General features: G+C 50.9%; 47 protein-coding genes (1 of these 47 only partly in view). 20 read left to right on the top strand and 27 right to left on the bottom strand.

Annotated features, from left to right (window positions below; all coding sequences use genetic code 11):
* Nucleotides 1-1,155 carry the 3' portion of a Gfo/Idh/MocA family oxidoreductase gene (locus tag IE117_RS09880; RefSeq protein ID WP_189564110.1) on the top strand. 255 nt of this gene lie to the left of the window's left edge, so the window shows 1,155 of its 1,410 coding nt (coding positions 256-1,410); the start codon falls outside the window, past its left edge; it ends in the stop codon at nucleotides 1,153-1,155.
* Nucleotides 1,156-1,248: 93 nt separating this feature from the next.
* Here the strand turns inward: IE117_RS09880 and IE117_RS09875 are convergent, their stop codons facing one another.
* Nucleotides 1,249-1,728: an ankyrin repeat domain-containing protein gene (locus IE117_RS09875; protein ID WP_189564109.1), complete on the bottom strand. Its 480-nt coding sequence runs from the start codon at nucleotides 1,726-1,728 to the stop codon at nucleotides 1,249-1,251.
* Nucleotides 1,729-1,957: 229 nt separating this feature from the next.
* Between IE117_RS09875 and IE117_RS09870 the strand changes: the two genes are divergently transcribed.
* Nucleotides 1,958-3,163 carry an MFS transporter gene (locus tag IE117_RS09870; RefSeq protein ID WP_189564310.1) on the top strand — a complete coding sequence of 402 codons (1,206 nt, stop codon included), beginning with the start codon at nucleotides 1,958-1,960 and terminating at the stop codon, nucleotides 3,161-3,163.
* Nucleotides 3,164-3,250: 87 nt separating this feature from the next.
* On the opposite strand, the gene IE117_RS09865 is transcribed toward IE117_RS09870, so the two are convergent.
* The 12 genes from IE117_RS09865 to IE117_RS09810 all read right to left on the bottom strand — a co-directional run bounded on the left by IE117_RS09865 (nucleotide 3,251) and on the right by IE117_RS09810 (nucleotide 17,608).
* Nucleotides 3,251-3,718 (bottom strand): RES family NAD+ phosphorylase, encoded by a 468-nt coding sequence (locus tag IE117_RS09865; protein ID WP_189564108.1) that lies wholly within the window; start codon nucleotides 3,716-3,718, stop codon nucleotides 3,251-3,253.
* 5 nt (nucleotides 3,719-3,723) lie between these two features.
* Complete coding sequence (locus tag IE117_RS09860) at nucleotides 3,724-4,251, bottom strand: antitoxin Xre-like helix-turn-helix domain-containing protein (protein ID WP_189564107.1); 528 nt, start codon at nucleotides 4,249-4,251, stop codon at nucleotides 3,724-3,726.
* 63 nt (nucleotides 4,252-4,314) lie between these two features.
* Nucleotides 4,315-5,859 (bottom strand): sulfatase family protein, encoded by a 1,545-nt coding sequence (locus tag IE117_RS09855; protein ID WP_189564106.1) that lies wholly within the window; start codon nucleotides 5,857-5,859, stop codon nucleotides 4,315-4,317.
* A gap of 205 nt (nucleotides 5,860-6,064) precedes the next feature.
* On the bottom strand, nucleotides 6,065-6,862 hold the full coding sequence (locus IE117_RS09850) for an NIPSNAP family protein (protein WP_189564105.1): 798 nt from the start codon (nucleotides 6,860-6,862) through the stop codon (nucleotides 6,065-6,067).
* A 181-nt stretch (nucleotides 6,863-7,043) separates the two neighbouring features.
* Nucleotides 7,044-8,516, bottom strand: a complete 1,473-nt coding sequence (locus IE117_RS09845) for a sulfatase family protein (RefSeq protein ID WP_229580591.1) — start codon at nucleotides 8,514-8,516, stop codon at nucleotides 7,044-7,046.
* Nucleotides 8,517-8,708: 192 nt separating this feature from the next.
* Nucleotides 8,709-9,002 carry a hypothetical protein gene (locus IE117_RS09840; RefSeq protein WP_189564104.1) on the bottom strand — a complete coding sequence of 98 codons (294 nt, stop codon included), beginning with the start codon at nucleotides 9,000-9,002 and terminating at the stop codon, nucleotides 8,709-8,711.
* A 236-nt stretch (nucleotides 9,003-9,238) separates the two neighbouring features.
* Nucleotides 9,239-11,485 carry a DUF7133 domain-containing protein gene (locus tag IE117_RS09835; protein ID WP_189564103.1) on the bottom strand — a complete coding sequence of 749 codons (2,247 nt, stop codon included), beginning with the start codon at nucleotides 11,483-11,485 and terminating at the stop codon, nucleotides 9,239-9,241.
* Between the two features lie 31 nt (nucleotides 11,486-11,516).
* On the bottom strand, nucleotides 11,517-13,058 hold the full coding sequence (locus tag IE117_RS09830; RefSeq protein ID WP_189564102.1) for a DUF8769 domain-containing protein: 1,542 nt from the start codon (nucleotides 13,056-13,058) through the stop codon (nucleotides 11,517-11,519).
* Nucleotides 13,059-13,287: 229 nt separating this feature from the next.
* Nucleotides 13,288-13,515, bottom strand: coding sequence for a hypothetical protein (locus IE117_RS09825; protein ID WP_189564101.1), 228 nt, complete (start codon nucleotides 13,513-13,515; stop codon nucleotides 13,288-13,290).
* A 1-nt stretch (nucleotide 13,516) separates the two neighbouring features.
* On the bottom strand, nucleotides 13,517-14,902 hold the full coding sequence (locus tag IE117_RS09820) for a sulfatase (protein ID WP_229580590.1): 1,386 nt from the start codon (nucleotides 14,900-14,902) through the stop codon (nucleotides 13,517-13,519).
* A gap of 140 nt (nucleotides 14,903-15,042) precedes the next feature.
* Entirely contained in the window at nucleotides 15,043-16,047 is a 1,005-nt protein-coding gene (locus IE117_RS09815) for a family 43 glycosylhydrolase (protein WP_189564099.1), read from the bottom strand.
* Between the two features lie 73 nt (nucleotides 16,048-16,120).
* Nucleotides 16,121-17,608 carry a sulfatase family protein gene (locus tag IE117_RS09810; protein ID WP_189564098.1) on the bottom strand — a complete coding sequence of 496 codons (1,488 nt, stop codon included), beginning with the start codon at nucleotides 17,606-17,608 and terminating at the stop codon, nucleotides 16,121-16,123.
* A gap of 547 nt (nucleotides 17,609-18,155) precedes the next feature.
* Between IE117_RS09810 and IE117_RS09805 the strand changes: the two genes are divergently transcribed.
* The 12 genes from IE117_RS09805 to IE117_RS09750 all read left to right on the top strand — a co-directional run bounded on the left by IE117_RS09805 (nucleotide 18,156) and on the right by IE117_RS09750 (nucleotide 34,104).
* On the top strand, nucleotides 18,156-18,713 hold the full coding sequence (locus tag IE117_RS09805) for a sigma-70 family RNA polymerase sigma factor (RefSeq protein ID WP_189564097.1): 558 nt from the start codon (nucleotides 18,156-18,158) through the stop codon (nucleotides 18,711-18,713).
* An 11-nt stretch (nucleotides 18,714-18,724) separates the two neighbouring features.
* Complete coding sequence (locus tag IE117_RS09800; RefSeq protein ID WP_189564096.1) at nucleotides 18,725-19,738, top strand: FecR family protein; 1,014 nt, start codon at nucleotides 18,725-18,727, stop codon at nucleotides 19,736-19,738.
* Nucleotides 19,739-19,906: 168 nt separating this feature from the next.
* Complete coding sequence (locus tag IE117_RS09795; protein ID WP_189564095.1) at nucleotides 19,907-23,344, top strand: TonB-dependent receptor; 3,438 nt, start codon at nucleotides 19,907-19,909, stop codon at nucleotides 23,342-23,344.
* Between the two features lie 18 nt (nucleotides 23,345-23,362).
* Nucleotides 23,363-24,823, top strand: a complete 1,461-nt coding sequence (locus IE117_RS09790; RefSeq protein ID WP_189564094.1) for a RagB/SusD family nutrient uptake outer membrane protein — start codon at nucleotides 23,363-23,365, stop codon at nucleotides 24,821-24,823.
* Nucleotides 24,824-24,959: 136 nt separating this feature from the next.
* Nucleotides 24,960-26,426 (top strand): sulfatase family protein, encoded by a 1,467-nt coding sequence (locus IE117_RS09785; protein ID WP_189564093.1) that lies wholly within the window; start codon nucleotides 24,960-24,962, stop codon nucleotides 26,424-26,426.
* A 23-nt stretch (nucleotides 26,427-26,449) separates the two neighbouring features.
* Nucleotides 26,450-28,282 (top strand): sulfatase-like hydrolase/transferase, encoded by a 1,833-nt coding sequence (locus IE117_RS09780; protein WP_189564092.1) that lies wholly within the window; start codon nucleotides 26,450-26,452, stop codon nucleotides 28,280-28,282.
* Between the two features lie 1,165 nt (nucleotides 28,283-29,447).
* Nucleotides 29,448-30,164, top strand: a complete 717-nt coding sequence (locus IE117_RS26475; RefSeq protein WP_308439277.1) for a DUF1801 domain-containing protein — start codon at nucleotides 29,448-29,450, stop codon at nucleotides 30,162-30,164.
* A 9-nt stretch (nucleotides 30,165-30,173) separates the two neighbouring features.
* Nucleotides 30,174-30,836, top strand: a complete 663-nt coding sequence (locus tag IE117_RS09770; protein WP_189564091.1) for a hypothetical protein — start codon at nucleotides 30,174-30,176, stop codon at nucleotides 30,834-30,836.
* A gap of 50 nt (nucleotides 30,837-30,886) precedes the next feature.
* A complete protein-coding gene (locus IE117_RS09765) occupies nucleotides 30,887-31,405 on the top strand; it encodes a DinB family protein (RefSeq protein ID WP_229580589.1) in 519 nt (172 codons plus the stop codon).
* A complete protein-coding gene (locus IE117_RS09760; RefSeq protein ID WP_189564090.1) occupies nucleotides 31,405-31,998 on the top strand; it encodes a YdeI/OmpD-associated family protein in 594 nt (197 codons plus the stop codon). Before IE117_RS09765 ends, IE117_RS09760 begins: the two co-directional genes overlap by 1 nt.
* Nucleotides 31,999-32,255: 257 nt before the next feature.
* Nucleotides 32,256-32,612, top strand: a complete 357-nt coding sequence (locus IE117_RS09755) for a VanZ family protein (protein WP_189564089.1) — start codon at nucleotides 32,256-32,258, stop codon at nucleotides 32,610-32,612.
* Between the two features lie 19 nt (nucleotides 32,613-32,631).
* On the top strand, nucleotides 32,632-34,104 hold the full coding sequence (locus IE117_RS09750; protein ID WP_189564088.1) for a T9SS type B sorting domain-containing protein: 1,473 nt from the start codon (nucleotides 32,632-32,634) through the stop codon (nucleotides 34,102-34,104).
* 10 nt (nucleotides 34,105-34,114) lie between these two features.
* Here IE117_RS09750 and IE117_RS09745 read toward each other — a convergent pair whose 3' ends face one another.
* The 4 genes from IE117_RS09745 to IE117_RS09730 all read right to left on the bottom strand — a co-directional run bounded on the left by IE117_RS09745 (nucleotide 34,115) and on the right by IE117_RS09730 (nucleotide 40,555).
* Nucleotides 34,115-35,458, bottom strand: a complete 1,344-nt coding sequence (locus IE117_RS09745; RefSeq protein ID WP_189564087.1) for a PQQ-dependent sugar dehydrogenase — start codon at nucleotides 35,456-35,458, stop codon at nucleotides 34,115-34,117.
* 118 nt (nucleotides 35,459-35,576) lie between these two features.
* The gene (locus tag IE117_RS09740; RefSeq protein WP_189564086.1) at nucleotides 35,577-37,457 is read right to left on the bottom strand and encodes a sialate O-acetylesterase; all 1,881 of its coding nucleotides are present in this window, start codon (nucleotides 37,455-37,457) and stop codon (nucleotides 35,577-35,579) included.
* 7 nt (nucleotides 37,458-37,464) lie between these two features.
* On the bottom strand, nucleotides 37,465-39,114 hold the full coding sequence (pgi, locus tag IE117_RS09735; RefSeq protein ID WP_189564085.1) for a glucose-6-phosphate isomerase: 1,650 nt from the start codon (nucleotides 39,112-39,114) through the stop codon (nucleotides 37,465-37,467).
* 115 nt (nucleotides 39,115-39,229) lie between these two features.
* Nucleotides 39,230-40,555, bottom strand: a complete 1,326-nt coding sequence (locus IE117_RS09730) for a TlpA family protein disulfide reductase (protein WP_189564084.1) — start codon at nucleotides 40,553-40,555, stop codon at nucleotides 39,230-39,232.
* Between the two features lie 78 nt (nucleotides 40,556-40,633).
* Here IE117_RS09730 and IE117_RS09725 point away from each other — a divergent pair, with 78 nt between their 5' ends.
* From IE117_RS09725 to IE117_RS09700, 6 genes are all read left to right on the top strand, one after another.
* Nucleotides 40,634-41,746 carry a Zn-dependent alcohol dehydrogenase gene (locus tag IE117_RS09725; protein ID WP_189564083.1) on the top strand — a complete coding sequence of 371 codons (1,113 nt, stop codon included), beginning with the start codon at nucleotides 40,634-40,636 and terminating at the stop codon, nucleotides 41,744-41,746.
* 58 nt (nucleotides 41,747-41,804) lie between these two features.
* Complete coding sequence (locus IE117_RS09720; protein WP_189564082.1) at nucleotides 41,805-42,485, top strand: response regulator transcription factor; 681 nt, start codon at nucleotides 41,805-41,807, stop codon at nucleotides 42,483-42,485.
* Nucleotides 42,482-43,861, top strand: coding sequence for a HAMP domain-containing sensor histidine kinase (locus IE117_RS09715; protein ID WP_189564081.1), 1,380 nt, complete (start codon nucleotides 42,482-42,484; stop codon nucleotides 43,859-43,861). The genes IE117_RS09720 and IE117_RS09715 overlap by 4 nt, the downstream gene beginning before the upstream one ends.
* Before the next feature lie 67 nt (nucleotides 43,862-43,928).
* Entirely contained in the window at nucleotides 43,929-45,179 is a 1,251-nt protein-coding gene (locus tag IE117_RS09710) for a TolC family protein (RefSeq protein WP_189564080.1), read from the top strand.
* Between the two features lie 76 nt (nucleotides 45,180-45,255).
* Complete coding sequence (locus tag IE117_RS09705; RefSeq protein ID WP_189564079.1) at nucleotides 45,256-46,338, top strand: efflux RND transporter periplasmic adaptor subunit; 1,083 nt, start codon at nucleotides 45,256-45,258, stop codon at nucleotides 46,336-46,338.
* Nucleotides 46,339-46,341: 3 nt separating this feature from the next.
* Nucleotides 46,342-49,485 (top strand): efflux RND transporter permease subunit, encoded by a 3,144-nt coding sequence (locus IE117_RS09700; RefSeq protein WP_189564078.1) that lies wholly within the window; start codon nucleotides 46,342-46,344, stop codon nucleotides 49,483-49,485.
* A gap of 76 nt (nucleotides 49,486-49,561) precedes the next feature.
* On the opposite strand, the gene IE117_RS09695 is transcribed toward IE117_RS09700, so the two are convergent.
* The 10 genes from IE117_RS09695 to lepB all read right to left on the bottom strand — a co-directional run bounded on the left by IE117_RS09695 (nucleotide 49,562) and on the right by lepB (nucleotide 57,617).
* Entirely contained in the window at nucleotides 49,562-49,921 is a 360-nt protein-coding gene (locus IE117_RS09695) for a hypothetical protein (protein ID WP_189564077.1), read from the bottom strand.
* A 92-nt stretch (nucleotides 49,922-50,013) separates the two neighbouring features.
* Entirely contained in the window at nucleotides 50,014-50,388 is a 375-nt protein-coding gene (locus IE117_RS09690) for a hypothetical protein (RefSeq protein ID WP_189564076.1), read from the bottom strand.
* Nucleotides 50,389-50,503: 115 nt separating this feature from the next.
* A complete protein-coding gene (locus IE117_RS09685; RefSeq protein ID WP_189564075.1) occupies nucleotides 50,504-51,454 on the bottom strand; it encodes a bile acid:sodium symporter family protein in 951 nt (316 codons plus the stop codon).
* 117 nt (nucleotides 51,455-51,571) lie between these two features.
* The gene (locus IE117_RS09680; RefSeq protein WP_189564074.1) at nucleotides 51,572-52,492 is read right to left on the bottom strand and encodes an aspartate carbamoyltransferase catalytic subunit; all 921 of its coding nucleotides are present in this window, start codon (nucleotides 52,490-52,492) and stop codon (nucleotides 51,572-51,574) included.
* Nucleotides 52,493-52,537: 45 nt separating this feature from the next.
* Nucleotides 52,538-53,224 (bottom strand): DUF3575 domain-containing protein, encoded by a 687-nt coding sequence (locus IE117_RS09675; RefSeq protein ID WP_189564073.1) that lies wholly within the window; start codon nucleotides 53,222-53,224, stop codon nucleotides 52,538-52,540.
* Nucleotides 53,221-54,000 (bottom strand): LVIVD repeat-containing protein, encoded by a 780-nt coding sequence (locus IE117_RS09670; protein WP_189564072.1) that lies wholly within the window; start codon nucleotides 53,998-54,000, stop codon nucleotides 53,221-53,223. Before IE117_RS09670 ends, IE117_RS09675 begins: the two co-directional genes overlap by 4 nt.
* A gap of 49 nt (nucleotides 54,001-54,049) precedes the next feature.
* A complete protein-coding gene (locus IE117_RS09665; protein ID WP_189564071.1) occupies nucleotides 54,050-54,592 on the bottom strand; it encodes an LVIVD repeat-containing protein in 543 nt (180 codons plus the stop codon).
* A 111-nt stretch (nucleotides 54,593-54,703) separates the two neighbouring features.
* Nucleotides 54,704-55,342, bottom strand: coding sequence for an AlbA family DNA-binding domain-containing protein (locus IE117_RS09660; protein WP_189564070.1), 639 nt, complete (start codon nucleotides 55,340-55,342; stop codon nucleotides 54,704-54,706).
* A gap of 6 nt (nucleotides 55,343-55,348) precedes the next feature.
* Nucleotides 55,349-56,470, bottom strand: a complete 1,122-nt coding sequence (dprA, locus tag IE117_RS09655) for a DNA-processing protein DprA (protein WP_189564069.1) — start codon at nucleotides 56,468-56,470, stop codon at nucleotides 55,349-55,351.
* 7 nt (nucleotides 56,471-56,477) lie between these two features.
* Nucleotides 56,478-57,617: a signal peptidase I gene (lepB, locus tag IE117_RS09650; protein WP_189564068.1), complete on the bottom strand. Its 1,140-nt coding sequence runs from the start codon at nucleotides 57,615-57,617 to the stop codon at nucleotides 56,478-56,480.
* Nucleotides 57,618-57,671 lie beyond the last annotated feature (54 nt).

Here is a 57,671-nt window from a genome sequence, read left to right as displayed (position 1 = left end):
CCCGATGTACCCCGCTTCCAGGATTTCCGGGAGATGTTCGACAAAATGGGCAGCAAAATCGAGGCCGTAAGCGTCGGCGTACCCGATTTTGCCCACTTCCCGATTACGATGCTGGCGATGTCGCTGGGCAAGCACGTGTACGTCGAGAAACCTATGGCCCGCACTTTCCAGGAAGTCGACCTGATGATGAAAGGGGCTAAAAAGTACAAGGTAGCTACCCAAATGGGGAATCAGGGACACTCGGAGGCCAACTACTTTCAGTTCAAGGCCTGGAAAGATGCGGGGATTATCAAGGACGTGACTTCCATGACCGCTCACATGAACAGCCGCCGCCGCTGGCATGGCTGGGATTCCAATATGGCCCATTACCCCGCGGCGGAGCCCATTCCCAAAACGCTGGACTGGGATACCTGGCTGATGACCGCCCAGGAGCACGACTACCAAAAGGACTTCGTGAACGGGCAGTGGCGCTGCTGGTACGACTTCGGGATGGGAGCCCTGGGCGACTGGGGAGCACACATCATGGATACGGCCCACCAGTTCCTGGATCTGGGACTGCCCTATGAAGTGGATGCGGTGATGCTGAAAGAACATAACCCGTTCTTTTTCCCGATGTCCACCACCCTCTCGTTCAAGTTCCCGAAGCGGGGCGACATGCCACCGATGGAAATCAACTGGTTCGATGGACTGGACAATATTCCTAGCGTACCGGATGGCTATGGCGTATCGGAGCTGGACCCGAATATCCCGCCCGCCAGCAATGGCAAAATTCAGCCATCAAAGTTGAATCCGGGCAAAATCATTTATAGCAAAGAGCTGACTTTCAAGGGAGGATCGCACGGAAGTACCCTGTCGATTATTCCGGAAGACAAAGCCAAAGATTTGGCCTCGAAGTTGCCCGTAGTGCCGGAGAGCCCTTCCAACCACTTCGCCAACTTCCTGAAAGCCTGCAAAGGCGAGGAAAAATGCCGCTCTTCGTTCGAGATCGCCGGCCCACTGAGTCAGGTCTTCAACCTCGGGGTTTTGGCCCAACGGCTGAACACCAAACTCCTGTTTGACCGGGAGACGCAGCGGATCACCAATAATCCGCTCGCTAACTTCCTGCTCGCCGGTGCCGCCCCACGCAAAGGCTGGGAAGAGTACTACCTGCTGTAAGCAAAATCAGAATATGAGAAAAGGAGGCTTCTGTTCATCAGAAGCCTCCTTTTTTTGTGCGTTAGGCTGAGTTTTACCTGAGGGTAAAATCAGTTATTTTCCCGACTTCTCCTCAATCAACCCGACAATCTCCCTGTGATTTTTTGATCTGGCAAAATCCAGCGGAGTCTTGCCGTCGTTGGATTTGAGGTTCAGATCAGCGTTAGCATCCAGAAGTACCTTAACTACCTCCACGTTGTTTTGCCAGATAGCATCATGCAGGGCGGTGTAGCCGTTATATGGCCCTTGCTTGTTGATGTCAATTTGGTAGTCGATCAGCAGTTTGGCCGCTTCGGCCCGGCCGGCGTAGGAGGCTGCGTGCAGAGCCGTGGCTTTCATTCCCGGATCTACGGCACCAACGTCCGCCCCCGCTTCCAACAGTAGTTTTACGATTTCGTTGTAGCCCTTGTAGGCAGCCATGACCAGCGGGGCATCCCGGCTGGCGTCCAGCTCGTCGACATCGGCCCCCTGCTGGATGAGTTGCTGCACCAGGGTGCTGTTATTTTTATTTACGGCGTTCATTAAAGCAGTCATAACGAATTTTGATAGTTGAGTAAATTAGTTGATTGGAAGGAGCTTATCCGTACCGGATGCCCTAAAATACGACAAGTTCTGCACTTGATAAAAAGTACCCAACCCTTCTGATTCAATAGTGGATGGAACCCAGACGAATGATTCAGCAGCCTTGCGGTACCAGGATAAAGTAGATAAATTTACCACTCCTTCCCGGCAAACCCTCAAATACCTGGCAAGAGCCCGCACTTTGACTAGTAAATCCACGCCCAAGCAAAGCTTCAAAGCCGTACTGCCCGTCATCGTACTTGCGCAGTTTTTCTGCACTTCGCTTTGGTTTGCGGGTAACGCTATTCTACCCGATCTGGTCAAAAACCTCCCGTCAGACCCCGGTTTCCTGGCCCAAATGACAAGCGCGGTACAGTTTGGCTTTATTCTGGGCACCCTCTTCTATGCCAGTTTTCGGGTGGCCGATCGCTTTTCCCCCTCGCGGGTATTCTTCGACAGTGCTTTGCTGGCGGCCCTCTTCAATCTGGCGCTGGCCGCTCCCGGATTCTCGCCGGGCGTCATTTTGTTTTTCAGGTTTCTGACCGGATTTTTTCTGGCGGGTATTTATCCGGTGGGCATGAAAATAGCCTCCGACTATTTTCAGCACGGTTTGGGAAAATCACTCGGGTACCTGGTGGGGGCGCTGGTGCTGGGAACGGCCTTCCCCCATTTCCTGAAAGGGATCACGTTTGCTTTTCCCTGGCAAAGTGTGGTTTACGCCACCTCTGCCCTGTCGCTTGCGGGTGGCCTGGCTATGGTATGGCTGGTACCCGATGGCCCTTTCTGGAAGTCCGGACAAGGGCAGGCGATTCGTTTCGGGGCAATGGTCGACATTTTCAGGAATACCCGTTTTCGCGCGGCCTCCCTGGGTTATTTCGGGCATATGTGGGAGTTGTACAGCTTCTGGGCGTTTGTCCCCCTTATGTTGGCCACCTTCCAGCTTCGTCATCCTGATACGGTCCTGAATGTCCCGCTCTATTCGTTTCTGGTAATCATGGTCGGGGGACCGGCCTGCGTAGTGGCCGGGCTTCTTTCCGGGCGCTTCGGTCCGAAGAAAATAGCCACCATTTCGCTGTTCGTTTCAGGACTGTGTTGTCTGCTTTCGCCGTTATTTCTCCAAAGCAGTTCTTTTTTGGTACTTCTCCTGTTTTTGTTGGTCTGGGGAAGTTTCGTCATTGCCGATTCCCCCCTCTTTTCAACCCTGGTGGCCAAAAATGCCCCGGAAGCTTTGCGCGGAACGGCCCTTACCCTGGTAAACTGTATCGGCTTTTCGATTACCATCCTGAGTATTCAATTCATCAATATCCTGTCCGATTTTGTCGATAGCGAGTTTGTTTTTACTGCTCTGGCCCTGGGCCCGGTCCTTGGACTAATGAGTTTATTGGGTAAGAAAGGTGCGGACGAGTGAGCGGCCCTCACGGGAATCAGGCAAAACCACTCCATTCGTTTCGTAAAATACAGATTGGATAGGCAGGGCTAGTTCCTGCTCCAACTTTCACTTGCGCAATCGGGGATCAAGTGGAAACTTACGTTGCGCGAATACTTCCACCTTCTTAAAATCAGCATGTTGCGGGTGAAGCAGAATGTTGTACGAGAGTGGCATCACGATCGAGGGGACTCCCAGGCCCAGGCAAAACGGGTCCAGCAGCCATTCCATCAGAAGCGATTGCGATTCGGCCAAAGTACCCGTTCGCCAGGAGGCTGGCAGCTTGGCCGCATCCAGGTAGAAAACCGTTTGTGGTTCATCGGGTAGCATAAGCGTGCTTAGCCAAAGTCCGGGCAATTCAGAGAGAGGAAGCGGTGGCAGGTGGACCAGCGTTTCGAGCAAACTGAGTTCAGGGGTAGCACTGGTGTATAGTATGCCTACTCCTTTGGGATTCCAGCGTCCTCCGTGCCTGCGGCTCCCCTCCACCGACAGCGGGTCCGTGTGGTAAGGTTCTTTGTTCAATCGATAGGCCTCCATGCCAGCTACCCGATGATGCCCCATTCAATTCGCCCCAGCACATCTTCTGCCAGTGAGAAACCCACTACGGTATCCAGTATGCTCAGCGGAGGCTGGGGAGCGGGATCATCGTGAGCAAGGTCGGCCGGGGGATCGGTCGGATTTCGAGAGGGGACAAAACCACCTGCTTTGCGGATGGAGATCGGGCCGGCTTTTTCCTCCTCCGTTGCGCGGTAAGCGAGTTCTTTCAGCGGAGTGCGCAGCCAGAGCCCCAGCGAAGTTGTGTCCCCATCGAATACGGAAAGACCATGCTGGATCAGGCGTTCGAGCAGCAAAAGGCGCTCGCTGCTTGCCTGATTCAGCAACTCATCGGCAGATTTCCCATGCAGCCCCCTCACTGACATATTCAGTATTTTAGCCATTTCGATATTGGTCAATCCCACGATTTCAGCCACTTCATCGGCCCGACGACGTGCCACGCCCTTTCTGGCCTGTCGTATGATATTGACCACGGGATACGGGGCATTGGGCTGGAAAGGAAACGGAGGAACCATAGGTGGCAAGTGTTGACTATACGCAAATATACAAAATACATATGGCAAATTTGCCGGAAAAGATTACTTCACATCCATCCAATCCAGTTGCTCCCATTTTTGCACAAAGTCGTTCTTCTGAGGTTTTCCGGGTGTGCTTCGGCCTTCGTCGATGTACTTTTTCATTAAGCTTTCCAACTCCTTCACTTTTGCCGGATTCTGGGCAAAGAGGTTTTTAACCTCACCCGGATCATTTTCCAAATCGTAAAGTTGGTACTTTGGCAACGCTTCCAGATCCTTTTTGGTATTCGGGAAACTCCAGCCGCCCGATCCCGGCCAGAGAACAAGCTTCCAGTTTTCTTTCCGAATGGCAAAACGCCCGTCGATGGAATGATGGACCGTGGCCTCTCTTATGGGTTGCTTTTTCGGGGCACCCTCCAATAAGTACAAAAAGCTGAAGCTATCCTCGCCCATATTATCTGGGATATCGAAGTTCACGATTTCTGCGGCGGTGGCAAAAAAATCGGTGGTACATAGGGTGGCGGGTACTTTAGTGCCGGATTTGACCTTTTGTGGCCATTTCACAATGAAGGGTACCCGGTGCCCCCCTTCGTAAATATCCGCCTTGTGTCCCCGGTAGATATAGCTTGGATTGTGCGACACGTTCGCCAATTCCTTGAAGTTGGCTTTGGGTGAGCATCCGTTATCGCTGGTGAAGATAATCATGGTGTTTTCACCAATTCCTTTTTGCTTCAGAACAGCTTCGATTCTACCGACCAGATCATCGACCTGCAGTACGAAATCTCCGTAAAAATTGGTGTTGCTTTTACCCAGAAATTCAGACTTTGGCAATATGGGCGTGTGCGGGGCGGGCAAGGCAAAATAAAGGAAGAACGGTTGGCTGCTACTGGCGTTTTCCTCAATAAAAGCAACGGATTTGGCCGTCAAATGATCCAGGACATCGGCATGGGTAAAGTCTGAACCCGTAACCCCCTTCCGCCAGAACCCCTTGTCGTCTACGGATACCGTCGTATCGGTGGGTATGGTGGTCGATCGTCCATTCTCGACGTACACGTATGGGGCCATATCCAGCGAACCCGAAATGCCATAGGTGTAGTCGAAGCCGAGGTCGTTTGGGCCCAATGTCAGAGGTTTGGAGTAATCCACCACCGGATGCACATTCAGATTGTCCAAATCCTTTGCATTGGAGTTGAATTGCCAATCCCAGCCCAGGTGCCACTTGCCTATGAAGGCTGTCTGGTATCCTTTGTCTTTCAACAGCCGGGCCACGGTCGTCCTTTCGGGTTCAATGAGCGACTTGGAAAATCCGCTCAGGACGGACTTTTTGAGTCGGGAACGCCAGTTGTATCGCCCGGTCAGTATCCCGTATCTGGTGGGAGTGCATACCGCCGAACTCGTGTGGGCGTCGGTAAACATCATTCCCTCTTTGCCCAGGCGGTCGATGTGCACAGTGTTTAGTTTCGACTGGGGATTGAAACAGGAAACATCCCCGTAACCCAGGTCATCGGCTAAGATGTAGATGATGTTGGGCGAACCGTTCTTCTGCGAAAATCCACTAAACTGAATCAACGACAGGCACACGGTGATAAAAACATTTTTGGCTTTCATAAAATATCAAAGGCTACTGGAAAGTCAGGAAGAAGGTATTCCCTCCTGCTTCAAGCAAGGGGTAGTTTGTCTGTACTTTGTTACATCCGTTCAACTTATGAAAAAAAATGCGCTGGAAGTGAGTCGTTTTCCCAGCGCATTTTTTATTCGGCGCGTTCGTCCCCCCAATTCGTGACAGAACTACCGGGCCGAAGATCCAACCGTCTTAAATCTGAGAAAAATCGGTTGGCACTAGAAACATGCGGTGAATATTGGAGATGATTTTAGCATTGGCATACTCCGGCATGGCACTGACTTTTTTCCACTCCGGGTCCGCCGAAAAGGTTTTCCAATTGGCGTCATGTTCAGCCATGTCATCGAATGTGAGCATGTACGTCAGGTTAGGGCGCAGGGGGCCAATCAGGGTTTCGCCAAAGAAGACGGGCGTCAGGCCTACCCGCTTGAAAATGGAAATCTCCCCTCCTTCGTTGAACATCTCTATTTTCTTTTTCCCGGCCGCTACACCCGGGCTCTCGTACCGGCGCAGCTCAAAAAGCCGCGGTTTCTTTTCGGGTACTTCCAGCTTAGGCATCATCGCAAACGATTGCAGCAGGGAGCTTTCTACGCGCTCGTAGGCCGGGGTGGCGCCATCAGCCGTCAGGTAGGGTGCACCGGCTTGCTGGTAGGCGGCATCATTGGCCAACTGATCGTTGACTTTAAGGAAGGCATCCATGGAAGCATAGGGAATGACCGTTACCAGCTTGGTGAAGCCGCCCGCCAGATACTCGGTGAATACGCCGATGTTTTTGCTATCCAATTTATTCAGCGCCGGAATAGCCGCCTGCTTGTAATGCTCCTGAACCAGTTTGAGCTGTTGGGCATTTTTGAGGGTGTAAATCCGGAGCTCGTAGAACTCTGAGCCTGCTTTCGGTTGGCTAGCCGTAGATGGGGTACCTGCTGAATGGGTAAGCTGAGCGGCCACCGGAGTGAGCAGGGAAGCTTTGACAAAGTGACGTCTTTTCATAATAAAAATGTACGTGGGATTAATGTCTGTCTAAAAGTGGAAAAGATAAGAAAGGCGGGGCGATACTTACTGATGAGACGAATGAATGGTACTTCCCCCCCAGTCAGCAGCAACCAAAGTACCCCTTCGGACCAGCAGGTAAGCTGATCTCTTTTTCCTAAGTACCTTGCTCTCAGATGACTCAATTCTTCTGATTCCAAAGGGTATAGGGATCATGGTACTTCTGCATTTGCGCCTGGAGCAGGGCCTCCATTTCCTTCAATTTGGCTGAGTACGGGGATTGGCCCGCCAGGTTGGTCTCCATTTTTCCCTGCTTCTGGTGCTCGGCCAGAAATTCGTGCGGATTGGCTTTCAGATTGAATAGCTGCGTTTCGCGCACGGTACCGTCCATGGCATCGTACTTGATCAGCTTCCAGTCGCCTTTCCTGACCGTCCGGATGCCGGGCTTCGTGCCTCCGCTGTACACTCCGTACATTACGTCCCGAATCTGCTGTTTTTGACCAAAAAGCACGGGTTTAAAACTCAGGGCATCGATGGTACCTGGCTGTTCTATGCCCGCCACATCACAGAGAGTCGGCAGCACGTCCATCAGGTAGATATTCCCCGTGACCCGTTTTCCAGGCTTTATTCCCGGTCCTTTGACCAGGAACGGCACGCGCCAGGAGTGCTCGTACAGGTTTTGCTTGCCCATCAGTCCATGCCGGCCCACGGCAATCCCGTGGTCGGCGGTGTAAACTATGTAGGTGTTTTCCAGCTCGCCCATTTCCTCCAATCTTTTAAGCACCTTGCCTATCTGATCGTCAATGTCTTCGCTGCAGGCATACTCACGACCTATTTCGTTCCGAATGCTCCCTTCGTCTCTGTTTTTCCAGACGCCTGAAACCTGCTCTTCGTCGCGCAACTGCGGATGACCGTGGAAAAACGGATGAGCCGGTAAGTAATTGAAAGGCAAGGCCGTTTGTTTGGCATTGACAAAGGGTACCTTTTGAGGATCGGTATGATTCACGGCACCGTATTTTTTCAGCAAACCCTCTTTCCCATTGCGGGGGTCGTGCGGGTGCGAGAACCCAAAGTAGATCAGAAAGGGCGCTGCGTCCTTGCTCTCCTCGCGGCCTTTCAGATAGTCAAGTACCTGCCGGGCGTGCCAGGCGTTGCCATTTTCATCGTTACCGGCCCGGCTGACCGCTTCCTTGTTGACGGTGAATTTTTGGTTGGCCGGCGCGTAGCTGTTGCCGCTTTTGCAGGTGCGCATGGTGGCATAGCCCGCCCGGTTGAAGATCGCGGCCATCGAATTGTCCTCTAAATTCTCCGGTACCAGCGCCCGGTTACCGTTGTTAGGGTTGGTCTGATGCGGTAGCTTCCAGAGCGAGCGTCCGGTCATGAGCATGGTTCGGGAAGCGGTACAGACTGCACCCGTCCAGGCACCCATGTGGTAGGCACCGTCGAAAACCATCCCCTCGGCGGCCAGTCTGCTCAAATTTGGGGTACTTAGCCGGGAGGCAGGATCATACATGTTTAAATCAAAAGGCGACTGGTCGTCGGCCAATATGAATAAGACGTTGGGCCGCTTTTGCTGGGCATAGCTGGTGCTGACGAACACAAGTACCGCCATCAGACAAAGGCAGGCCGGGATTGTACTAAGGTTTCTGAACATGCTATCGGGGTAGTTTAACTTGGAATGTATTTTTCTCGTAGCCATAGACCGTATGGACAGCCACGGTCTGGCCAGCGTATTTTTTTTTGGCTTGTCGGAAGACTGATCAAAATTGACCTCAGCGGGCAGATTTGCCACTTTGATTCGCCCCTTGTAATCACGCCATTGCAGGTTGGACAACTGTCTCGCGCCTTAAACCCACACGTTTTTACCCAGCCCTTGAATAGTTAGCCCTTTGCTGGCCGAAAACCGGCTGTCAAGTACCAGCGTCTTGCTGACGTAATGGGTGCCTTCTAGGAGCCAGATGTTCACCGCTTCTTTCCCAATGAAAGCCGTGCTGGATGTAGTTGCTTTTTCGAGGGAAGCAAAGGGCTGGCTCAGGGTACCCGGATTGGTATTCCTGCCTATGGGGGGTACATAAAAATCCCGGGCAAAACCCTGCAAGGAAACACATACCAGGACTAGTAAACCGTATTTTAGGCTCATTTGGAAATAGTCAGGTGCCTTTTTTGTTAGGAAAAAGGATACCTATACAACAAGACTGCTCTAAGTCAGAATACCCTTAGTTTTATTGCTAGAAAGAGACGTTTAGGGGGTAATCAGTATCTGGTTGTGGTAAAATTCAATAGCCCAGCGCCTTATCAACCGTGGGTAATCCCTCCACTAGGCCATGCTTCTAATAAAAAGCCTGGGGCTTGTAATCTGCTTTACTAAAAGTACCCCTACTTCTCAAAATCAGTCTCCAAAAGTTGCTTTTCGTCAAAAACGCCACTTCCCGGAGGTTTTTGGGCCCGCATCTTTTTGATGTCGTCCAGGGCGATTCCTTTCGGGGATTTGGCAAAGGCATTTTGGGTATACTTGATAATATCGGCAATATCCTGGTCGGAAATAGCACTGTTGTTGACCATACCGGGCATATCGTTGTTCAATTTATACAGTTTCCCATCGACATGGATCGGGCCGCTGATGCCGTGCAGGATGATGGAGGCCAGGCGCTTCATGGAACCGTCGATGTATTCGGAGCCTTTGAGCGGTGGGGCCAGGTCCTGTATCCCTTTTCCGTCGGCACCATGGCAGGCGGCACAAATAGTCCGGTACAATTGCAAGCCTTTGGTGCGGGCATCCACGGTATTGGTTTGCTTCACAAAAATCGGATTCAGTTCCTCCTTCCGATGGTTATCAAGGACCGTTGTCAGCACTCTTTTCAGCTCGTCGCTGGGATTCATCGTTTGAAGGTACTTCTCTTCCTTTCCTTCCAGACTACTCACGATGGCCTCCTGAAATAGGCGTTGCGCATGACGTTTTTGGTCAATAGCAGATAGTGTCGGGAAGAAATCAGCCCCGGATAATCTGACCCACGGACTCAATGACATGGACAAGTACAGGTCAAGCATGGTGTTGTTCCTGGCCAGCAGCTGAGTAGACAAGTTCTTCATGCTCTTTACATTTGGCACCGTCGCAAATCGTCCCAAAAGCCCAAGTGCGTGCGCAATGGTTTCCGGCTGCTCTGATTGGTTGAAGATAGAGGACAATGAACCGTAACTAAGCGAATTCAGGCCATCCAGTGCATAAAGGGCATGAACAGCAGTTAGGTACGCATTGCTGCTTTTGGCCAGGGTGTTCAACTCCTTCACGATGGAAAGGTCTTTCCGCTGGATCAGAATTTGTTGCGCCCGGTCCCGTAGCCAGCCGTTTGGATGGCTTAGCATGGCCATCAATTCCTTACTGGAAGCCTTCGACAGGTCCGGAACGGCGTTGAGTTTGCCGGCTTTGTTTGTAATTTTCAGAATACGTCCGGCGTTCTGCAAGGTATCCAGTTTTTTAAGCCCCAACTGTTCCGTAAGGTACTGCGAGATATAGGCCTTGTGCTGAATGATCCCCCGGTGCATGTCCACGACATACATGGCGCCATCGGGCCCATTGAATAAGTTAACCGGGCGGAAGCCCTCGTCCGTCGAGGCGATAAATTCTTTGCCTTCGGTGGCCTGTTTGGCCGTGATACGTGTTTCGTTGAACGTCAGAACGTTTCGTTTGATCAGGTTGACTTCCGGAGCGCAGGTAAACGCATTTTGATCATAGGAATCCGGGAAAGTACCACCCCTGTACACCAAAGGCCCGCAGGCCGCCGTAACATCAATCAGAAAGCCTTCCTCATCCAGTACCCCTTTCTGGTAGCCCCGGTTGACCGATGTTTGATGAATGGGATAAACCCGGTCACTGGCTATCTTTTGGTTTTCGGAAATGACAGGCTTGAAGTACTTGTTTTGAATCGCTTTGTTGGGCAACACATAGTCGCCTTTCAATTGGGTGGCGTTGCTATTGTAGTATAGCCGCCCAAAATTATCTTTTGTGATGCCCCACTGACCCCGGTACGAAGTGGGCTCTTTCACCCATTTGCCGTTTTTGAGTTGGTACCTGAAATTATAATTGGCGTTGTAGATCCAGTTGTCGATGTTCATCATCAATCCATTGGACGAATGCTCCACATTGCCTCCCTCGGCGTACACCGGATCCACCAGCGTTTTTTTGCCGGGCTTGTCATTCTTTATTTCTACAAACCAAAGCTTAGGTCCATCCACATACAGCAGTCCGCCATAGACATGCGCCAGTCCACGGGGTAGTACGAGTTTGTCCAGAAATACCTTGGAGTGGTCAATCACACCGTCATGGTTTAAATCTTCCAAAATGGAAATCCGGCCGTTGGGTACATCTTCACCAATACCTTCGAGGTTGGGCATATACCCAATCATTTCCACCACCCACATCCTGCCCTTATTATCGAAGTCAAGGCTTACCGGTGCTTTCAGGAAGGGCTCGGCCGCAATTAAACTTAGATCGAAACCCTCTTCTACCTGATAGTCTTTCAGAGAAAATTTAGAGGAATCGGTGGGGGTCAGGCCAAAGCCCATGATAAAAATGGAAACTACGGCCGTTGTATACGCTGCTATTCTGGTTAATCGACTGTTCATTATTCTTTGATTCGTATTTTTTAAGAGGAGGTTATTTTTTGGGGGTTATTTCTAGCAAAGGTTTCTCCACATCCCAATTCGCCGGTACTTCATACACTACCCTTACAACAAAGGGATAGTCGCTTTTGTCCTCAACAAATTGCTTTACTAGTTCGGGTTTTCCCTTTTCGGTACTACTTCTTTTCAGACTCGTACTTATGGCTAAATCCATAGAAGGGAGCTTCCAGTTTTTGTCCGTAAAGTCACCCACCGTAGCCTGTTTTGAATAAACAAATAGTTCAATTGCTTTGGCTGAAGCATCGGCCAGATAAATGCCCATTTGTTTTTGACTCACCTTGACATTGGTTTTTGCATTGCCCGGCACCAACAACCAACCTATACTACCATCGGCGGCTTTCCAATGAATGGTACCCGTCTTGATTTGGTCCCATTTCCTGAGATTACCCCAAAGCCCTCCCATCATCCACTCTTTCTCAATCTGATGTGTCACCTTTTTGAGCGTATCGCCCGTATAGTTGCTCGGTACGATTTTGGAGACATACCGAGGCTTCGTAAAAGACCTGAACTCAGCCAAATCCCCCTTAGGGATCGAAAGCCCCAGGTGAAAAATAGGGGTCAGGTTACTCATTTCGCCATTCTTTCCGCCTTTGATCCCCGGAATAGGCGCAAGGTTCTCGCTATCCAGCGCAACGGCCATCCAAAGCCCGATGATGGCATTGTACTTTTGCATATCCATACCATAGGCCCGAAAATACGGGCCTGCCATATTTCGCAAATTGGCATTGTAGAGCATAGCCGTTTCATGCCAGAGGGCCTTTTCAAGGCTCCTGCCCATGGTCTTCATTTCCTCAGAAAAAGCCATTTCCCGCCACAGGGCTATACCGATGAGTGTAACGCCGTAGTAAGTAGGCGAATTGTACTCGCTGAATGAACCGTTGGATTGCTGCAAATTAAAAATAGCTCTTGCTTTCTTCAACCCGGCATTTTTTAGTGCATCATTTTTGAAACGGCTACCCACATATTCCATCATAAAAGCGCTCATGATCGAAATGTTGCTGTAATAGGGCGTAACATCCCGCTTCATGGCCCCTTTGGCGGCATGCACCAGGCCTGTCTCGATCGCCTCAACCACGTCTTTGGGAAGCGTATTCTTATAGTTGTGATAGATGATAATCAAATCGCAGCCAATGAATTCACGCCAATTCTGGTCTTTACGATCATTGGTGGCATTGGTTTGCCACATGCCGTAGTAGGGACTTTTTTCATCCTGGTACTGGTACTTTAAAAGCCATCTCAGAATGGTGATGGCATTTTCCTTGTCACCGGCCTGATTTCGAAACAAAAGGGCTTCCGCCAGGCGGGTGATGTTCCTGATACTGGCATGATCCGATAATGTTTTTGACAGCTCAGAACCTTTCGGAAAATCCAGGGCGATGACATCTTCGAGCAAAGATTTTTGGTAGGAAGATAGGGTATTGTAGGTATATTTCTTTGAAATCAATTCCTGCTTTTGCGCAAAAGCAGGAATGTTGGAAAAGCCTATCAAAGTAAAAATGAGGAGGTACTTTTTCATAGTATTAATACTACTGAATAAGGGGTATTGAATATGAAGGGACAGGATGGGTTTGTTATACAGTTAGAGTTATGGTACTTCCACCTGTATATAACCCAGGCCACCATACATCGGGAAGGACCGAAAATCAATACAGTCAGGCTCACAAATCAGGCAGTGAACTACCCATGCCCTTTCAATTCGAAACCTATTTTCCCTAAAATCAAGACTGATTTAATTCAGACTACCCCTAATCCTGGTACTTAAAAGAAACCTCCTCGGTAGTCAGTTTCTGGTTGCGGTAAAATTCGAGGACCGCGCGGCCCGTCCGTAGCCACATGAATAGCAGGTAATTTATCTTTTCGGCTTTTGCTTTCAGCTTAGGAGCCGTAGCGCCAAGCTCGTCCATGGGGAAATTATTGAAGCCAAAATTCGATTGATAATGCTTCCATTTTATTGAGCGACGTATCTTTGGCATTTTACAATTTAGCCGCCGGGTTCTTGCTCGGCAGGCGGGCACCGACTTCCTCTCGCCAGGTGTGCAGCAGATCCAGTAGTTCCTTCACTTTTTGGGGCCGGGTAGCCGCCAGGTTGTTCTGTTCTCCCAGGTCATCCCTGAGATCATACAGCTCGACGGGCCGACTTTCCTCGAACCATTCAATAAGCTTCCAGTCGCCCTGCCGGACCGCCGAACCGGGCGAGCTGCCCTGATTGCCATAGTGGGGGTAGTGCCAGAATACTGCCCCCCGATCGAACTTTTTACCTTTGAGCACAGGTACCAGGCTTAGCCCGTCAAGGTGCTGGCCGGGCAGGCCCGGAATTCCGACCATTTCCAGCAGGGTGGGATAAAAGTCGGTGCTGGTGGTGATCTGGTCACTGACCGCACCTGCTTTGGTCACGCCCGGCCAGTGAATGACCATCGGTTCCCGGATCCCGCCCTCATAGAGCCACCCCTTCCCGGCCCGGAGCGGCATGTTGGAGGTAGGCTGTCCTTCCGAAGTCGCCAGCCCGCCGTTGTCAGACATGAACACGACGATGGTGTTTTTATCCAGTCCGTTTTTTTCGAGGGCAGCCAGCACCTTACCCACCGCGCGATCCATGGTTTCCACCAGGGCCGCATACACCGGCAGACTCTGATTCAGCCGGACCTTGTTTTGGCCTTCTTTCCCCCACTGATCGTCCAGTTGGAGCCGCTTCCGTTTCTCGGTGTACTTATCAATCAGTTCCTGGGGAGCGCCCAGCGGATTGTGTACGGCATAAAAAGAGAGGTAGGCCAGGAAGGGCCTGGATTTATTTTGCTCGATGTACGAAATTGTTTCGTCGGCCAGGCGGAGCGTCAGATTCTCGCCCGGCGGGCCGTCGGTCAGGCGGGGATTGTCGTAAGGCGTGAAATAGTGGTTTCCCATGGGCTGGCCTTTCGAGAAACTGCCCTTGTTGACATCGAACCCCTGGTACTCGGGCCAAAATTCCGGCGTTTCGCCCAGGTGCCACTTGCCGGCGAAGAAAGTACCATAGCCATTGCTTTTGAAGGTTTCGGCCAACGTGATTTCTTCCAGGGGCATTTGGGTCAGGAATTCTGCCGGGAGCAGCGGTTTGTTGCGGGTCCAGTGGCGACTCACTTCGGAGGGTTGTGGGGCACCAAAATGGTCGGTCGTTTTGAGGCGGGCGGGGTACTTGCCGGTCAGGATACTGGCACGGGTGGGCGAACAGACCGGACAGGCCGCATAGGCGCTGGTAAACTTCATGCCCCGGGCTGCAAGGGCATCGATGTTGGGGGTTTCGTAAAAGCTGCTGCCGAAGGCACCGATATCCGTCCAGCCCAGGTCGTCGACCAGAAAGAAAACCACGTTAGGCTTCGCAGGCACCCTGTTGTGGGGTCCTTTTGTACAACCCAATAGCAGGAACAAAACAATCCCCCCGGTCGGCATACGGCACCACCTGGGGGCTTTACTCGATGTATATATCATTTTTGAACGGTGCAAAAGGTTTATGGAAACAAGCCTGGCTACTTCATTTCGAAACGAACGAGGTAGGTAACGTTTTTTCTCGCGCGCATGGCAATGCCCCAGCCAGGGGTTTCATTTCTGGTGTGATCTCCCTCCAAATGTGGGCGGTACAATCCGGGAGCCATGGGAATGCCGGTCATTTTGTTTTGAAGCTTAGAGAAGTGGATTCCATCCGCCGCGAAATTGAGGAAACTGTCCAGTGAAGCCAGCGAAGCCACTCCCTGGTTCATGGTCCAAATAAGTACTTCGTGGCTTTTGTCCAGCAAGGGAACCCCGTGCTTCCGGTACGGCCCCTCGGGATTATCGGAAAAGGCTACCCCCATTTTGGTAAGTGCCGGACCTTTGGGACCGTGGGCGATGGAGCGGCCTTTGTAGTAGAGCCAAACTTTTTGATCGCGTACCAAGAGGCTGGCATCATCAATACGGTAGCTGTCGAACGCGGAGGAATCGCGACTGATTTCGAGAATCGGCCCGTCCCCTACCCTCACAAAGGGGCCATCGGGCGTATCTGCCACGCTAAGGCCGAGCGCCGTAACATCGTTAATGGAGTTATTTTCAAATGCCTGTTTTGGATTTCCGGGCGTCGGCTTTACTCCGGTGTAGTACAGGTAGTACCTACCCTCATACACCAGGATATTCGGGGTGAATACGGCATGACTGTCGAATTTGCCCGCTTCTCCACGGCCAAGCGCCATGCCTCGCTCTGTCCAGGTGAACCCTTCGTCATCTGAGGTGGCGTACCAGATCGCCCCCCAGTAGCCCGCCGTGACCGGGACATTCATTCTCGTGTACCACACGTAGTACCTGTTGCCGACCTTGATAATGTCGCTGTTGTCGCGCCGGTTGTATAGGCTATCCAGTCCAATGCCTGTAATTGCCTGGTAGGAAAATTTAACCGAATCAGAGGCCATCACCGATTTGCCCGTGGTTTTTACCGGCTTGTAGGAAATCATTGTGCTGGCCAAGGTCATTGCCAGGCCCCACCAACAGTGTATGCTGTTCATCTTTCAAATTTGTTCATTGGTGGCTTCCGGTTCTCTCCCCAAAAGGAAAGTAGCATGGGTCCCTGGCGGCTGGCTAAGGATTCGCCTCCTTCCAGCCTTTGCGCTTGGCCTGATAAAAGGCCAGAATCTCCGCCCAGAGGGACTGTTCCACTTCGGGCTGGGTACCCAGCAGGTTGGTGTATTCGCGGTACTGCGCTTCGGTATCGTAGAGGGCCACGGGCTTTTGCTCGGTGGCCAGCATTTTCCATTTGCCGCGCTGGGCCGCCAGCGAACCCACGGGCAACGGCCGCCCCCCCAGCCCCTGGTAGCCCGTTTTCTCGGTTATGTCCATTTGCCAAAGCATCGTCTTGCGGGCCACATCGCGTGCCCCCTGCCATTGGGGCCACAGACTTTGGCCGTCGCAAAGTGACTTGTCGTAGGGGATTCGCAGCGCTTCGCAAAGCGTAGGCAGCAGGTCGGTGTAGTGGGTCTGCTGGAAGCTGTACGACTGGGCCGGGATCTTCCCCGCCCAGGAAACGAAAAAGGGTACGCGGATGCCACCGTCGTGCAGATCGGTTTTATGTCCCTGAAAAGGGCCCGGAGAAAGCTGAGTTGCCGCCCCGTTATCGGAGCCAAAGATAATGATCGTGTTTTCCCGCAGTCCGTTCTTGTCGAGGTATTCCAGCAACCGCCCGACTTGCGTATCCAGGTGCTTGATCATGGAGCGCACATACAGCTGATCGCTCGTGGCGCCGCGCTTTGCAAACTCTTCCACGAAGGGTTCAATGGGCTCATAAGGCGTATGGGGCGTATCGAACCAGAGGTTGACGAAAAAGGGCTTTTGGTCTTTCCGGCTTTTTTGCATGAAGGCCAGAGCCTCATCCACCTTGATCGTCTCCCAGTTGCCTGCCTGCGGTGGGACGCGACGGTCATTGCGCACCATCGTGGTACCTCCCTCGCGGTAGAGCAACCGGTTGCTGATCAAATCCTTGCGCACGATCGGATCCTCGATATTGCACAGGTAATGGTCGAACCCATGCTCGTGGGGGCCGGGATTGGCGGGTTTTCCGGCGGCTCGTGCTTCGAAGTCCTGGATACGGATGCCGCCAAGATGCCACTTGCCGATATGGGCGGTTTGGTAGCCCTGCGCTTTCAGGAGTTTCGGAATGGACTGCTCCTGAACGGGCAGGTACTCCTCATTATCGGTGAAAGCCCATTGAATATCGTAACGCAGCGGGAAGCGACCCGTGAAAATACTGGCTCTTGAAGGAGTACATACCGCCGAACCCGCGTAGCAGTGCCCCATTTTCATGCCCCAGCCCGCGAGTTTATCCAGGTTGGGCGTATGATTGACCGGGCTTCCGTAGGCCGATAAGTCGCCGTACCCCATGTCATCGGTAAGGATGAACAATACGTTAGGACGATCGTGGGGAGCATTCTTTCCTGGCCCCTCAGTGGAAGCCCCGCCTGCACACACCCCCAGCACAGTGAGAAAACTCAAAAGAACACTTTGCAAAGCCAACGCTGGTATGGAACGGTAAGAAGATTCATTATGCTTTGTGCTCATGGTTCCTTTTTTCATAGTAGTTCTCTTATGATGCTGTCAGGCCTCACTATCTGAAATTGGCCTATACCGATACAGAGGCATTCATTCTCCCAATGTCCTAAGGCGATTTTAACTAATGACGAAAAAAAGAGAAATAGCTTCTCTTCGCATTGGGTCAATCCCCTTTTCCTTTTCTTTCTTTACCAAAACCTGTGCTTTTATCGAAATAGTCCGGGCCACCTTTTGTCGCTCAAACGGGCCATCGCTGATATCGTAAAGTTCGATTTTTTCCTTTTCTGATCGGACAAAAGCTTCCATCTGCCCGCTCTTACTGCAATGGTCACCCAATTGGCGGGACGTGTGATCCCATCTTCATTCTCAGAAAGAAGCTTTCCTCTTCCAAGGATTCCTGTTGAAAACAGCTGCAAAAGCACTCGCTGTCGCCTCTGACCGGTGGAAGAGAAGAGAATGATTTTGTAGGCTGACTTTAAGAGAAATGGCACTCTGATAAAAAAAAGTAGAAATTAATTTAGGGGTTTTGCTTCAAAAGAGAACCTTATGCAGAAAACCGGATAGTAGACTCATGCGCGAATCGAATCTGACTGACGAAGAATTGGTGCACTTACTGAAAAAAAGCAACCCGAATGCCTATGAGGCAATCTATAAAAGATATTGGCGCTACCTGTACGGATTCGTGTTTCAGCAATTGGGCACGAAAGAAGATGCCGAAGAAATCGTGCACGATTTGATGCTGAGCATTTGGCAGAACCGACAAACGGTCTGCATTCAGAATCTCAAGGTGTATTTATTTATTGCCGCCAGAAACCTTACCAATAAGTCCATCAAGGCGCGGATTAACCTCCGCAAATATCAGGAACACGTGCTGTTGCACGAGGTATTCGACAATTTTCAGACTAATGAAATACCAAGCCCCCACAGTCTTTCGCAGGCGGTGGAAAAGGTATTGACCCAAATGCCCGAGAAGACTGCCCGGATTTTCAGAATGAGTAAAATGGATGAGTTGCCGGTCAAAACCATCGCCTCAAAAATGGATCTATCCGAAAAGGCGGTGGAGTACCACATTACCAAATCTTTAAAATTGCTTCGGCATCAGCTGCAAAATTTTCACTCCGATAACTGACCGCAGTACCTATGACCGTACAAGAATTCGACAAGCTGACCGAAAGGTATCTGTTGGGAGAATGTTCGCCCGAAGAAATAGCGCTGCTGACAAACTGGGCTGACCAAGCCCACAGTCAAAGTACCGAGACAGGTGATTTTTTGGATACCTCGGAAGCAGATGATACTGAAAAAAGAATATGGAACCGACTGGGATCCGAAATTTCAAACCCAATCCAGCGGGTATTCAGGAAAATACAAATCCTACCCATTTGGGCACGGGCCGCCGCCGCGGCAGCCTGCGTCATTATAATGACTGTTTTTGCCTTTGAATTTTCGAGGGTACCCGAAGTAGCCCAAACACCCTCACAACACGGGATCGAAACCAGGAATACGGCCAATTCAAAACAGAAAATATACCTGGCCGATGGCAGTTCCGTCATACTCGAGAAAAACGCCAGTATTGTAGTGGATGAAAATTTCGGACATAAAACGCGGACGGTCTTTCTGACCGGCGGGGCCTTTTTCGACATCCATCGCAATGAGAAAGTACCCTTTCTGGTGCATTCCGGGGGCATTGTCACCGAGGTACTCGGCACTAGTTTTCATATCAAACCGTCATCCAATGGCAAATCCATTGAGGTGTCGGTAAAAAAGGGGAAGGTATCCGTCTACACCACACAGACCCGCCAAAGCAATGGACTTGACGGGGTTATCCTCACGCCCAATCAAAAGGCGTCATTCGACACGAAACTACATACCATCCGCACGGGTATCGTAGACTCTCCCCAAATTCTGGTCGCGCCCACGCCCGGTTCAGGATTCATTTTTCAGGAAGAGTCCATAGGAAAAATCATTGATCACATCCGCGAGGCATATGGTGTGGAGATCGTCCTGTCAGGATCGGGACTGCGGCACTGCCGCTTTACGGGTGACCTGACCGGTCTGCCCATGTACACGCAGCTGAAGTTCATTTGTGAATCGGTGGGTGCCAAACTGGAAACCCGCGGCACGACCATCTTCATTCTCGGCGAAAGCTGCCTGTGAGTTTCTTTCAGCACTACATACCTAAACCCCTACATACTACGACATGAAAAACGATCATTTCTTCCCCCCTTGAATCAATGCGCCATGCACCGATCGAGGTACTCTCAAAAAGCGGCCTATTGAAGGGTAAATCATAAACCAGGCTATTACCTAAACCAACCCAAAAACATGCTTAAAAATCTACAGGTGCCAAACCTAATTTGGCTGACACTAAAAATATCCCTTCAGCAGATAGTACTCGGCTTCCTGCTGTGTGGATTCTCCTTTGCCCATAAGAGCTCCGGACAGGATCTGCTCAGTAAGACGGTTTCACTCGACGTGGAGAACGCTGAGTTCAAGAAAGTGCTTACGCTTATTGAAAAACAGGCCGAGGTACATTTCCTGTACAGTTCAAGCGCGATCGGAGTCGACCACAAAGTCACCTTGAAAGTGACCAACAAAAAACTGGAATGGGTACTTGATGAATTGCTCCGTCCGCTTTCCATTACCTATGTAGTATCGGAAAACCGCATCCTGCTCAAGAATCAAAAAAAAGAAACCGGCACCCTGACTTCTCCAACTGAACCTACCCTGGCGAAAGTGGTGGATCGAACTATAACCGGCAAAGTCAGCGGCGAGGAAGGGGAAGGTCTGCCGGGAGTGAGCATTCTGGAGAAAGGTACTCAAAAGGGTACAACGACCGATCAGGACGGAAACTACCGGCTTTCCGTAGCCGATGATCAGGCCGTACTTGTATTCAGCTTTGTGGGGTACCTGGCCCAGGAAATCCCCGTAGGAAACCAAACTACCTTGAATGTCACGCTGGCTACCGACACAAAAGCCCTGAACGAAGTGGTGGTGGTAGGGTATGGCACTCAGAAGAAAAGCGATGTGACGGGTGCCGTCGGTTCGGTCAAAATGGATCAGGAAATCAACAGCCGCCCCGTAGTAGAAGTGGGTCAGGCTTTGTACGGCAAAATTCCCGGTGTCCAGGTGCTGGCCAGCAACGGGCGTCCGGGTACCTCCTCCTCCATCCAGATTCGGGGCATCAATTCGGTTTCGGCGAGCAGCAGTCCGCTCATTGTCGTCGATGGCATGCCCCTACCTACCTACGATATGAATATCCTGAATAGCACCGATGTCGAGTCAATCGAGATTTTGAAGGATGCCTCATCGGCTGCCATCTACGGGTCGCGGGGCGCCAACGGGGTCATACTAATCACCACCAAAAGCGGGAAAGAAGGCAAGACAAAATTCAACCTGAACTATACTTACGGCGTCCAGAGAGCGATTGACAAAATCGATGTCATGAACTCCGCCGAGTACGCACAGGCCTCCATCGATGCGGCACAGAACGGCTGGATTGAATCCGGCGGAGATCCCAACGCCCCCAACACCATCGAGGCCCGCAAACAGTACAAGTACACCTGGCCGACCCAGTTTGATACGCCGGGTCAGTTGATCGAGACGGACTGGCAGGATGAGATATTCAGAACTTCCCCCATGCAAAAAATAGACCTCAACGCCAGCGGAGGCAACGCCAAATCCAACTTCACCGTATCGGGTGGGTATGTCAACCAACAGGGAATCGTTCTTACCTCCGCGTACCAGAAATACACATTCAGCGTGAAAGCCGTCACCAAGGTACGGGACTGGCTGGAAGTAGGGGGTACCATGAGCCTGAGCTATGACAAGGAAAATGAGCCTTTTAACCGGATTGTGGAATGGGCCGTGCAGTACCCCTCAGTTTTCCCCGTTTTCGGCACCAACGGGTACCTCGGCGGCCCGGCCACGACGCCAGGCTTCGAAAAGTATGATGCCATTCTGTTCCGGCCCAAAAACGGGCACCCCCTGTACCGGATCAATGACGACATCCAGCACAAGCGCTTCAACGCCCTGGGCAACGTGCACACGGCAATTGATATTTTACCCGGCCTGCGCTTCCGCACCGCGCTGAATTTTTATTACAGAAGGGTGGATGACAGCGATTATTTCGCCGTCGACCCCAACATGGGCCCTACCTACTACAACGAAGGTTCCATGACCGTCGGTCAGGACCGAATCCTCAACTATACTTCCCAGAACCTGCTGACCTACGATAAAAGCTTTGGGGATCATACACTCTCCGTGCTGGGCGGGATGGAGTACAACAACAATGACTACTACTCGACGACCCAGCAGAGAAGAGGGTACGACAATGACCTGATCCACGCCCTAAGTGCCGGCCGCACCGTGTTTCAGGCCACGGACGACATCAGCAAGAGTGTCCTGATTTCCTACTTCTCGCGGGTCAACTACAACTTCAAGGGAAAGTACCTGCTCTCGACCAGCATCCGGCGCGACGGTTCTTCCCGCTTTGGCCCTAACAATAAGTGGGGCGTTTTCCCTTCCATTTCGGGTGGCTGGATTGTTTCCGATGAAGCGTTTATGAAAAGCCGGATCATCAATAACCTGAAACTACGGGCCAGTTACGGATTCACCGGCAACGACCGGTTCGCTGATTATCGCTGGGTAGGTACCATGGCTCAGGGACGCATCAGTCGGGGCAACAGCCTGTCTACCACCTACTATCCGGGCAGTATCACCAACCCTGATCTGGAATGGGAACGGACGCAGCAGATGAACCTGGGCTTCGACCTCGGGCTGTTAAACAACCGTATCACCCTGGAAGCCGATTACTACATCTCCAAGTCCGACGGCCTGTTGCTGGATGTACCCGTTCCAACGGTATCCGGGTTTACGAGCGTATTCAAGAATATCGGCAAGCTTCAGAACAAGGGCCTTGAACTCAACCTGACAACCCACAACCTGTCGGGTCGCCGACTGTCCTGGTCCACGCAATTCAACTACTCCCACAATCGCAACAAGATACTGGCTTTGGGAGTGAGTGATGCGCCTATGATCCTGCAGTCGGGCTCCGGAATGGAGACGATCAACAAAATCGGAGAGCCCATATTCAGCTTCTACGGGTTCAAGTACCTTGGGGTGTATAAGAATCAGGCCGAGATTGACAGCGACCCGTCCCATTACGCTTCGGCTACCCCGGGTGATGGCCGCTACGCCGACATCAACGGCGACGGCGTGCTGAATGCCGACGACCGGACGATCATCGGCAAAAACACACCCGATTTTATCTGGGGAATTACCAATAACCTGAAATACGGAGGTTTCGATTTCAGCTTTCTGGTGCAGGGGGTACAGGGCAACGACGTGTATGACAACAACATCCTCCGTTCCATGCTGTATCACGAAGGAAGAAATTACGCGGGTGCGATGGTAAACCGATGGCGGTCGGAGGCAGAGCCCGGGGATGGCTACCATTACAAGCTGACCGTCAACCTGGATGGATACGAAAAAACGGCATCCAGCTATTGGATCGTGGACGGTTCCTATTTCCGGTTGAAGAGCATCACCGCAGGCTACACCTTCACACCAGCCATACTTTCCAAGTTAAGGCTTCAATCCCTGCGGGTTTATGCCAACGGGTTGAACCTGCTGACGAAGAAAAACAGTCTGCTTTTCGATCCTGAAAATTTCAACGGAGGTGGGGCAGACCGACGCGGCATATCTCACTCGCCCTACCCCACTTCCAAGATAATTACATTCGGTATTAACATCGGTTTCTAAAATAACTCCCATACAGTGATGAAAACCAATCAATCATACAGCTTATACATCCTGATTTTCCTAGCTCTGGTTTCCTGCAATCAGGATCAGCTGGATCTTTATCCCGAAACCAAGCTCACTCAGGGGAATTTTTACAAGAATGAAAGTCAACTCGTCCAGGCCGTGGACGATGTCTACCGCCAGCTCAACCGGGTGTACGATGCCCGGGGTATCGTAGACCTCTACGGTGAACTATACTCCGACAATACCTACATTGAGTTCACTGGAGGCGCAACCACTTTTGAAGAAGATATTATCGGATATCGGATTCAAACCAACAACGGAAGAATCCAGACGGCCTGGGAAACCTGCTACAACGCGCTCTTCATTTGCAATAACATCATCGAACAATTGCAGAAAACGGAAGTGGCATTCAGCAAACCCGAGATGAAGAACCGACTGATTGCCGAAGCCACCTTCGTCCGTTCGCTTATTTTCTTCAACATGGTTCGGGTATGGGGCGATATCCCGATGCCATTGAAAGTGGTGACGGCAGACGAAAGCTACGACTACGTACGGGAGAGCGAAGCAAAGATCTATCAGCAGCTTATCAAGGATCTTACGGAGAGCAAAAACAATCTTCCTGCTTCTTACACGGGCAGCGACATCGGACGCGCCACCAAGTACGCCGCCGCTGCTGTGCTGTCCAAGGTGTACCTCACGCAAGGCGATAAAGCCAACGCCGGGAAGGAACTCAAAGAGATCATTGACAGCAACGTGTACTCGTTGGATGCCAATCGGGACGGAAAAGTGAACAAGGATGACTATGTTTTTCTGTTTCAGCCCGCAACCAAGAACTCAAAATCCTCGATTCTGGAATTACAGTTTCTGGCGGGGCAAAATGTCGTGAACAGTACCTACCAGCAGATATATGCTCCCTACCATTGGGCCTTTCACCTGCCGGGCATCAATGAAACTTTCCGGGGCGAGGGGATGAATACGCCGACGGCCGACCTGATCAATGAATTTGAGGCAGCGGATTCCACCCGAAAGAATATAACGGTGTACCCGGGTTACGTGAATCTGGAAACCAAGCAGTTCATCAACTATCCATTTACCATGAAATTCTTCGACCCCAACTGGCGCTATGCCGGCCAGAACGTAGAAATCATTCGGTACGCGGATGTCCTGCTCATGTATTCGGAAGTAACGGGCGATCCCGCTTACCTCAATCAGGTACGGGCGCGCGTGGGCTTACCGGGCTACGGTACGTCGGGGTACCCCGCGAAATACAATACCCTGGCCTTAGCCATTGAACACGAGCGCAGGATGGAACTGAGTTTCGAATTCCACCGCTTTTTCGACCTGGTGCGAACCGGCCGAGCGGTAGAAGTGATGAAAGCCAAGGGGTTCAACATTACGGAGAAAAAACTTCATTTCCCGATTCCCCAAAACGCGATCGACGTCAATCCCAAGCTGACGCAAAACGACTATAACTAGGATGCTCGTGCGATGCCGGGGTATTGCTAAAAGCGTACGTTGATTCAGGTAGATGCTGAAAGCAGCCACCTGCAATCAACCTGGCTCTTCATGTTTTTTCAAGTAGTTCAGAATGCCCGACAACTTTACAATTACTATGCTTCGCTACCTCTTCACGCTTTTTATTGTTTCGATCACTCATGTAGTTCTCGGTGAACCACCGAATCGCGCCCCCACGCCGCCCCCCAATATCATCTTCATCATCGGGGACGACATTTCGGCCGAAGACATCGGTTGCTACGGTAACCCCCGTATCCGTACGCCGAACATCGACCGCATGGCGAAGGAGGGGATAAAATTCACTAATTTCTACCTTACGGCCAGTTCGTGCAGCCCCAGCCGCACGAGCATTCTTACAGGAAGGTACCCCCACAATACTGGGGCGGCGGAATTGCACACACCCCTGCCCGCTCACCTCGACTATTTTCCGGAATTGATGAAAAAGGCGGGGTACTTTACGGCGCTTTCCGGTAAGTTTCATGAAGGCCCAAACACCCGCCGCGCGTATGATGTCATGGTTACGGACCGCAAGCTGGTAGGCGAAGGCGGTGAACAACAGTGGGTACCTCTGCTGCAATCCCGCCCCAAAGACAAACCGTTCTTTTTCTGGTTTGCGGCATTCGACGCCCACCGCCCCTGGTCAGAAGTGGATAGTTTCCCGCAGCCACATAATCCCGGTACCGACGTCACGATTCCCCCTACCCTGCTGGATACCAAAAGTACCCGTGCCGATCTGGCGGCCTACTACAACGAAATCGGGCGCATCGACCGCTACCTCGGCGAATTGCAGCGCGAACTGGAACGGCAGGGCATCGCCGACAACACGATCATCATTTTTATGGCCGATAACGGACGCCCTTTCTCGGGTAGCAAGACACGCGTGTACGACACGGGGATGCGTAGTCCGTTCGTGATCAAATGGCCCGCGGGAATCAAAAAAACGGGAGCCGTGTGTGAGAGTATGGTCAGCAGCATCGACCTGGCCCCCACGCTACTGCAGGCCGCCCATGCCGGGCCATCGGCAACTGTCCAGGGTGTGAGTTTTTTTGAGCTTTTGAAGAATCCGCAAAAGAAATTTAGAAACTACGTTTTTTCGGAACATAACTGGCACGATTACGCCGCCTACGAGCGGGCGGTGCGCACAAAGGACTACCTGTACCTGATCAATCTACGTCCGGAACTTACCAACGAAGGCCCCATTGACGCCAACCAAAGCCCTTCGGCGGTTGATCTGAAAGCGGCCCGCCAGGAAGGGGCATTAACTTCCATTCAGGAAGACATCTTCCGCGCGCCGCGGCCACCCGCCGAGTTTTTTGATGTGCGGACCGATTCGATTCAGGCGAAGAATTTGATTGATGATCCGGCCTACACGCAAAAAGTAGACACCCTGAAAAAGGTACTTAAACAGTGGCAGGACGAAACGGGAGATACCTTTCCCGAAAACGGTACGCCCGACTGGTACCACCGGGACACGGGCAAACCGCTTCCCGCCAAAGACCAGCGCGGCGAAATGCCCGGCGCGGCCAAAAATGCCGATCAGATTAACAAAAAAGGACCCTTTTAAAGTAGAGATACAAATTATCCTATATGAGAACTTACAGAATTGCCTTCGCCATTTTACTATTTGCAGCACCCTTTTTGGCGCAAGCCCAGACGACCGACAAGCCTAATATCCTATGGATTGTCAGTGAGGATAATAGCCCTTTCATCGGGGCGTATGGCGACACATTCGCGACTACGCCCAACATTGACAAACTAGCCACGCAGGGGGTACTTTATACCAACGCTTTTGCGACGGCACCCGTGTGCGCACCTTCGCGCTCGACCCTCATTACGGGCATGTACCCCCCTTCGATGGGAACCGAGAACATGCGCAGTACCTACCCTGCCCCGGATTTTGTCAAGTTCTACCCCAAGTACCTGCGCGAGGCGGGGTACTATACCAGCAACAACGTCAAGAAGGACTACAATGTGGATCAGGACCAGGAGGATGCCTGGGACGAATCGAGCCATGACGCCACGTATCAGAAACGCAAGCCCGGTCAACCCTTTTTCGCCATTTTTAATACAACCATTTCGCACGAAAGCTGCGTGCATAAATCCATCCCCAACGACCAGCTCCGCCACAGTCCAGCTAAGGTACCCCTCCCCCCCTACCATCCCGACACCCCCGAGATGCGCCACGACTGGGCTCAGTATTACGACAAGGTGGAGGACATGGATACCTTCGTGGGGAAAATACTGGCCGATCTGGAAGCCTCGGGTGAGGCCGAGAATACCATCGTGTTCTACTACAGCGATCATGGCGGGGTGCTGGGCCGCAGCAAGCGGTTCATGTACGAGTCGGGACTGCACATTCCGCTGGTCATTCGTTTCCCTAAAAAATACGCGCATCTGGCACCTGGCCAACCCGGCACCAAAACCGACCGCATCGTTACCTTCCTCGACTTTGCCCCTTCCCTGCTGAGTCTGGCGGGGGTACCTATCCCCGAGTACATGGGCGGCAAAGCTTTTCTGGGCACCCAAAATGCCTCCGAGCGTGAATACGCCCACGCCTTCCGGGGCCGGATGGACGAGCGCATCGACCTGGTGCGTTCCGTACGCGACAAGAAGTACCGCTACATCCGCAACTACATGCCGCACAAAATTTACGGGCAGTACATTGAATACTTGTGGAGGGCCCCATCGATGGGCTCCTGGGAGGCCGCTTACAAGGCAGGTACTTTGAATGATGTGCAAAAAAAATTCTGGGAGACAAAGCCCGTCGAAGAGCTCTTCGATGTAGAGGCCGATCCACACAACGTCAATAATCTGGCCGGTGACCCAAAGTACGCTGTCCTTCTGAAAAAGATGCGTCAGGCCAACCACGACTATTTGGTGGAGATCAAGGACGTGGGTTTTCTCCCCGAGGGCCGCATGGAGGAAATTTCACAAACTACCCCTCTGTTCGATTACGCCCGCAGTGGAAAGTACGATGTAAAAAAGGTAATCGAAACCGCCGAAATGGCTTCAATGGGTGATCCCAGAAATCTAAAAGAACTCACTAAAAAACTGACCGATGGCGATCCTGTCATCCGGTATTGGGCCGCTACGGGTTGTACCATTCTGGGCAATAAAGCTCAAAGTGCAAAAGGTACCTTGATCAATCTGCTCAGCGATCCCGAGGTCACGGTTCGGATCGCTGCTGCCGAGGCCCTGACCAAATTGGGCGAAAAAGAGAAGGCCGTGCAAACTTTGACCGAAGCCCTGAACAGCGACATACAGATGGCCCGCGTACAGGCGCTGAACGTGCTGGAACAACTGGGCCCCGAAGCGAGCAAGGCCTTTCCGGCGGTGAAGCAGTTGATCGACCACAAGAAGAAAAACGCCGACTACGACCTGCGGGCGGCGGAAAAGATCCTGGCATCAGCGGGAAAATAAAAAGCAGGTGGCTTCCTTGGAGCAGCCTGTTTCCGGCTGGCAAGGCTTAGAAATCACTCTAAACTGCCCAGGCCTTTCGGTAAATAGTTCTGAGGTACTTCGGCTGATATCCATTTCACAAAGGGACTTATCCGCAGATTTTGGAAAAATAATGCGTAGTATTTTAAGCCGTAGCCTTTGTTTATTCCAAATCGCAATGGCCCACTGCACCTATGTAGTGGGCCATTGCGATTTGGATCGAGCACTATTCGCTCATCAAACGCGATATAGTGCTGATAAGCGGTCGCTATCCTTCTTTTGCCTGCCTTTGTTGACCTGAGCCCCGGTACTGGCGACCTGATTTTATCAACGCGTCGTTCGTGCGCGATGGCGGTGAAAAATCTTGAACTGCCTACTTTATCACCATTTTTGGATAGTGATCCCGGATGTTGTCTAAATCCAGATGCCTGGTCAATTCCGAATGATAAAACCACACGCGGATGATTTTTTCGTACCCGTCAGAGGGATGTCCGTAAAAATAAAGCATCAACACATGTGGATTCCATGGGTCAGGGAGGGACCTTTCGATCCGCGTCACTTGTGATACATATACTGGTTTGTTTATATTTCCAAAGCTGAAAAGGCTGTTAATAACATACATACAATGTGGTTAGAGGGGAAATGTAGGGGGACTGACAAATAAGTAACCTAAAATCGTACCATTCCCAGCCAAATCCAAGAAAAAGGTGACATACGGCTAAATTTTGTTGTAGTTTTAATGAAATCTTGCCTTTTGCTATTTGGTACTTCCGTAAAGAAAGTATCCCATTAAAAGAGTGAAGAGAAATTCTTAACGTGGCATTTTTTTCCTTTCAAGTACCTTCATACTTCCAAATAGCAGCTTTCCAAGGCCCATTTCTTGATTCATTTGGTGAAACACAGGCAAATTATGTGTCTATTTTTACCTTTTCGGATATTTATCACTTTTATTGTCATATATTGCGACAATACGTACGGTTTGCCTCCATGCTCTGCCGACTTAGTCTGCTGGTTGCCCATAGTAGTGAGTCTTGAAGAAAATCAGCTTTGGAGTGAAAGCATGGAGAGTCACTGTCAATACACAATGCAATCGACAGCATAGAATTAAAAAACCAGGTACTATACACACACACCTTCATTAAGTCGATTGATAGTTGCCCAGGCCTACGGCCTGGGCTTTTTTTCTGTCCCGCACCGGCCGTTAAAAGTTTTTCGAGTGGATTGTTGTCGCTACTATGATGTTCGGGGGATACGCCAGGAAGCATTAAAAGGCGTCATAAAATCACCAAATGGCGCCTACGTGGTATTAGGTAGTATACGAAGCGGTTATCGGTCTTTTTTATTAGTACATTTTGAGCATTCCTTTGCGAAACACTTACCAAAAACCCATCAGATGTCTCCCGATCCGATCAAAACCCAGGCCGAACACCCCGACAAATACCTCGCCGAACTTCCGGAAGACCGGCGGGTCGCTATGGAAAAGTTGCGCGATGTTCTGCGGAAGAACCTTCCCGCAGGCTTTATCGAAACCATGAATTATGGCATGATTGGCTATGTTGTGCCGCACCTGCTCTATCCGCCAGGTTACCATTGCGACCCCGAGCAACCGCTGCCCTTTATCAATATCGCTTCACAAAAAAATTGGATTGCGGTATACCACATGGGACTTTACGCGGATGAGAAACTGATCGAATGGTTCAAAGCAGAATTTCCAAAATACAGCAGAAACAAGCTGGACATGGGTAAGAGCTGCATTCGTTTCAAGAAAACAAATGAGATTCCTTACGAGTTGATTGGCGACTTGGCAGGGAGGATGAGCGCGGAAGAATGGATTGCTGTTTACGAAAAAAATCTAAAACGCTAAGCCCCTCACATGGAGGAATTTCTAACGATTAAAAATTTCGGTCACGAAGAACCGTACCTGGCTTTGCTGCACCTGCTGGAAGAACACACCATCCCTTACCAAACCGAGGTCTATCGCGAGCGCATCGACCCTATCAGCATGATCTCGCTCGCCCCGGAATATATTGTCAAGGTTCATCCCTCCCGTTTCTCCGAGGTAAACGAACTCCTGCACGATATGGCTGCTGACGAGGTGAGGTTTGTGGACACGAGTCACTACCTGTTTGGGTTCAAGGATGAAGAACTGTTTGATATTCTGGCCAGTCCCGATGAGTGGTCTGCCTTTGATTACCAGTTGGCCCGGCGGGTTCTGAGCGAGCGCGGCATCGATGTCGATGCCAGACTACTGGCGTTATTGAAAAAATCAAGGCTGGAGGAGCTGGCGCAACCCGAAGCAAAGCAAACGGCCAATGTATGGATTGGTTACCTTTTTGCGCTTTTTGGAGGCGTTGTGGGGATTTTTATCGGCTGGAATATGGCCACGACACAGAAAACCCTGCCCAATGGCGAGCGGGTGTACACTTTTGGTGAAAGCGACCGCAGGCATGGTAAGGCAATCATCGTTCTGGGCGTAGTGATGGTAGTTGTGTGGGCGTTGTGGAAACGAAATTCAATTTTGGCGTTAATTTCATGAGCTGGCATTTTTCTCTTAAATTTCTTTCAAAACATTAACCACCCATCTCTATGCCCATGCACTCTCCGCTATCTGCCGATTTCAAGTCTCAGTCTCTTCACTATTTCCACATAAACACCCCCCGCATTACGCGGTGCGTGGACCTCCTGAGTGAAGCCGAAGTATGGCAGCGGCCCAACGCCTCGTCCAACAGCGTCGGAAATCTGATTTTGCACCTATGTGGCAACATCCGCCAGTACATCATCTCGGGTTTGGGTCGGCAGCCCGACACACGTGAACGCGACGCAGAGTTTTCGGCCCAAGGTGGTTTTTCCAAAAAATATTTGCTCCAGAAGCTGGAAGAAACCGTGCAGGAGGCCGCAAAAGTGATCGAGTCGGCGGACGAGGCGAATCTTTTGACTGAGCGCGTGGTGCAAGGATTCACACTGACAGGTACCGGCATCGTCATTCATGTGGTGGAGCATTATTCCTACCACGCAGGACAAATCGCTTTTTGGACCAAACTACTGAAAGATAAAGATCTGGGCTTTTACAGTACTAGTGACTTGAACGCCAAGAACGAAATCTGATGGAGAAACGCGAGGATGGCATACCCACTTTCTACGCAGAAACGGCCGCAGCCTGGCGTGCATGGCTGGAAGCCAACCATATTGTCGAAAAGGGCGTATGGCTGATTATTTACAAAAAGCGAAGCAAAACGCCCAGCGTCTACTACCCTGAAGCGGTTGACGAAGCACTTTGCTTCGGCTGGGTGGACAGCAAGCCCAACAAACGCGACGCAGACAGTTATTTTCAGTACTTCTCGAAACGCAGCCCAAAGAGTAATTGGAGTGGTATCAATAAGCGCAAAATCGAGCCCCTGCTGAGAGAAAAGCGCGTGGCTCCCGCCGGATTGGAAATGGTAAAAATCGCTCAGGAGACCGGGACGTGGGACGCCCTGAATGACGTGGAAAACGGGGTCATTCCCGATGATTTGCAGGAGGCTTTCGAGCGATACCCCAATGCCATCGAAAACTTCGCGACCTTCCCGGAATCCGCAAGAAGAGGTATACTGAACTGGATTTTGAACGCCAAAAGCCCCGCTACCCGAAAGAAACGCATTGAAGAAGCCGCCGCACTGGCAGCTGAGAACAAGCGGGCCGCGCAATGGAAAAAAGGTTAAGGAATCATTTTCATAAGATAAAATGCATTCCACGCCACTTCGTATTCTCCAGAGAATCGCAAACCCTTCACCATAAACCCAAAAGTACCATCCTGTCCCCAATGCCCCATCAGATTCGTCCAATCCTAAAAGTCGGAACGGTTATTAGGTGGTCGGCCTCAATTAATAGCAAAAACAAGAGAATACTTTTCGCGGCAAGGTGTAGATTTGGACAATTGTTTTTTTGCAGAATAAACTAACCTTTCTAAACTACCCCGTTGAAATCTCTCCTGCACTATTTGTCCAAACACCAATGGCCCGCTCTGCTGTGGACGGCTCTCATCGTATTGGCTTGCAGTTGGCCAGGAAAAGATCTGCCGGAATCGCCCGTGGTAGGGTTCGACAAGATCGTACACATCGGGATGTTTCTGGGCTGGACCGTTCTGTGGCTGCTGTATTATCCGCAAAAGAAGGTTCTGATCGTTTTTCTGGGTATTGCATTCGGGATTTTCATGGAATTTTACCAGCAATGGCTCCCGTTTGATCGTACTTTCGACTGGTGGGATGCTGCGGCTGACGGCCTGGGGGCGCTGTTAGGACTGGTTAGTTTCGTCCTGTATCCTAAAAAACCATAAAAAAGCGTTAAGGTTATGTATGAAGAAATCTTTCCGGACCTATATAATCCTGCTTTACCTACTCCTCGCTGCAAGCTGCGCGGAAGCTCAGCAGGCGTATGTTTCGCTGGAAAACGGCGACTTGGTCGTTATTGATGTAGAACAATGCACGAGTCGGCGAATTGGCAAAACCAGCGTACCCATGTACGACATCGCGATTGGGCCGGGTGGTGTTATGTACGGAGTTGGGCAAGACAACAAACTATATAAAATTAATCTTGGAGACGCTTCCACTACGCTGATTGGCTCTCTGGTTCCTGAGCCGGGCGATGATTTCAATTCATTGGTGTTCAGTGCGTCAGGAATTTTGTATGCCGCGACCAATCGATCCACTATTCTCTACAAAATTGACACGACCAACGCCAAACAAACCCCACTTGGAAACATCGGTTTCAGGGCGGCAGGCGACCTCACTTTTCTAAACGGCGTGCTATACATGGCAGCCCAGAACAATTTTCTGATTCGGGTGAATGTGTCGAACCCTGAACAATCCGTTCCGGTGGGAAAGATGAACGCCGAGAGTGCTATTTTCGGAGTGGTGACGATCGGCACAATTGACTGCAAAGACGGACGGCCGAAGATGTACGCACTGGGGGGGAATTTCCTTTACGAAGTTTCTCCGGGCGATGCCACTACCAAACGCATCTGCTCCAACCTCAGCCTGAACGCCACGATCTATGGGGCAGCCTCATCTTTGGAAGCCACTGCTCAACTCCGGGCAAACGCGGGACGTGATACATTGTTGAACATTTGCGAAAATACACAGGAAATCAGGTTGGATCCGCTGATAGGACCAAAGGAATCAGCGGGTGCCTGGTATGGCCCCAATCAAACGGCTTTATCCCCTAATCCGATTGTGGATGTCTCCGGCTTGACCAGGGGTACTTATCGGTATTATTACACAGTGGGTGAGGATAATTGTGCTGACACAGCAACTGTGAGCCTCAAAGTGGACCGGCTTAGGCCCGAATTTCCGAGTGACACCACACTTTGTCAGGGAGAAACGTTACTTATCAGTCTCCGCGACTCAGCTGCCAGCTATCGTTGGCAAGACGGCAGCACCACTCCTGAATACCCGATAGCCAAGCCGGGCACCTACTCAGTGAACATAACAAAAAGCTGCGGTCAAACGGAAGCTTCTGTGGAAGTCAATTTTGAAAATTGTCAGGGTTGCAATGTCTTCATGCCTGATGCCTTTTCTCCCAACAACGATGGTCTGAACGACCTGTACGGAGCCCTTTCTGACTGTCAGTTTTCAGCGTTTACATTGAGCATCTACAACCGTTGGGGTGAAGTCGTTTTCCAATCCCAGGATTTAAATCAGTCTTGGGATGGACGCGTTGACGCCCAACCTGTGCCCCCTGGAATTTATGTCTACCGACTGAATTACCAGCTCCTTTCCAATCCCGCCCTTCCTGTGGTTCGCACTGGCAAAATCGTTTTGATTCGTTGATTTTTTTGGATCAATGTTTCAGCTGCAATACGCCACTATTGCGCAGTTCTATTTCACCCCCTTCTAGGTTCACTCCGTAAGCCAGGGCAGTGATTCCATCCACCACTACGTTGTGGCCCGTACGAATTTCAACCTGGTCGCTACCAGTCGGCACGCAGGCGCATGACCAGGTGGCTGTATCGTTCCAACTACCCGAGGCCACGCTCTCAATGAGCGGAGGTGTGTACACAATGCGGTTCAAGGTCTGGTTGCGGTTGAGGTAGTACAAGTTGCCATCCGGTCCTGTGGTCAGGTTGACAAGTCCAAAGCCAAAGTTTTCTCCAAAAAGGGAGGAAGCTGTGGCAGGCGTATTGGCCGGGTCGATAAACCTGATCCAGCCATTGCAGTAATCCATGAAAAAATACTTACCCTGGTACTGCGATGGGTAGTTGGTGTAAGAAGGCTCGAAAAATTCTCCACCCAGCACGGAGCAGCCGGTCGCATTGGTACTTCCACCAATGTTGTTGTTTTGGTAATAATAGGCAGGACCGTCAAATCCGGGCTGTGGCGGGCCTTCCTGCGTGGGCCAACCGAAATTCTGCCCGGGCGCTGTAGCATCGTTCACTTCTTCGTACTGGTTTCCCCCTACATCGTTGACAAATATTTTGCCCGTGCTGAAATTAATGTCAAAACTGTATGGGTTCCTCAGCCCGATGGCCCAGGTACGCTGACTGGCCGGGGTGGGCGGGCTGCCGTCAGGGGTAGTTGCATAAAAAGGATTATCTACTGGCGCCGAGCCGTCCGGATTGATTCGGAGAAAATTCCCCAGGTAGGTATCGTAATTCTGGGAATTAGCGGTGGAGGCATTGTCGCCGATCGAAACGTACAGCTTGCCATCGGTACCAAACTGAATGAAACCACCATTATGGTTGGTCGCCCCGCTCAAATTGTCGAATTCCAGTACCAGGTTTTCACTTCCCGGCAGCATGATATCGGGATTGGCCGGGTCGCTAGTCAGGCGAACGACCTGGTTACGGCGGGGCGAGGCATTACGGGTATAATACACATAGACGAAGCCATTGTTGATAAAATCCGGATCAAAATCGATTCCCAATAATCCCCGCTCGCCGCTCCCGTCCACCGTCAATTGGGCAAATGGAGTGGGCAGGATTGCCCCACTCTTGAATATTTTTATTTTGCCGTCCTGCTCACAAACAAACAGACGGCCGTCAGGGGCAAAAGCCATGACTGTGGGTCGGGAAATACCGCTGGCGAGCGTTTCGTAGGTGAAACCAGCGGGTAGATTCTGGGCAAAAATACTTGATAGAACCCCAAATGAGAAGAGGAACAAAAGGTAAACTGGGCGCATATTCATTCTGTCTGTTTAATACAATACAAGGATTCGCAGAATGAGGGGATATGGTAGTTTTATCCGCAAAATAGCCTTTTGCAGGCATTGATCAAAATAATCTCCGAGAATATAATATCGGTTACTACTGGGCCAGCATAAGGCTACCGCCACTAAGAAATTGCAGATTCCCGTTTTGATAAAAAACGTTCCGGGCCTGGACAGTAGTGCTTAAATCGACAGTATGCCTGGCGTTGATCCTGACGTCGGTTGAAGCAGTAGGCAAACAGCCGCACGACCAAGTGCTTGAATCGGTCCAGTTACCCGATTTGACACTCTCGATTATGTTTACCACTTGCACATTGAGCGAGCTTTGGGCCTGGCAGCCATAAGCATTCGTCGCCGATACCGTGTAGGTACCTGCCTGAGCGGATGTTGCGTTATTCAGCACAAAATTTTGTTGCGTCGAGGTAAAGCCATTGGGGCCATTCCAACTGAATCGACAGGCATTTGACGATGAAGATAAGGCTGTAATAGTCCCCCCCTGCCCCACCGTAGTAGTGCCTGAAGCCGACACATCCGTGGTGGTCGATACCGGTACATTGAGCCGCTGTGAAAGTACCGTGTTTTGAAAATTATCAATCACTTTCAGCCGATATTTTCCCGTCGAGGCAGTCCAGGTTTGCTGATCGTTAAGTACCTGGTTGCAATCGTTCTCAGGGAGCCAGCGGTAAGCGCCCCACCCGTTCGGGCCCTGGAACGTCAGCTGGTTCCCTCCGGGGCCACAGAGCACCGTGACATTGAGCGGCGGTGTGGACAGGTAAGGCGTGGAACTGGCAAAGAAAGCGTTGGTCAGGCTGTTGTCCCACGCTTGAGCCAATACGTTGAGCCCGTTGCCAGTAAAATGGATGTTATCGGAGGTGCGCAGGGCCGGGCCTTCCAGTGGATCGGTTTCGGGGCCGGCAAATACGTTAGGCAGAAAAAGATTAGGGTCACTGCCATTGATACCGATGACATCATTCTGAGCATCGATGACTGGCTGCCAGGTGCGGGAAACGCCGTCCCTGGTCATGCGTGACACCCTGGCCACCACCCAAGCCAGGTTTTCCTTTCCTGAAAGGGATCGACTGGCATTAATGATGGAACGAAGACCGTTCCGGTAACTTTCGCGACTGGTTTCCGTAAAATTGTCGTTCTCGCCCTGGTGCCAAAGTACCGCGCGGTACCCCTGCTGGGCAATGTAGTTGTTCAACGCCAGGCGCAGATGGCCAAATGGGAGCCCGGCCGGGTAGGTATTGCCAAAAATTCCGACAGTTGTAAAATTAGGATCAATGGACTCCACCCAATTGTACATGGAAGTACCCGACCATCCGGAGTTGAATATCAGGACAGGAACGTTGAGACGCTGCGCGATCAGGTCCCCAAAAATCCCCCAGCACCAGGCATAATTCCCAAAAGGAGCCGTCTTGACAAAATCATCAAGGTGAACGAACTCCGGACACGGTAGTTGCACATTGGCATACGGAGGTATTGTATTGTTATTTGGATTGATATTCTGGAAATTGATGCTGCTCACCCGGTCGTCAGTGGCGCTGGGTCCATTGGGGAGGCCATCACCGCCCGTGACGTTGGATTGTCCCGCCACCAAAAACACCTCGCCGATCCCGACGCGATCCACACTACTCAACGCCACTTCGCTGCCATTCCGAACCCCGCGAACGTCCAGCTGATACCAGCCTCCAGACACCAGGATGGAGCCGTAAAACTGCCCACCTACCGGGTTGGTCTGGATTACGGTCCAGGCCGTAGCTGTCCCCTGCCCCGCAACGCGGGGTACTACCCTTGCCTCGATCTGATCCAGGCAGTCTTCAAAAGTACCTCCTATATAAAGCGTAGCCTGGTTGGCATTATCGCGCTGAAACACCGCCCGCGAGGTCGGAAACGTCACCGTGATTTGCGCGCAAACCGCAAGCTGTAAGCCAAAATATAACCCTACGCAAAGCTGAATTCTGACGAACCAACTCATAAACGAACTACCTCCATTTCTTGTACTGATTGATTAGCGCATCCGTACTGCTGTCATGCCCTTCGATTGGCCAGTCGTTTTGCAGCTCAGGATAAATTTTATTGGCCAATTGTTTGCCCAGCTCCACACCCCACTGGTCGAAGCTGAAGACGTTCCAGATAATTCCCTGCACAAAGATCTTGTGCTCATACATGGCAATCAGACTTCCCAGTACGCGGGGAGTGATCTTTTTGACCAAAATCGAATTCGTCGGACGGTTGCCCTCGAAAACTTTGAACGGCGTTAGAAAATCTACCTGCTCTTTGCTCTTGCCTGCTGCCTCCAATTCCGAGCGGGCCTCTTCGGCCGTCTTTCCATTCATAAGCGCCTCAGTTTGAGCAAAGAAGTTCGAGAGCAACATTTTGTGATGGTCGCCAATGGGATTGTGGCTGATGGCCGGAGCGATAAAGTCGCAGGGAACGAGTTTGGTACCCTGGTGAATGAGCTGGTAAAAAGCATGCTGCCCATTGGTACCCGGCTCGCCCCAGATAATAGGCCCCGTTTCGTAATTGACCGGCTGGCCGTCGCGGCCCGTGGATTTGCCGTTACTTTCCATATCACCCTGCTGAAAGTAAGCGGCGAAGCGGTGCAGGTATTGATCGTAAGGAAGGATAGCTTCCGTACTGGCGCCAAAAAAATTATTGTACCAAATCCCCAGCAGCCCCAGCATCACGGGCATATTCCGCTCAAACTTGGTATGTCGAAAATGGTTGTCCATATCGTGCGCGCCAGCCAGCAATTGTTCGTAGTTCTGGAAACCGATATAGCAGGCGATGGACAAGCCAATGGCTGACCATAGAGAGTAGCGCCCGCCAACCCAATCCCAGAATACAAACATGTTGACCGGGTCAATACCAAATTCCTTCACCTGCTCTTCGTTGGTCGACAAGGCCACGAAGTGCTTTTTGATGTGTTCGGGATCCTCCGCCGAGTCCAGCAACCATTGCCGGGCCGTGTGGGCATTGGCCATTGTCTCCTGAGTCGTGAAAGTTTTGGACGCAATCATGAACAGCGTCGTTTCGGGGTTCAAACTTTTCAACGCTTCGGCGATGTGGGTGCCATCCACGTTCGATACAAAATGAACCTGCAATCCCTTTTTGCCATACGATTTCAACGCTTCGGTCACCATCACCGGACCGAGATCACTACCGCCAATGCCTATATTGACGATATCCGTAATTCTCTTACCCGTGTAGCCTTTCCATTCGCCGGACCGTACTTTGGAGGAAAATTCTTTCATTTTCTCCAGAACGGCGTTAATCTCGGGCATTACATCCTGACCGTCCACAAAAACCGGCTCGTTTGACCGATTCCGTAAAGCAGTGTGGAGCACGGCACGGTCCTCGGTTGCATTGATTTTCTGGCCCGTAAACATCTGCTCGATGGCGTCACCAAGCTGACATTCCTCGGCTAGCTGACTTAGGTAAACGCGGGTGCGGCCATTGATCCGGTTTTTGGAGTAATCGAGCAAAATATCGCCCAGACGAATCGAAAACTTATTGAAACGCTTCGGATCTTCCGCAAAAAGCTCACGTAAATGCTTCTTGGAGATGGTTTTGTAGTGAGATTTGAGTTTTTTATGGGCGGCAGTTTGATCGAAGGGAATGGATGGCAGCATGGGGCAGTGGTTTGCGGTTTTAGGGTAAATTCGGGCCAAAAATAGTGAAAGTTTGCTCGCAAAGACACGAAGCTACCAATTGAAGTAGTGCTTTCTTTGGGGCTTGATTGGTGGATTAGTACCCAAAAGTTTCGGTTAATACCGCGTTCAATCGACCGAAACTTTCCGAACCAGAATCCCGGTACACGATTTTTCCGGCTTTATCTATCAGGATGGTGGTGGGAAAAGTACCCACGTCGAAATGCCAAACCATTTTGTCGTAGTTGGGAGCCTCACCTCGTTTAGGCTTATACTCGATGATATTCTGCCAGTCGATGTCGTGTTTGTCAATTAATGCACTGAGTTTTGCCAGATCCTTGCTATCCTCATACGCTATGCTTACCAATTGAAACTTGGGGTCGTTTCGGTATTTTTCGTACACTTTCCTCAAATCCGGCAGCGCCTGGATGCAGGGGCCGCACCAGCTTCCCCAAAAATCGATTAGGGTATAATCGGATGTGGCTTTTAACGTACGTCCCAGTGCGTTGATACTGGAATCAGGCAGCGTCTCGTTTTGACGCACGCCTGTCTTGGCGGTACCCGGTTCCAGAACAGAAAGTACTCCTGTATCGCCAAAGTAAGAAGCGGCAATTCTGACTCTCTTATCTCCCAGACTGAAAACATCACCCACTTTGAGCTCGGGGTTAAATTGTAGGTCAATATTTTTGGTCAAATCTTTAACGTACAAATCGCCCCTCGTATAGTCGGAATTCAGTAGACTTTGAACCGTAAAGAGGTAAGGCCTTCCCTCTACATCCGCTTTTGCTTCCATTCTGCCATCCAGTTTTAGGTAGTTCATCAATGGCTTTTCCCGGGGATCTTTGAAGCTATGCCCCGCATCGGAAGGAGCCAATTTGAATTTCAAATTACGCTTATGTAGCTGTCCCTGATGATAGTAATCGTAGTTGAAGTCGAGTGTTTCAAGCGAGTCCGTTGGAAATTTTCTGTCAAAATCAGTGATTGTGAATTCGTATGCTTTGTCATCACTAAAATCGTTGTTGCTATTCAAATCAGGAATAATCACCTTTCGGTTGTTAGGCAAAAGGGCAGAGAAAACGAATAGGGAATTGACAATGTCTTTTCCCTTATAAATGTTTGACGTGTCGGTTTTGTAAGTTTCCACAACTTTGCTGAAGTACTCTTTAGAGTAATAGCCCTTCAAATAATTGGTGTACACCGACTGGTTTCTCTGTAAATTCATTACGTAAATATTGGATTCGAGCGTATCCGCAGGCATGCCTTTGAATTTACTCAAATCATTCAAATTCGTAGGAAAGTAGATCAAAAACCCTTCGAAATTTTCAGGCTGCTCAAAATTCAGGGTAGTATTTTCTTGGGCAATCAGTACGTTTGTGATTAAGCCCAGACGAAATACGAAAAAAAGCATCAGTAGCTTTTTCATTAAGTGATCCTGAAAAGGTGGATGATTTGACAATTGCTTCCCTAAGGTATAGATTTTTATAAATAAAAACGCGACCCAATGCTCTCCTACTCCGCCCAAGCCGCCATCAGCCACGGCGACGGTACTTTTACCATCGAAACCATCCAGACCTTTCCGCCGCAAGGCGACGAAGTACTGGTTGAAATAAAAGCCGCCGGAATCTGCCATACCGACTACGACTCTTTATCGTGGGGGAAGCCCATCGTCATGGGCCACGAGGGCGCGGGCGTCGTCAAAGAAATAGGGCCACTGGTAACGAAAGTAAAGCCTGGTGACGCGGTCATTTTGAATTGGGCCATACCCTGCAAAGAGTGCTTTCAGTGCCGGGAAGGCAACCAACACATTTGTGAAGTAAACTCACCCGTTACGGCTGGCAACAAGGCCAGTGGCGGCCACGCTGGATTGGAGAGGACACTATGGCAGGGAAAACCCATCGAGCGGTCGTTTAGCCTGGGCACGATGGCCGGACTGACCGTAGTACGCGAGGCGGCTGTCGTGAAAATCGACGTAAAAATTCCCTTTTCATCAGCAGCTATCGTGGGCTGCGGCGTGATGACGGGCTACGGCTCGGTCGTGAATGCGGCCAAAGTACAATCGGGTAGTTCGGTGGTAGTTCTGGGTGCCGGTGGCGTTGGACTCAATGTCATTCAGGGAGCGAGAATCTCCGGGGCCACCATGATTATCGCCGTGGATCTAAGTCCCGCTCGACTGGAAATGGCCAGGCAATACGGCGCAACGCACACCATTCAAGCCAGTAGAGAAGACCGTGGATTACAGAAAGCCGCTCAACAGGTTAAATCCCTAACCAACGATCGAGGAGCCGATTATGCTTTTGAATGCACTGCTATCCCCGAACTTGGAGCCGCGCCCCTGGCGATGGTACGCAATGCAGGCCTCGCCTGTCAGGTTAGCGGTATTGAACAGGAGATCAGCATCGATATGAGTTTGTTTGAATGGGACAAACTTTACATTAATCCTCTTTATGGCCAATGCAACCCCGAGCGTGATTTCCCTAAAATTCTTGAGCTGTACCAAGAAGGGCAGCTTAAACTTGATGAACTAGTCACGCGCACCTACCCACTGGAAGACCTGGCTCAGGCTTTCGACGATATGCACCATGGGCGCAATGCAAAGGGGGTTATTCAGTTTTGATTGAGAAAGAATTAAATTGTTCTCCCAGTACCTGTCAATCTTTCATCCCCTACCTGAAATGAGTCGTTTGCTCCTGCTTGAAGATGATCCCATTTTGTCCCGGGAGGTTAGCACCTTCCTGACTTCCAAAGGATTCGAATGTGATTGCGTGTTCGATGGCGACCTCTTTTTCCGGCAGCTTGGCTTGGCCACCTATGAAGCCTACCTACTGGATATCAACGTACCGAAACTGAATGGACTCGACGTTTGTAAGAGGATCCGTAGTGCTGATTCAACCACACCAATTGTGATGTTGACGGCCTATGGTGAAATTCAGGACAAGTTCGATGCATTCCAGCACGGAGCGGATGACTACCTAGTCAAACCTTTCCATTTGGATGAACTTTACATCCGGATTATGGCCCTGCTGCGTCGGAGCAGCCAGCCGCAGGAAAAAACGGATTTGCTCAAGGTGGCCGATCTTGAACTTGACCTGACCGAAATGAAAGTCAAGCGGGCCGGTCGATCCATTGAACTCACCCCTAAGGAATACCAGTTGCTGCTTTTCCTGGTGAAAGCCAAAGGCCGTACCGTTTCCAAACAAACCATCGCCGAAGCGGTCTGGGACATCCACTTCGAAACCAGCCTGAACACCATTGAGGTGTATATCAATTTTCTGCGCAAAAAAATCGACAAAGACCACGACAAGAAGCTCATTCATACCCGGCCCGGGTTTGGGTACTTTATTAGCGGAGAATGACCATCAAACGACGCCTTGCCATCTACGTTAGTGCCGCCTTCCTGATCCTGTTCGGCGTGGCCATTGCTTTGGTGTACCTGTCTTTTTCTTCTTTTCGACGGGAAGAGTTCAGCGATCGACTGGAGGAAAAAGCGCTTACCACCGTCGAACTTTTGCTCAAAGTACGGGAAATCGACAAGCAGATGCTGAAAATCATCGACCAGAATAGCATTAACAAGCTCTACAATGAGAAAACGCTCGTATTCGACGAGAATTACCGGCTCATTTACAGCAGCATCGACGACGCCTCTATTCGGTGGAACCATCAGGATTTGGTGGATTTAAAAAAAAACAAACGCTTTTTCAGGATTGTGGATGAAAAAGACGTTCTCGGTATATTCTATGACTTCGAGGCCGCCGATTACTACGTGCTGATTGCGGCCGAAGATCGGTATGGCAATACCAAGTTGCGGTTTCTTTTTTATTCTCTGCTCACCACCTTCCTGGTGGGTATTGCCATCGTGTGGATAGCCACCTATTTCATTATCAGGCGACTGACCAAACCTCTGGATGATTTTCAAGCCCGGATTACGCAAATCTCGGCCAACGAGCTGAGTACTCAGATTCCCATCGACTCCTCCCGCAACGACGAAATATCGTTGCTTGCGCGTGCCTTCAATCAAATGCTGATCAGGATTGAAAAAGCCTTCTCTGCCCAGCGTGCCTTTACGGCCAACGCCTCGCATGAACTCCGCACCCCCATTAGTCGCATTACGTTTCAGCTCGACAACCTTTTGGAGTCCGAAGGACTTTCTCTGGCAACCCGTCAGTATCTCCGAAGCATTTCCGGCAATGTCAGTCAGTTATCGGAGTTAATCGATTCACTGTTACTTCTGGCTAAAAACAGTCCGGTGGAATCCAATGCCCAGTTCAAAACCGAGCGAATTGACGAGCTGATTTTTGTCGCTTACGAACAGGTAAGGCGAAGTTTTCCTGATTTTAAAATGAATTTCGAAATCGTTGAAAACGAAGAACTCGCTGACGGGCTGGAAATTCTGGCGGCGAAGCCGGTGCTGGAAATTGCCATCGCTAACCTTCTGCGCAATGCATATCAATACTCCCCGGACAATTGCGCAACCGTACTATTAGAGCAAACCTCGGCAGATCACCTCACGTTAACGGTTTCAAATTCGGGAGAGCTACTTGGCGAAGCAGAGACAGGTACGCTGTTTCAGCCCTTTACCCGAGGCGCCAACGCCCGTAAGACCAATGGCTCGGGACTGGGACTCAGCATTGTGAAGCGTATTCTGGATTACCATGAAGCGACAATTCGGTATATGAATGAAAGCGGTGAACACCGATTTATTGTTACCTTCAAAACTTTAAGCAAAATTTAAGCCTGCCTTAAAGCCTGTTTAAGGTGCCTGCCGCACTTTTGTGACGAAGTAAATTTTCGTCACAGGCATGAAATTCTTTCATTTCCTTTCTGTTTTTCTCTTTCATTCTTTACTGCTGCCTGCTGCCGTAGGTCAAATGACTTTACAGCAGAGCGAAGACGCTTTCCGGCAGAATAATTTGCTGTTGCTGGCCGAGCAATACAATATCAATGTAGCGCAGGCTGGTATAATTCAGGCCCGGATCTGGGAACTACCCTACGTTTCGGTTGAGCTGAATGCCTTGAATCCGCCACAGCAACGGATACTGGATGTGGGCGGTAAGGGCCAGAAACAACTGGCAGTTCAGCAGTTGATATACATGGGGGGCAAAAAGAAGAATGAGATCGAATTCGCGAAATCAAATGTCGGGCTAGCTGAATTGCAATTCGAGCAACTCGTGCGCAACCTGCGATTTCAACTCCGGCAGCAGTATTTCAGCCTGTACTTCGATCTCAGGAAAATCGAAAGTATTACCTCCCAGGTCGCTCGTGTAGACACGCTCATCCAGGCTTATACCGTACAGGTGCAGAAAGGGAACATTCCCCTGAAAGACCAGGTACGTCTGCAGTCGCTGGCTCTGAGTTTAAGGGACGACCTTGTTTCGTTACAAAGCGATGTGTTTGAGGAGCAGCGGCAACTTAGTTTGTTAACGGGTACGACCGAACCCATCGTACCTGTCCTCGCTGAACGTGAATTGGTTGAGCGGTACGAAAAAGCCATCACACCCAACGTGGATGAATTGCTGGAATTGGCAAAAGAAAGCAACCCCGATTACCGCCGTTTTCTGAAACTCATGGAAAACAATGAGCTCTACGCCCGCTGGCAGCGATCGCTGGCCACGCCTGACCTGACCGCCGGAGTTTCCTACGACCAGCGCGGGGGGGCTTTCAACAATCAGGTAAACCTTACGTTCGGCTTGCCGCTTCCGCTCTGGAATCGCAACAGGGGAACTATCAAGATTGCCGAGTGGCAGTTGAACCAATCCCGGCTGCTGAAGGACTTCCAGTTGGAGGACATAAGAAATCAGATTGTGGCCAGTCTGCGCACTTGGGAACAGCAGAGTCTGCGGTACCGGCAACTGGCCACCAGCACCCAAAATTTCGACCTCGTTTATAATTCAATCGTTCAGAATTTCCGCCGAGGAAACATCTCAATTCTGGAATTCACCGATTTTATGGAAAGCTATAATCAGAGTATTCTGCAAATGATTGAATTGCGAAAGCAACTGATCCTTTCAGAAGAAAATGTGAATCAGGTAATAAACGCAACGGTATTTTGAAAGTGCCCCAAAGTTACTGAGGCACAAAGTGGCATAGTCTCTCACGACCGCCTGCAGAAAAATCACTCATCACTCCATGAAACAATTAAAGTTTTTCCCTCTACTCATCATCCTGGCGGCCTGCGGGCATGAGACGCCACCCAAAGATGATATCGACCAGACCTTCGTAATGAGCGACAAGACGCTTTCTACCACCAGGTTGGCCGAAGCCAAGATCGAGCCCCTGCGCAACGAGTTAGCCTTTTATGGAAAGATCACCGCCGATAACAACAAGTTGATCGAGGTGTATCCCGTTGTGGGTGGCAACGTTACGAAGGTATTTGTGGAATTAGGGGATTATGTCAAGAAAGGGCAGCTGCTGGCGACGATTCGTAGTACCGACGTAGCGGGTTTCGACAAAGAGCTCGACGATGCCCAGAACGATGTACTGGTCGCCAAAAACAATCTCAAGGTGGCCCAGGAACTCAACGAAGGCAAGCTTAATGCAGACCGCGACGTAGTGGAGGCGAAAAGCCAACTTGACAAAGCCAACTCGCAGCTGAGCCGCGTGCAGGAGACTTTTAAAATTTACAGCATTAAGAAAGGCGCAATCTACGAAGTGCGCTCACCGCTGACCGGCTTCATTATCCAGAAGGATATCAATCAGGACGAGTTGCTTCGCAGCGATCGCAGCGATAACATTTTTGACATTGCCCAGATTGACGATGTCTGGGCAATCGCCAACGTCAACGAGAGCGACATCGACCAGGTGCGTCTTGGTGTGGACGCCAATGTGACCACCCTCAGCTACCCTGATAAAGTGTTCAAAGGGAAAGTCGATAAGATATTCAATATCATCGACCCCGATACCAAGGCGATGAAAATCCGCATTCAACTCAGAAACCCCGACTACCTGCTCAAACCCGAAATGCGGGCCTCCATCAAGCTATCCTTCACGGAAGGCGGGAATTCTATGCTGACTGTTCCCTCGTCCGCGATCATTTTTGATAAAAGCAAAAACTTCGTGATGGTTTTCAAAGACCGCCACACGATCGACACCCGGGAAGTGGAGGTTTACCGTCAAATCGGTGACGTCACCTACCTGTCAGCGGGTCTCAAACCCGGCGAACGAGTGATGACTGCCAACCAGTTGCTGATTTATGACGCATTGAACGATTAAGCCATGAACAAATTCATTAGAGGCATCATCGCTTTTTCGCTTAAAAACAAAGCCTTCACGTTCTTCTGGGTGGGTGTGCTGGCTATTTCGGGGTTCGTGGCTTTTAAAAATATGCCCATCGAGGCATTTCCCGATGTGACCAACACCCAGATCATCATCGTGACGGAGTGGAACGGTCGCTCTGCCGAGGAAATCGAGCGGTTTGTGACTACCCCCATCGAGATCGCCATGAACTCGGTACAGAAGAAAACGAGCGTCCGCAGCATCACCATGTTCGGGCTTTCTGTCATCAAGATTATCTTCGATGACGAGGTGGAAGACGCTTTTGCCCGGCAACAGGTCAACAACCAGTTGCGCACGATATCCCTGCCCGAAGAAGTAGAACCAGACGTGCAGCCACCCTACGGTCCGACGGGCGAGATTTTCCGCTACGTCCTCGAAAGCCCCACCCGCGACACCCGCGACTTGCTGACAATCCAGACCTGGACCATCGACCGTCAGCTCCGGGCCATCCCCGGCGTGGCCGACATCGTGGCTTTCGGCGGTCAGGAAAAAACGTACGAGGTAAGCGTGGACCCGAATCGCCTGGCCAAGTACGATATCAGCCCCCTGCAAGTGTACGAGGCGGTGCAGGAAAGCAACGTCAACGTGGGTGGCGATGTCATCGAAAAAAACGGTCAGGCTTACGTGGTGCGGGGTGTTGGATTGCTCAATTCCGAGCAGGACATCGGAAATATCATCATCGACGATGCGGACGGTAATCCGATACTGGTCAAGAACGTGGCCGACATCCGGGAGAGCTCCATGCCTCGCGTGGGTCAGGTAGGCCTTGACAGCAGCGACGACGTGGTGGAGGGTATCGTGGTGATGCGCAAAGGCGAAAACCCGAACGAAGTACTCGCCCGCGTAAAAGAGAAAATCACTGAACTCAACGAGCGTGTGCTGCCCAAGGATGTGAAGATGGCGACCTTTTACGACCGAGATAATCTGATGAATTTCACGACGCATACCGTGATGCATAACGTCGTTGAGGGTATCGTGCTGGTTACGGTCATCGTGTTTCTTTTCATGGCCGACTGGCGAACTACCCTTACCGTATCCATTGTCATTCCGCTGGCTTTGTTATTCGCAATTTTGTGCCTGAAAGCGAAGGGAATGAGTGCCAACCTGCTATCGCTGGGCGCGGTGGACTTCGGCATCATCATCGACGGGGCCGTGGTTATGGTCGAGGGGATTTTCGTAGCTCTGGATCATTTGGCGATCAAGCAGGGCATGGAGAAGTATAATAAGCTGGCCATCGGCAGCGTCATCAAGAAGACGGGCACCGAGATGGGCAAAGCCATTTTCTTCTCCAAACTCATTATCATCACCGCTTTGCTACCCATCTTTTCCTTCCAGAAAGTGGAAGGAAAAATGTTCAGTCCGCTGGCCTACACGCTGGGTTTTGCCTTACTGGGGGCTTTGCTGTTCACGCTGACGCTGGTGCCGGTACTATGCCATCTATTTTTGAATAAAAACGTCCGCGAAAAGCATAATCCATTTGTCAATTTCTGGAATCGAATCGTTGAAAAAGGCTTCCGCTGGACTTTTACCCATAAAAAACTTACTGTGCTGGTGTCCGTGGTCGTCATTTGCGTCACCTTCCTGTCGGCCAGCCTGCTGGGAACCGAGTTTTTGCCTCAACTCAATGAAGGTGCCCTGTGGGTAGAGGCCAAGCTACCGATGAGTTACAGCCTTCCCGAAACGGTGCGGATGACCGCCACTCTGCGCAAGGAATTAGGCGAGTTCCCGGAAGTGAACGGGGTACTTTCTCAGGCCGGCCGGAGCAACGATGGCACCGATCCTAGTGGCTTCTACTACGTGCAGATGCAGGTTAACCTCAAACCCAAAGATGACTGGGCCCGAAAAATTTCGATGGACGACCTGGTGCGCGAGATGAACGATTCGCTCTCCAAGTACCAGGGTATCGGCTACAACTACTCCCAACCCATCATCGACAACGTGGCCGAGAGTGTCGCGGGCATCAACGCCTCCAACGCCGTTAAAATATACGGCGACGATCTCGACAAACTTGACGGGCTGGCCAACCAGGTAATCAAGGAAATTGAACACGTTCCCGGTATCGAGGATGTAGGCATCCTGCGCAACGTGGGGCAGCCCGAGTTGAGCGTGATTCTTGACCGTGAGAAAATGGCCGCATACGGCATCAAAATTGCCGATGCCCAGGCAGTACTGGAAATGGCATTCGGTGGCAAGACTGCCACCCAAAAGTACGAGGGGGAGAAAAAATTCGACGTGCGGGTGCGCTACTCCCGCGAGTACCGGAAAGACGATAAGGATATGTCGGCCCTGAAAGTACCCGCCATCAATGGCACCAAAATTCCGCTGAAGGAAATCGCCACCATTCGACGCTCCACAGGTCCGGCTTTTATCTACCGCGACAACACCAAGCGATTCATTGGTGTGAAGTTCTCAGTTCGTGACCGCGACTTGGGCAGCACCATTGCCGAAGCGCAGAAGAACGTGGGCGAAAACCTGAAACTACCGCCGGGTTACAGCGTGGGTTGGACGGGCGAGTTCGAGAATCAGGTACGAGCCACCAAGCGGCTGGCGCAGGTAGTTCCCATCAGTCTGATCGGCATTTTCGTGATTCTATTCGTGATGTTCGGCAATATCAAGGATTCGCTGATCGTGCTGACGAATGTACCATTCGCCCTCATCGGGGGAATTATCGCCCTGCACCTGACGGGCATCAACTTCGGCATCTCGGCGGGTGTGGGCTTCATCGCCCTGCTGGGGATATGCATTCAGAATGGCGTGATCCTGATTTCGGAATTCCATAACAACCTGCACCGGCGAATGCCTTTGGCATTCGCGATCCGTGAGGGCGTGAAAGTGCGAACCCGTCCCGTAGTCATGACGGCCCTCATGGCTTCCATCGGCCTTATGCCCGCCGCACTTTCCACAGGCATCGGCTCCGAATCGCAAAAACCACTTGCGGTAATCATTATAGGGGGCTTAATCACCGCAACTGTGCTAACGTTGCTGGTATTCCCCATAATCTTCTGGGGTTTTTATCGCAAAAAAGAGAAGCCTATTAACGAAAACAGTCAACCCGAAGGAGAGTTGGCACTGGCAAACGCATAATATTTCATAGGTTCTGGTAGGCAAAAAAGGCAAGTCCAATGGACTTGCCTTTTTTATACTTTTATTTTTTTCTTTTCTATTCACATTTGCTGTAAGTGTTCTCCGCACCGAAAAAGGTAAGAATAAGCTGCTCGTCGGTCAGTTGCTCAAGGCCGAATGTACGGGTACCGTTGTTGTTTCCGCCTACCTGAATTATTTCAATCGTTTTTTCGTCGGACGACAGTGTCCAGCGACCTGTCTCGACTTTACCTTCGTATCGTTCCTGAACCGCCCCATCGCTGTTGAAATTCAAGTCGTTCAGCAGCTTTTTGTCATGGCACCACCACTTGGACGTGAGCATGGTTCTGACGTCGGGTTTCACATCTTTACTTTTACAGGAAAACATGAACGCTAAGCTAAACATGAGCATCCAGCAGGCAACTGTCCTATTTTTCATGGGGTATCTAAGGTAATGAACGGGATTGGTTTGTATGAATCATACCAAAAACGAATCCAAAGGTTAAAAATTACCTGAATTGGGCATAGCGTTCAAGGACAGGGAGAAAACGAGGCATTACTGAAATAAGACAACACGAGTTTGCTCGCCGATACTTCTATGAGCGAGTAAGACCAACTTCCCACTACATTGCCAGCCACGTCAGAGACCAGTATAGTCTTCTTATCCGGTGAAAATCTCCACTTGCCCGTTTCAGTCGTTCCATTGAATCGCTGCTGAAAAGTACCGTCAGGATTGAAATACTGATCCGCCAGAATTCTGGCATCGTCACACCACCATTTTCCGGTAAGTTGGGTGGTTGGATCCGGTTCGGCATCGTTGTCCGATTTGCAGGAAAGTCCAGTGGTGAGGGCGGCCAAAACCAACCAGATCAGTACCGAGGTGAAAGGCAGGGCTGTCTTTTTCATCAGGCTATTATCAGAGGATTAGATATATTATCCTCACAAATAAAAAGCCCTCACCCCAAAAACCCTTCGAAAAAGCTTGTCAGTTATTGAACGGTGAACCTATTTCTCTCATCATTCAGGTCATTTCAGCCGCGGCAGCTTCCGGTAGATCGACAGGTTTTTTACCCCAGAAACTGGCCAGAATCGACCCCGTGATATTCATGATTGGCCCAAACAGCGCGGGAGCTAAGCCTACCGTGGCAACTTTGCCCATTTGCAATGCAAGACCTGATGCCAGACCTCCGTTTTGCAGGCCGACTTCCAGCGAAACCGTGCGACAATCCTGCTCGGGCAGCCGGAAGAGTTTTGCCATACCGTAACCCAGCGCGTACCCCAATAGGTTGTGAAGGAGTGTACAAGCCACCAAAGCCACGCCTATTGTGAGCAAACTTTCGCGTCCGGCGGCGGTAATGATGCAGATAATGAGAGCGATGCCGACCATTGACACCAGCGGCATATACCGATTCAGCCAGACCGTCTGTTTCCGGAAAATGTAGTTGACAAGTAGTCCCAGCCCGATCGGAAGAATGATCATTTTAAGTATATCGACCATCATTTTCAGAAAATCCACCTCTACCATCGTCCCAGCCAGCCACTTCATCAGGGCAGGTGTAAGCAGTGGTGCAAGCAAAGTCGCCACGGCTGTGATGGTAAGCGACAGGGCGACATTGGCCTTGGCAATGTAAGCCATCACGTTAGAGGCCAGCCCACTGGGTGAACTACCCACCAGAATGACCCCGGCCGCCACTTCGGGTGGAAAGTCAAAACTCGTCCCCAGGGTGTAACCCACTATGGGCATGATCGAAAACTGGCACAAAATTCCGATAAATACCGAGCGGGGATTTTTAACTACCCCCTCGAAGTCTTTCACGCCCATGGTGGTACCCATGCCGAACATGATAATCATCAGCAGGGGTACGATCAGGTTTTTTAGTTCGAAACCCGCAATGACTGTAAACGGATCGGGAAAAATCATTGCCAGTGTAGCGGCGGCGATGATTGAAAGAGTGTAAAAGTAGGATCTCATCTTTTTTTCGTTCAGGCAGAGCCGCTGATGCGGTTCAGCGATTTGGCTGAAAAAGAATGGCGACGATCGAAACTACTTATACCACACTTTGGGAGAACCCCTCTCTTCCTTTTGAAATTACTGCTGCGCCAACAGGAATAATACGGCCATCCGCACGGCAACACCGTTCTCAACCTGATTCAGTATTATCGAATGCGCCGAATCGGCCGCGTCGGATGAAAGTTCGACGCCGCGGTTGATGGGCCCTGGGTGCATCAGCACAATCTCGCGGTCAAGTTCGTCGAGCATGGCTTTGTCGATGCCGAAGTACAGCGAGTACTCACGAAGCGAGGGAAAGTACTTGATTTGCTGCCTTTCCAGCTGGATGCGCAGCACATTGGCCACATCGCACCAGCGTAGTGCAGCCTTTACGTCGTGGCCAACTTTCACCCCCAGTTCGGGCAGGTACTTTGGGATGAGCGTAGTTGGCCCGCAGACCATTACTTCGGCCCCAAGTTTCTGGAGACAAAAAATGTTGGAAAGCGCTACCCGGGAATGGAGAATATCACCGATAATCGCGATTTTCTTGCCCCGTAAATCGCCCAGTTTCTCCCGCATCGAAAAAGCATCGAGCAATGCCTGGGTCGGGTGCTCATGGGTACCATCGCCTGCGTTAACGACATTGGCCGGAATCCGGGTCGAGAGGTAATGCGCTGCTCCCGGACTGCTGTGGCGCATCACAATCATGTCCACCTTCATGGCCAGGATATTGTTGACGGTGTCAAGCAGTGTTTCGCCTTTCGTTACCGAACTACCCGAAGCCGAGAAGTTAACGACATCCGCCGAAAGGCGTTTTTCGGCTAGTTCGAAGGAAAGACGGGTACGGGTGGAATTTTCAAAAAAAACGTTGGCGATGGTAATGTCACGCAGTGAAGGTACTTTCTTGATCGGGCGGTTAATGACTTCTTTAAACTGAGCCGCGGTGTCGAGAATCGTGTGAATATCCGTTTCGTTCAGATTCTTGATCCCTAATAAATGCCGAACCGAGAGTTGTGCCATTGCCTTTTTGTGGGAAAGTTTGGCAAAGATAAGGAAAATGGAGATTTACAGCCGCCATCCAAAGTGAAAGCCCGCCGAGAAACTGGGCAAAGGGCCGTACCGCCCGGGTCTGTCGGTACGGAAATCAAAGAATCCTCTACCATTGTTGATCTGAGCATTTTCGGGCAGGCTCAGGTACCTGACCGTAAGTGACCGGATTCCACCACCTACATACGTATCGAATGTCATCCGCTCACCCATAGGAAATTGCCACCCCCACTTTACGTGAAAAGCGCTGACAAAACGACCGAGGTGCGTGGCGCGGTTCTGGAAATAAGCGCAAGGGCCGAATGGTCCATTCGTGCAGTCGACACCCACGCTCTCGTATTTTTCCTCACTATTTTTTTTGAACAAATACTCGCCCGCCAGATAAGGGCTGTTCTGGTTCTGTTGCCGGAAATAGTAACGGATTTGGGTCCGAAACCGCCAGGTCTCCCGATCTGGATGCTGCCTGCGTTCGCCGTACCAAAGGTTGAAAGCTGAGTGACCGTAGCCCGCCTCCTGCTGAATAGTCCAGGCAGGGTTTTTCATTGGTACTTCCAGACCTACCTGCACGGTGTTGTCCAGGTCAAACAACGCAAGAGGCGTAATTTTCAGAATGATGATTGCTCCAAGGCTATCGGGCTTCGGAATTTGGGCGAAAGTGTTGGTTCCGGCCAATATCAGCCACACCAGTGTCAAACACTTTCTCATTCGACCAGTATTTTACTCAGCAGATCGAACTGATCCCTGTCGTCGTAGCGGTACTGGAAAATCCCTTTCTCTCCCGTAATGATGAGTGTCGAGCGGTAGGGGATCACGTCGTAGGTTGGTATGTCGCTTCGGAATTCTTTCAGTACGGGCTTAAGCGGGTCAGAAATATCGAATAGTTTGAGTCCCCGGCTGCCTTCACCCACGAAAAGCCGGTTGCCATCCACACCCAGACCGTAAGGGGACTCCATATTTATGCTGGTCATCAGGCGAGGGTTCGACAGGTTGGAGATATCCACGACATCCAGCGACGACAAAGTGTTGAACTGTTGCCGGCAGGTCGAGCCGTTACGCAGGGTGACGTAGGCGTAGTTGCCCTGCACTACCACCGGGTCGCAGCTTTGGATATGGGAGTAAAAACTAAGTTGGCGCGGGGCTTTGGGATCGGAATTATCAAAAATGTACATTCCGTTATTTGACCCGATGAACAAATTGTTTTTATAAGGAAAAATCGTTTCAATCCCTACGCCCAAATCCCTCCTGGTAGTTCGGACAGGCTGGTCGGGTTGCGTAATATCATAGACTTCCAGACTCTGTTTTGTGGCGATATAGAGCGTGTTGCCCGTAATGGCAAAGCGCGCCATCGATCCGCCAACACCCGTTTGCGAGCCGGGCGAAACATTGGCTGAGTCCAGCCCCGAACTACACCCCCAAATAAGACCCGAAGTGACCAGGAGAGCCACAAGGAACGAAGTACACTTGGTGAATTTCGCTTTCATAATCTATACCCAGTTTTTAGAAGTTATTCATTAGCTACTACCCCCTACCTCAACGAAAGCATGCAGGCGGTGAAGCCATCGAAACCTTTTCCCAGGCAATGATAACGCCTTTCTTGCTGTCCGGGCATTCAAAGTACACCTGCTGCAGCGAAGGGTAATCCTGCGACGGGATTGCGTTCTCAATTCGTTTTACCAACTTGACACTGGTAGGATCGGCAATATTTATGACCACCAGGTCGCGGGCATTATCGGCATAGAGGTATTGGCCCTTGGCGGCAATGTCGTTGTTGCCGGGGATTTTCAGGAAAGAGATTTTAAGGGGTTTGGCCGGGTCTGTATTGTCGATCACGTGCACGCCTTCCCCCTGCTCGTTGACGAACAGGTAGTTGCCCTGCACGTAAATCTTGCCGGGCTGGCGCAGCGGTCGGGGAGCCTGGGTTTCTATTTTGGCGATTTCTTCGGCGGTGGCGTATACCGCCCGGTAGCCCGTGCCCTCGAATTCCGGGCCGCCAACGGTTCGATCAACGGCTGGGTCGCAGCTGATCAGGCCGAACACCAGCAATAAAGAGAGAATGGAGATGCTTTTCTTCATAACGCGCCTGGGTTTTAGTGGATAGACCGTCTTTTGGCAGAAAAGGTTGGAAAAGGCGGCAAATATTTTGAAAAAAACTTTACCTAGACAATGGTTTACACGACCTTGAAACTACTTCACCAATTTCAGGCTGTACAACGCGCCCTTTCCACTGCCGCGTTTCAGGATGATGCCTCTTTCCGTCAAATCGTGCAGAAGCCGCGTGGCGCGCTTAACCGAAACGTTGATCAGGTTGGAGAAATCCTTTTCCGTGATGCTATCATGGTGTTTCAGGTGATTGAGGAGATTCTTTACCGGACGGGAAGCCAGTAACTTATCCGTAGCGGCATCCCCTTCGCCGGGCAGCATCAGCCGGTTGGTAGGCACCGACTTGTCCCTGGCGCGCACGTAGATAATGCGGTCACCCTTTTCATTGATGGCATAGTGGGGCTTCTCCTCGCTTTCATCAATCTCGATGCGCAGAATTTTGCTCATCCCGAGCATGACGGTTTTGCAGCGAACGAGCAATTCTTTTTCAACCAGTTCGCCACAGGCCCGCTCCAGCTTCTGCAATTCACGAAGTTCCGATTTGATCCCGACGGTCGAGCGGTTGTCTGCAATACCAACTAAAAGTACGCCGCCGGATGTATTCGCAAAGGAAGCCAGGGTTCTTGCAATCTTGAAAGGGCTGTCGATCGTGCGCTTAAACTCGACGGTTAGCCCCTCTCCCATTTCGATCAATTCCAGCGTGCTTCTCTTGAAGTCGATCATAGGCAGCTAAATGAGCGCGTATTTCTTACCCGGCAAAGACCTTACCATACCCTGAAATTCCAGATTCAGCAGCAGCGTGGCCAGTTTCCCCAGATGGATTCCGCTCTGCCAGCTCATTTCGTCAATCTGCATATCGCCTCCTTTTTTGAGCATGGCCAAGACTTGGCCTTCATCCTGCGTGAAGCCTTCAAAAACCAGCTCCGCCTCGGGTTTGTCGTACTTCGACGGAGCTTTGGGTTCTGACTTTCCCACTACCCACTGCAGATCCTTCGCCAATTCCTCCACTGACAAAAAAAGGCTAGCCTTGTTGTTCTTAATCAGTTGATTGCAGCCTTCGGAGTAGAGACTACCCACATTGCCCGGCACGGCATACACTTCACGATGGTAGTTTTGGGCATATTCCGTGGTAATCAGGCTTCCGCCTTTTTTGGCAGATTCCACCACAATCGTCACGTCACTAAGTCCGGCGATGATGCGGTTACGGGCAGGAAAACGCATAAAATCAGGCTTGGTACCCAGCGGATTTTCGGTAACCAGACCGCCGGTAGCCTGCATTTCCTCGGCGGTTCGTTTGTGAGCAGCCGGATAAATCACATCCAGCCCACTGGCCATAACGCCCACGGTGGGAAGGCCGTTCTTCAGACAGGCACGATGTGCGGTGATGTCGACCCCATAGGCCAGGCCACTCACCAGCAGCGGCTGGTAGGGGGCCAGATCTCTGATGATGGTTTCGGTTACGGACTTTCCGTAGTCGGTAACTTTCCGGGTACCGACTATCCCTACCGTTCGCACGGCATTGTAGTCAATTACGCCCTGCGAGTAAAGCAGCACGGGCGAATCATACAGTGGTTTGAGCCTTTTGGGGTAAGTCGGATCAGTATAAAAAATCAGGTTGATGCCGCTCTTGGTACATTTTTCAAATTCTTTCTCGGCATCGGACCAGCCATGTTTGGCGATAATGCTACGAGCGACCTTGTCCCCGATTCCGGGAATCTTGATGAGTTTTTTGTAGTCAGAGCGGTGAACCTTTTCGGCCCCGCCGCAATAACTGATCAACTGCCGAATCGTGACGGAACCCACGCCGGGCGTGCGTACCAGAGCAAGAATCGCAATTTTATCCTCCGTCATTCGGTGCTTAGTCGATCGTCCTGAATAACCGGTTCCAGCGTATTTTGTTGGCGGCACTCGTCGGGTTGGGGTCGATAGACATCCACACGAAAACCGCTTTGCCCACAATATGGTCCATCGGCACAAAACCCCAGTAGCGGGAGTCGGCTGAGTTATGGCGGTTGTCCCCCATCATAAAATAGTAGTCCTGCTTGAAGGTGTAGCCATCAATGACCTTTCCGTCGATCGTCACCTTGTCTTCTGCCAGCACTACATTCTCGTTGCCCTCGTAATATTTAATAACCGGACCGTAAAAAGCAACGTTTTCCGGTGTCATGGCCACAGTTACGCCTTCTTTCGGCACGGTGATCGGGCCGTAGTTGTCACGGTTCCACTTTATCAGCGATGAGGACGGATACAGCGAGGGCTCGCTGATGTCCTTGGGCGCCACAACGGGTCGGATATCACGAACAAAATCATATTCTTTCAGCTTACCTGCAATGTCAGCCGTCGTGTAAACGATATAGCCCGACTCGTCATTCGCAGGAATCGTATCATTATAGGTTTCGGTATAGCTGGTAAATTCCGATACGCCATTTTCGCGAAAAACCTTATCCTCGTTCACTGCAGTGGTGGTGGAAACAAAGTACTCGCTCTCCATGCGCGGCGGGTTGACCATCGGACTGCCGTTGAGAAACACTTGCGCATCCCTTACTTCCAGCTTGTCGCCGGGTGTACCGATGCAACGCTTGATGTAGTTTGTTTTCAGGTCGGTGGGATGCTGCAGCTCGGGCGGATAATTGAATACCACGACATCGCCCGACTTGACCTCCGAAAATCCGGGCAATCGGTATTGCGGCAATTGAATCCAATCCAGATAAGAAGGGATGTCCGTCCCCCAGATGGTCTGGTGCGTGAGCGGCACCTGCAGGGGCGTTTTGGGCGTGCGGGTACCGTAGTGCAGCTTGCTCACAAACAGAAAGTCGCCCACCAGCAGACTGTTTTCCATCGATGGGGTCGGAATCGTGAATGCTTCCATAAATAGCCAGCGAATAAGCGTGGCAGCCACAACGGCAAAGACGATGGAATCCACCCATTCGCGGAAAGCCGATTTATTTTTCTTTTTGGAGCGCGAGGAAGGCGGGGTATAAACTTCTTTTAAAGCCATTTAGTTAATGGATTATTGACAATGAGGAGTTCTGGTGGGCAAAGATACGGACTA

This window comes from Persicitalea jodogahamensis (assembly GCF_014651615.1).
In the GTDB taxonomy this organism is placed as follows: domain Bacteria; phylum Bacteroidota; class Bacteroidia; order Cytophagales; family Spirosomataceae; genus Persicitalea; species Persicitalea jodogahamensis.
The sequence above is the reverse complement of the archived record's forward strand: the minus strand, read 5'-3'. Positions and strand labels throughout refer to the sequence as shown.

Bases quoted from the DNA above. Each gene is read 5' to 3' on its own strand.
- IE117_RS09875 (WP_189564109.1), bottom strand. From the start codon at position 1,728: ATGACTGCTTTAATGAACGCCGTAAATAAAAATAACAGCACCCTGGTG.
- IE117_RS09865 (WP_189564108.1), bottom strand. From the start codon at position 3,718: ATGGAGGCCTATCGATTGAACAAAGAACCTTACCACACGGACCCGCTG.
- IE117_RS09860 (WP_189564107.1), bottom strand. From the start codon at position 4,251: ATGGTTCCTCCGTTTCCTTTCCAGCCCAATGCCCCGTATCCCGTGGTC.
- IE117_RS09855 (WP_189564106.1), bottom strand. From the start codon at position 5,859: ATGAAAGCCAAAAATGTTTTTATCACCGTGTGCCTGTCGTTGATTCAG.
- IE117_RS09850 (WP_189564105.1), bottom strand. From the start codon at position 6,862: ATGAAAAGACGTCACTTTGTCAAAGCTTCCCTGCTCACTCCGGTGGCC.
- IE117_RS09845 (WP_229580591.1), bottom strand. From the start codon at position 8,516: ATGTTCAGAAACCTTAGTACAATCCCGGCCTGCCTTTGTCTGATGGCG.
- IE117_RS09840 (WP_189564104.1), bottom strand. From the start codon at position 9,002: ATGAGCCTAAAATACGGTTTACTAGTCCTGGTATGTGTTTCCTTGCAG.
- IE117_RS09835 (WP_189564103.1), bottom strand. From the start codon at position 11,485: ATGAACAGTCGATTAACCAGAATAGCAGCGTATACAACGGCCGTAGTT.
- IE117_RS09830 (WP_189564102.1), bottom strand. From the start codon at position 13,058: ATGAAAAAGTACCTCCTCATTTTTACTTTGATAGGCTTTTCCAACATT.
- IE117_RS09825 (WP_189564101.1), bottom strand. From the start codon at position 13,515: ATGCCAAAGATACGTCGCTCAATAAAATGGAAGCATTATCAATCGAAT.
- IE117_RS09815 (WP_189564099.1), bottom strand. From the start codon at position 16,047: ATGAACAGCATACACTGTTGGTGGGGCCTGGCAATGACCTTGGCCAGC.
- IE117_RS09810 (WP_189564098.1), bottom strand. From the start codon at position 17,608: ATGAAAAAAGGAACCATGAGCACAAAGCATAATGAATCTTCTTACCGT.
- IE117_RS09805 (WP_189564097.1), top strand. From the start codon at position 18,156: ATGCGCGAATCGAATCTGACTGACGAAGAATTGGTGCACTTACTGAAA.
- IE117_RS09800 (WP_189564096.1), top strand. From the start codon at position 18,725: ATGACCGTACAAGAATTCGACAAGCTGACCGAAAGGTATCTGTTGGGA.
- IE117_RS09795 (WP_189564095.1), top strand. From the start codon at position 19,907: ATGCTTAAAAATCTACAGGTGCCAAACCTAATTTGGCTGACACTAAAA.
- IE117_RS09790 (WP_189564094.1), top strand. From the start codon at position 23,363: ATGAAAACCAATCAATCATACAGCTTATACATCCTGATTTTCCTAGCT.
- IE117_RS09785 (WP_189564093.1), top strand. From the start codon at position 24,960: ATGCTTCGCTACCTCTTCACGCTTTTTATTGTTTCGATCACTCATGTA.
- IE117_RS09780 (WP_189564092.1), top strand. From the start codon at position 26,450: ATGAGAACTTACAGAATTGCCTTCGCCATTTTACTATTTGCAGCACCC.
- IE117_RS09770 (WP_189564091.1), top strand. From the start codon at position 30,174: ATGGAGGAATTTCTAACGATTAAAAATTTCGGTCACGAAGAACCGTAC.
- IE117_RS09765 (WP_229580589.1), top strand. From the start codon at position 30,887: ATGCCCATGCACTCTCCGCTATCTGCCGATTTCAAGTCTCAGTCTCTT.
- IE117_RS09760 (WP_189564090.1), top strand. From the start codon at position 31,405: ATGGAGAAACGCGAGGATGGCATACCCACTTTCTACGCAGAAACGGCC.
- IE117_RS09750 (WP_189564088.1), top strand. From the start codon at position 32,632: ATGAAGAAATCTTTCCGGACCTATATAATCCTGCTTTACCTACTCCTC.
- IE117_RS09745 (WP_189564087.1), bottom strand. From the start codon at position 35,458: ATGAATATGCGCCCAGTTTACCTTTTGTTCCTCTTCTCATTTGGGGTT.
- IE117_RS09740 (WP_189564086.1), bottom strand. From the start codon at position 37,457: ATGAGTTGGTTCGTCAGAATTCAGCTTTGCGTAGGGTTATATTTTGGC.
- pgi (WP_189564085.1), bottom strand. From the start codon at position 39,114: ATGCTGCCATCCATTCCCTTCGATCAAACTGCCGCCCATAAAAAACTC.
- IE117_RS09730 (WP_189564084.1), bottom strand. From the start codon at position 40,555: ATGAAAAAGCTACTGATGCTTTTTTTCGTATTTCGTCTGGGCTTAATC.
- IE117_RS09725 (WP_189564083.1), top strand. From the start codon at position 40,634: ATGCTCTCCTACTCCGCCCAAGCCGCCATCAGCCACGGCGACGGTACT.
- IE117_RS09720 (WP_189564082.1), top strand. From the start codon at position 41,805: ATGAGTCGTTTGCTCCTGCTTGAAGATGATCCCATTTTGTCCCGGGAG.
- IE117_RS09715 (WP_189564081.1), top strand. From the start codon at position 42,482: ATGACCATCAAACGACGCCTTGCCATCTACGTTAGTGCCGCCTTCCTG.
- IE117_RS09710 (WP_189564080.1), top strand. From the start codon at position 43,929: ATGAAATTCTTTCATTTCCTTTCTGTTTTTCTCTTTCATTCTTTACTG.
- IE117_RS09705 (WP_189564079.1), top strand. From the start codon at position 45,256: ATGAAACAATTAAAGTTTTTCCCTCTACTCATCATCCTGGCGGCCTGC.
- IE117_RS09700 (WP_189564078.1), top strand. From the start codon at position 46,342: ATGAACAAATTCATTAGAGGCATCATCGCTTTTTCGCTTAAAAACAAA.
- IE117_RS09695 (WP_189564077.1), bottom strand. From the start codon at position 49,921: ATGAAAAATAGGACAGTTGCCTGCTGGATGCTCATGTTTAGCTTAGCG.
- IE117_RS09690 (WP_189564076.1), bottom strand. From the start codon at position 50,388: ATGAAAAAGACAGCCCTGCCTTTCACCTCGGTACTGATCTGGTTGGTT.
- IE117_RS09685 (WP_189564075.1), bottom strand. From the start codon at position 51,454: ATGAGATCCTACTTTTACACTCTTTCAATCATCGCCGCCGCTACACTG.
- IE117_RS09680 (WP_189564074.1), bottom strand. From the start codon at position 52,492: ATGGCACAACTCTCGGTTCGGCATTTATTAGGGATCAAGAATCTGAAC.
- IE117_RS09675 (WP_189564073.1), bottom strand. From the start codon at position 53,224: ATGAGAAAGTGTTTGACACTGGTGTGGCTGATATTGGCCGGAACCAAC.
- IE117_RS09670 (WP_189564072.1), bottom strand. From the start codon at position 54,000: ATGAAAGCGAAATTCACCAAGTGTACTTCGTTCCTTGTGGCTCTCCTG.
- IE117_RS09665 (WP_189564071.1), bottom strand. From the start codon at position 54,592: ATGAAGAAAAGCATCTCCATTCTCTCTTTATTGCTGGTGTTCGGCCTG.
- IE117_RS09660 (WP_189564070.1), bottom strand. From the start codon at position 55,342: ATGATCGACTTCAAGAGAAGCACGCTGGAATTGATCGAAATGGGAGAG.
- dprA (WP_189564069.1), bottom strand. From the start codon at position 56,470: ATGACGGAGGATAAAATTGCGATTCTTGCTCTGGTACGCACGCCCGGC.
- lepB (WP_189564068.1), bottom strand. From the start codon at position 57,617: ATGGCTTTAAAAGAAGTTTATACCCCGCCTTCCTCGCGCTCCAAAAAG.